Origin of the sequence: Pseudomonas sp. Os17, from assembly GCF_001547895.1 — a bacterium.
In the GTDB taxonomy this organism is placed as follows: domain Bacteria; phylum Pseudomonadota; class Gammaproteobacteria; order Pseudomonadales; family Pseudomonadaceae; genus Aquipseudomonas.
Genome location: NZ_AP014627.1, coordinates 5,316,935 through 5,372,441, shown reverse-complemented (window position 1 = coordinate 5,372,441; position 55,507 = coordinate 5,316,935). Strand labels below are relative to the sequence as shown.

At 61.7% G+C, this 55,507-nt stretch carries 52 protein-coding genes and 1 pseudogene (1 of these 53 only partly in view); 33 read left to right on the top strand and 20 right to left on the bottom strand.

The features are described 5' to 3' along the window. Positions 1-67: 67 nt before the first annotated feature. Positions 68-823: a COG4705 family protein gene (locus POS17_RS23570; protein WP_060840758.1), complete on the top strand. Its 756-nt coding sequence runs from the start codon at positions 68-70 to the stop codon at positions 821-823. A 98-nt stretch (positions 824-921) separates the two neighbouring features. On the opposite strand, the gene POS17_RS23565 is transcribed toward POS17_RS23570, so the two are convergent. From POS17_RS23565 to POS17_RS23550, 4 genes are all read right to left on the bottom strand, one after another. Further along, positions 922-2,244, bottom strand: coding sequence for an MFS transporter (locus POS17_RS23565; RefSeq protein WP_060840757.1), 1,323 nt, complete (start codon positions 2,242-2,244; stop codon positions 922-924). Positions 2,245-2,504: 260 nt separating this feature from the next. Continuing rightward, complete coding sequence (locus POS17_RS23560) at positions 2,505-3,839, bottom strand: sigma-54-dependent transcriptional regulator (protein ID WP_060840756.1); 1,335 nt, start codon at positions 3,837-3,839, stop codon at positions 2,505-2,507. Next, the gene (locus POS17_RS23555) at positions 3,833-5,599 is read right to left on the bottom strand and encodes an ATP-binding protein (RefSeq protein WP_060840755.1); all 1,767 of its coding nucleotides are present in this window, start codon (positions 5,597-5,599) and stop codon (positions 3,833-3,835) included. The genes POS17_RS23560 and POS17_RS23555 overlap by 7 nt, the downstream gene beginning before the upstream one ends. 153 nt (positions 5,600-5,752) lie before the next feature. Further along, a complete protein-coding gene (locus POS17_RS23550) occupies positions 5,753-7,276 on the bottom strand; it encodes a fumarate hydratase (RefSeq protein WP_060840754.1) in 1,524 nt (507 codons plus the stop codon). Between the two features lie 337 nt (positions 7,277-7,613). Between POS17_RS23550 and POS17_RS23545 the strand changes: the two genes are divergently transcribed. Genes POS17_RS23545 through POS17_RS23535 form a run of 3 tightly spaced genes read left to right on the top strand, consistent with a single transcriptional unit; the run spans position 7,614 to position 10,429 of the window. Then, positions 7,614-8,720 carry a GGDEF domain-containing protein gene (locus tag POS17_RS23545; RefSeq protein ID WP_060840753.1) on the top strand — a complete coding sequence of 369 codons (1,107 nt, stop codon included), beginning with the start codon at positions 7,614-7,616 and terminating at the stop codon, positions 8,718-8,720. Next, positions 8,713-9,651, top strand: coding sequence for an iron-sulfur-binding ferredoxin reductase (locus POS17_RS23540; protein WP_060840752.1), 939 nt, complete (start codon positions 8,713-8,715; stop codon positions 9,649-9,651). The genes POS17_RS23545 and POS17_RS23540 overlap by 8 nt, the downstream gene beginning before the upstream one ends. 28 nt (positions 9,652-9,679) lie before the next feature. Continuing rightward, the gene (locus POS17_RS23535; protein ID WP_060840751.1) at positions 9,680-10,429 is read left to right on the top strand and encodes an enoyl-CoA hydratase-related protein; all 750 of its coding nucleotides are present in this window, start codon (positions 9,680-9,682) and stop codon (positions 10,427-10,429) included. An 82-nt stretch (positions 10,430-10,511) separates the two neighbouring features. Here the strand turns inward: POS17_RS23535 and pyk are convergent, their stop codons facing one another. Then, positions 10,512-11,963: a pyruvate kinase gene (pyk, locus tag POS17_RS23530; protein WP_016963242.1), complete on the bottom strand. Its 1,452-nt coding sequence runs from the start codon at positions 11,961-11,963 to the stop codon at positions 10,512-10,514. A gap of 157 nt (positions 11,964-12,120) precedes the next feature. Between pyk and POS17_RS23525 the strand changes: the two genes are divergently transcribed. Continuing rightward, positions 12,121-12,495 (top strand): hypothetical protein, encoded by a 375-nt coding sequence (locus POS17_RS23525; RefSeq protein WP_060840750.1) that lies wholly within the window; start codon positions 12,121-12,123, stop codon positions 12,493-12,495. A gap of 218 nt (positions 12,496-12,713) precedes the next feature. Further along, positions 12,714-13,073, top strand: a complete 360-nt coding sequence (locus POS17_RS23520; RefSeq protein WP_060840749.1) for a PilZ domain-containing protein — start codon at positions 12,714-12,716, stop codon at positions 13,071-13,073. A gap of 15 nt (positions 13,074-13,088) precedes the next feature. On the opposite strand, the gene POS17_RS23515 is transcribed toward POS17_RS23520, so the two are convergent. Genes POS17_RS23515 through POS17_RS23490 form a run of 6 tightly spaced genes read right to left on the bottom strand, consistent with a single transcriptional unit; the run spans position 13,089 to position 19,855 of the window. Then, positions 13,089-14,420 (bottom strand): DUF58 domain-containing protein, encoded by a 1,332-nt coding sequence (locus POS17_RS23515; protein WP_060840748.1) that lies wholly within the window; start codon positions 14,418-14,420, stop codon positions 13,089-13,091. A gap of 13 nt (positions 14,421-14,433) precedes the next feature. Continuing rightward, positions 14,434-15,459 carry an AAA family ATPase gene (locus POS17_RS23510; protein ID WP_060840747.1) on the bottom strand — a complete coding sequence of 342 codons (1,026 nt, stop codon included), beginning with the start codon at positions 15,457-15,459 and terminating at the stop codon, positions 14,434-14,436. Next, positions 15,456-16,619, bottom strand: a complete 1,164-nt coding sequence (locus POS17_RS23505) for a DUF4350 domain-containing protein (RefSeq protein WP_060840746.1) — start codon at positions 16,617-16,619, stop codon at positions 15,456-15,458. Before POS17_RS23505 ends, POS17_RS23510 begins: the two co-directional genes overlap by 4 nt. Then, positions 16,616-18,166: a DUF4129 domain-containing protein gene (locus POS17_RS23500; RefSeq protein ID WP_060840745.1), complete on the bottom strand. Its 1,551-nt coding sequence runs from the start codon at positions 18,164-18,166 to the stop codon at positions 16,616-16,618. The genes POS17_RS23505 and POS17_RS23500 overlap by 4 nt, the downstream gene beginning before the upstream one ends. Continuing rightward, positions 18,153-19,133, bottom strand: coding sequence for a stage II sporulation protein M (locus tag POS17_RS23495; RefSeq protein WP_060842005.1), 981 nt, complete (start codon positions 19,131-19,133; stop codon positions 18,153-18,155). Before POS17_RS23495 ends, POS17_RS23500 begins: the two co-directional genes overlap by 14 nt. Next, a complete protein-coding gene (locus POS17_RS23490) occupies positions 19,130-19,855 on the bottom strand; it encodes an RDD family protein (protein ID WP_060840744.1) in 726 nt (241 codons plus the stop codon). Before POS17_RS23490 ends, POS17_RS23495 begins: the two co-directional genes overlap by 4 nt. A gap of 185 nt (positions 19,856-20,040) precedes the next feature. On the opposite strand from POS17_RS23490, the gene sbcB reads away from it, so the two are divergent. Next, the gene (sbcB, locus tag POS17_RS23485) at positions 20,041-21,468 is read left to right on the top strand and encodes an exodeoxyribonuclease I (protein WP_060840743.1); all 1,428 of its coding nucleotides are present in this window, start codon (positions 20,041-20,043) and stop codon (positions 21,466-21,468) included. A 104-nt stretch (positions 21,469-21,572) separates the two neighbouring features. Here the strand turns inward: sbcB and mvaT are convergent, their stop codons facing one another. Next, entirely contained in the window at positions 21,573-21,947 is a 375-nt protein-coding gene (gene mvaT / locus POS17_RS23480) for a histone-like nucleoid-structuring protein MvaT (RefSeq protein WP_060840742.1), read from the bottom strand. Positions 21,948-22,294: 347 nt separating this feature from the next. Here mvaT and purU point away from each other — a divergent pair, with 347 nt between their 5' ends. Both purU and POS17_RS23470 read left to right on the top strand, forming a co-directional pair. Beyond that, on the top strand, positions 22,295-23,143 hold the full coding sequence (purU, locus tag POS17_RS23475) for a formyltetrahydrofolate deformylase (protein ID WP_047305937.1): 849 nt from the start codon (positions 22,295-22,297) through the stop codon (positions 23,141-23,143). 67 nt (positions 23,144-23,210) lie between these two features. Then, positions 23,211-23,411 carry a hypothetical protein gene (locus POS17_RS23470; RefSeq protein ID WP_060840741.1) on the top strand — a complete coding sequence of 67 codons (201 nt, stop codon included), beginning with the start codon at positions 23,211-23,213 and terminating at the stop codon, positions 23,409-23,411. A gap of 9 nt (positions 23,412-23,420) precedes the next feature. Here the strand turns inward: POS17_RS23470 and POS17_RS32830 are convergent, their stop codons facing one another. Together POS17_RS32830 and POS17_RS32825 are read right to left on the bottom strand one after the other, a co-directional pair. Further along, positions 23,421-24,185 carry a methyl-accepting chemotaxis protein gene (locus tag POS17_RS32830; RefSeq protein WP_371920245.1) on the bottom strand — a complete coding sequence of 255 codons (765 nt, stop codon included), beginning with the start codon at positions 24,183-24,185 and terminating at the stop codon, positions 23,421-23,423. A gap of 93 nt (positions 24,186-24,278) precedes the next feature. Beyond that, positions 24,279-25,310 (bottom strand): annotated as a pseudogene (locus POS17_RS32825) (HAMP domain-containing protein); the annotation flags it as partial. A gap of 192 nt (positions 25,311-25,502) precedes the next feature. Between POS17_RS32825 and POS17_RS23460 the strand changes: the two are divergent. Next, positions 25,503-26,990: a helicase HerA-like domain-containing protein gene (locus POS17_RS23460; RefSeq protein ID WP_060840739.1), complete on the top strand. Its 1,488-nt coding sequence runs from the start codon at positions 25,503-25,505 to the stop codon at positions 26,988-26,990. A gap of 17 nt (positions 26,991-27,007) precedes the next feature. Here POS17_RS23460 and POS17_RS23455 read toward each other — a convergent pair whose 3' ends face one another. Beyond that, complete coding sequence (locus POS17_RS23455; RefSeq protein ID WP_060840738.1) at positions 27,008-27,463, bottom strand: DUF721 domain-containing protein; 456 nt, start codon at positions 27,461-27,463, stop codon at positions 27,008-27,010. Between the two features lie 322 nt (positions 27,464-27,785). Between POS17_RS23455 and secA the strand changes: the two genes are divergently transcribed. The 3 genes from secA to POS17_RS23440 all read left to right on the top strand — a co-directional run bounded on the left by secA (position 27,786) and on the right by POS17_RS23440 (position 32,926). After that, entirely contained in the window at positions 27,786-30,527 is a 2,742-nt protein-coding gene (secA, locus tag POS17_RS23450) for a preprotein translocase subunit SecA (protein WP_060840737.1), read from the top strand. A gap of 120 nt (positions 30,528-30,647) precedes the next feature. Beyond that, positions 30,648-31,865 (top strand): bifunctional glutamate N-acetyltransferase/amino-acid acetyltransferase ArgJ, encoded by a 1,218-nt coding sequence (gene argJ / locus POS17_RS23445; protein WP_060840736.1) that lies wholly within the window; start codon positions 30,648-30,650, stop codon positions 31,863-31,865. Between the two features lie 116 nt (positions 31,866-31,981). Next, positions 31,982-32,926: a Nudix family hydrolase gene (locus POS17_RS23440; RefSeq protein WP_060840735.1), complete on the top strand. Its 945-nt coding sequence runs from the start codon at positions 31,982-31,984 to the stop codon at positions 32,924-32,926. Between the two features lie 113 nt (positions 32,927-33,039). Here POS17_RS23440 and POS17_RS23435 read toward each other — a convergent pair whose 3' ends face one another. The 3 genes from POS17_RS23435 to POS17_RS23425 are packed head-to-tail and all read right to left on the bottom strand — an operon-like array spanning position 33,040 to position 36,629. Beyond that, complete coding sequence (locus POS17_RS23435; RefSeq protein WP_060840734.1) at positions 33,040-33,627, bottom strand: cob(I)yrinic acid a,c-diamide adenosyltransferase; 588 nt, start codon at positions 33,625-33,627, stop codon at positions 33,040-33,042. Positions 33,628-33,629: 2 nt separating this feature from the next. Then, positions 33,630-35,666, bottom strand: coding sequence for a sensor histidine kinase (locus tag POS17_RS23430; protein ID WP_060840733.1), 2,037 nt, complete (start codon positions 35,664-35,666; stop codon positions 33,630-33,632). A 45-nt stretch (positions 35,667-35,711) separates the two neighbouring features. After that, a complete protein-coding gene (locus tag POS17_RS23425; protein ID WP_060840732.1) occupies positions 35,712-36,629 on the bottom strand; it encodes a putative 2-dehydropantoate 2-reductase in 918 nt (305 codons plus the stop codon). 143 nt (positions 36,630-36,772) lie between these two features. Between POS17_RS23425 and POS17_RS23420 the strand changes: the two genes are divergently transcribed. Together POS17_RS23420 and POS17_RS23415 are read left to right on the top strand one after the other, a co-directional pair. Beyond that, the gene (locus POS17_RS23420) at positions 36,773-37,258 is read left to right on the top strand and encodes a YajQ family cyclic di-GMP-binding protein (RefSeq protein ID WP_060840731.1); all 486 of its coding nucleotides are present in this window, start codon (positions 36,773-36,775) and stop codon (positions 37,256-37,258) included. A gap of 138 nt (positions 37,259-37,396) precedes the next feature. Beyond that, entirely contained in the window at positions 37,397-38,239 is an 843-nt protein-coding gene (locus tag POS17_RS23415) for a mechanosensitive ion channel family protein (protein ID WP_016963222.1), read from the top strand. Positions 38,240-38,511: 272 nt separating this feature from the next. Here POS17_RS23415 and POS17_RS23410 read toward each other — a convergent pair whose 3' ends face one another. Beyond that, a complete protein-coding gene (locus POS17_RS23410) occupies positions 38,512-39,828 on the bottom strand; it encodes an OprD family porin (protein ID WP_060840730.1) in 1,317 nt (438 codons plus the stop codon). A gap of 932 nt (positions 39,829-40,760) precedes the next feature. On the opposite strand from POS17_RS23410, the gene POS17_RS23405 reads away from it, so the two are divergent. Together POS17_RS23405 and POS17_RS23400 are read left to right on the top strand one after the other, a co-directional pair. Beyond that, a complete protein-coding gene (locus POS17_RS23405) occupies positions 40,761-41,186 on the top strand; it encodes an HIT domain-containing protein (RefSeq protein WP_060840729.1) in 426 nt (141 codons plus the stop codon). A 3-nt stretch (positions 41,187-41,189) separates the two neighbouring features. Beyond that, on the top strand, positions 41,190-41,396 hold the full coding sequence (locus POS17_RS23400) for a SlyX family protein (RefSeq protein WP_060840728.1): 207 nt from the start codon (positions 41,190-41,192) through the stop codon (positions 41,394-41,396). Positions 41,397-41,462: 66 nt separating this feature from the next. On the opposite strand, the gene POS17_RS32470 is transcribed toward POS17_RS23400, so the two are convergent. Continuing rightward, positions 41,463-42,068, bottom strand: coding sequence for a cold-shock protein (locus POS17_RS32470; RefSeq protein ID WP_060840727.1), 606 nt, complete (start codon positions 42,066-42,068; stop codon positions 41,463-41,465). A gap of 454 nt (positions 42,069-42,522) precedes the next feature. Here POS17_RS32470 and POS17_RS23390 point away from each other — a divergent pair, with 454 nt between their 5' ends. The 16 genes from POS17_RS23390 to queC all read left to right on the top strand — a co-directional run. Continuing rightward, on the top strand, positions 42,523-42,996 hold the full coding sequence (locus POS17_RS23390) for a Dps family protein (RefSeq protein WP_060840726.1): 474 nt from the start codon (positions 42,523-42,525) through the stop codon (positions 42,994-42,996). Positions 42,997-43,183: 187 nt separating this feature from the next. Beyond that, on the top strand, positions 43,184-43,405 hold the full coding sequence (locus tag POS17_RS23385; protein ID WP_010457489.1) for an FmdB family zinc ribbon protein: 222 nt from the start codon (positions 43,184-43,186) through the stop codon (positions 43,403-43,405). Between the two features lie 95 nt (positions 43,406-43,500). Further along, on the top strand, positions 43,501-45,276 hold the full coding sequence (aspS, locus tag POS17_RS23380; RefSeq protein WP_060840725.1) for an aspartate--tRNA ligase: 1,776 nt from the start codon (positions 43,501-43,503) through the stop codon (positions 45,274-45,276). 110 nt (positions 45,277-45,386) lie between these two features. Continuing rightward, positions 45,387-46,133 carry a YebC/PmpR family DNA-binding transcriptional regulator gene (locus POS17_RS23375; RefSeq protein WP_060840724.1) on the top strand — a complete coding sequence of 249 codons (747 nt, stop codon included), beginning with the start codon at positions 45,387-45,389 and terminating at the stop codon, positions 46,131-46,133. Positions 46,134-46,262: 129 nt separating this feature from the next. Further along, positions 46,263-46,787: a crossover junction endodeoxyribonuclease RuvC gene (ruvC, locus tag POS17_RS23370; protein ID WP_016963215.1), complete on the top strand. Its 525-nt coding sequence runs from the start codon at positions 46,263-46,265 to the stop codon at positions 46,785-46,787. 114 nt (positions 46,788-46,901) lie between these two features. Next, positions 46,902-47,510, top strand: a complete 609-nt coding sequence (gene ruvA / locus POS17_RS23365; RefSeq protein WP_060840723.1) for a Holliday junction branch migration protein RuvA — start codon at positions 46,902-46,904, stop codon at positions 47,508-47,510. Next, positions 47,511-48,569, top strand: a complete 1,059-nt coding sequence (gene ruvB / locus POS17_RS23360; protein ID WP_060840722.1) for a Holliday junction branch migration DNA helicase RuvB — start codon at positions 47,511-47,513, stop codon at positions 48,567-48,569. Between the two features lie 138 nt (positions 48,570-48,707). Beyond that, a complete protein-coding gene (ybgC, locus tag POS17_RS23355; protein WP_060840721.1) occupies positions 48,708-49,175 on the top strand; it encodes a tol-pal system-associated acyl-CoA thioesterase in 468 nt (155 codons plus the stop codon). After that, positions 49,165-49,860 (top strand): protein TolQ, encoded by a 696-nt coding sequence (tolQ, locus tag POS17_RS23350; protein WP_016963211.1) that lies wholly within the window; start codon positions 49,165-49,167, stop codon positions 49,858-49,860. Before ybgC ends, tolQ begins: the two co-directional genes overlap by 11 nt. 13 nt (positions 49,861-49,873) lie before the next feature. Beyond that, complete coding sequence (tolR, locus tag POS17_RS23345) at positions 49,874-50,326, top strand: protein TolR (protein ID WP_011063015.1); 453 nt, start codon at positions 49,874-49,876, stop codon at positions 50,324-50,326. After that, positions 50,326-51,387 (top strand): cell envelope integrity protein TolA, encoded by a 1,062-nt coding sequence (gene tolA, locus POS17_RS23340; protein WP_016963210.1) that lies wholly within the window; start codon positions 50,326-50,328, stop codon positions 51,385-51,387. The genes tolR and tolA overlap by 1 nt, the downstream gene beginning before the upstream one ends. Positions 51,388-51,404: 17 nt before the next feature. Continuing rightward, on the top strand, positions 51,405-52,685 hold the full coding sequence (gene tolB, locus POS17_RS23335) for a Tol-Pal system beta propeller repeat protein TolB (protein ID WP_015636767.1): 1,281 nt from the start codon (positions 51,405-51,407) through the stop codon (positions 52,683-52,685). A 53-nt stretch (positions 52,686-52,738) separates the two neighbouring features. Continuing rightward, a complete protein-coding gene (gene pal / locus POS17_RS23330) occupies positions 52,739-53,236 on the top strand; it encodes a peptidoglycan-associated lipoprotein Pal (RefSeq protein WP_003227510.1) in 498 nt (165 codons plus the stop codon). Between the two features lie 6 nt (positions 53,237-53,242). Beyond that, positions 53,243-54,067 carry a tol-pal system protein YbgF gene (ybgF, locus tag POS17_RS23325; protein WP_060840720.1) on the top strand — a complete coding sequence of 275 codons (825 nt, stop codon included), beginning with the start codon at positions 53,243-53,245 and terminating at the stop codon, positions 54,065-54,067. Between the two features lie 166 nt (positions 54,068-54,233). Continuing rightward, positions 54,234-54,881: a 7-carboxy-7-deazaguanine synthase QueE gene (gene queE / locus POS17_RS23320; RefSeq protein ID WP_016963208.1), complete on the top strand. Its 648-nt coding sequence runs from the start codon at positions 54,234-54,236 to the stop codon at positions 54,879-54,881. A 1-nt stretch (position 54,882) separates the two neighbouring features. Further along, positions 54,883-55,507, top strand: partial view of a 7-cyano-7-deazaguanine synthase QueC gene (gene queC, locus POS17_RS23315; RefSeq protein ID WP_060840719.1) — the 5' portion only. It continues 77 nt past the right edge of the window; 625 of the gene's 702 nt are visible here — the first part of the coding sequence; its start codon is at positions 54,883-54,885; its stop codon lies beyond the right edge, outside the window.

Genomic DNA, 55,507 nt, shown 5'->3' with positions numbered 1-55,507 from the left:
AGCCTTCGCGCAGGTCTGCAACCCACGACAGGCCATTTTGAATGCGACCCTTGGAGCTCCTTGATCAATGAACAAACTTCCCCAGATCACCCTGGCCTTCTGGGTCATGAAAATCTGCGCGACAACCTTGGGGGAAACCGCCGGTGATCTGCTGTCGATGACCCTCAATGTCGGTTACGCCATCAGCTCGATGATCCTGATCAGCGTGTTCCTGCTGACCCTGGTCACCCAGCTGTGGTCCAAGACCTACAACCCGGTGCTGTACTGGATGGTGATTCTCTCCACCAGTACCGCCGGCACCACCCTGTCGGACTTCATGGACCGCACCCTGGGCCTGGGCTATGCCAGTGGCTCGCTGATCCTGATCGGGATGCTGCTGGCGATCTTCGCCGCCTGGCGCCTGAGTGGCGACTCGCTGAACGTCAACAGGATCCAGACCTTTCGCGGCGAGCTGTTCTATTGGATGGCGATCCTGTTTTCCAACACCCTGGGCACCGCCCTGGGCGATTACCTGGCGGACGATTCGGGGCTGGGTTTTGCCGGCGGGGCGTTGCTGATCGGCTCGACCATTGCCGTGGTGGTCCTGCTCAAGTACCTCACCCGGCTCTCGTCGGTGCTGCTGTTCTGGGTGGCCTTCGTGCTGACCCGGCCGTTCGGCGCCACCCTGGGCGACTTCCTCACCAAGCCCCATGAAAAGGGCGGGCTGGATTTCGGCACCATCGGCTCGTCGGCGGTACTGGCGGGGATTCTGCTGGTGATGATTGTCGGCGCGGCCTGGGCCCAGAACCGCTATGCGCGCCAGGGCGCCGCCGAACTCTCCTGAGCCACACCCACTTTCTGTAGGCGCCGGCTGGCCGGCGAACGCCTCCCCACAGATCGCGAAAAAAAGCGCCCGGGCCTTGCACCCGGGCGCTGTGGATTTCAGTCGGTCTCGATCCGCGAATGCTTGCGGGTGTCCTTCATGGTCGCGTAGACCAGCAGCGAACAGGCAATACAGGCGGTGACGTACCAGTAGTAGCCGGTTTCCATGCCGATGCTCTTGAACCACAGGGCGATGTATTCCGCGGTGCCGCCGAAGATCGACACGGTCAGTGCGTAGGGCAGGCCCACGCCCAGGGCGCGGATTTCCGTGGGGAACAGCTCGGCCTTGACCACTGCGTTGATCGAGGTATAGCCGCTGACGATGATCAGCGCCGCCATGATCAGGAAGAACGCGCCCCACCAGGTCTGGATGGTGTGCAGGGTGGTGAGGATCGGCACGGTGAACAGCGTGCCGAGGATGCCGAAGGCAATCAGGATCGGCCGCCGGCCGACCTTGTCCGAGAGGGCACCGATTACCGGCTGCAGGCACATGAACAGGAACAGGGTGGCGGCAGAAATGGTGGTCGAGTCGGAAATGCTCATGCCGACGGTGTTCACCAGGTATTTCTGCATGTAGGTGGTGTAGGTGTAGAAGGCCAGGGTGCCGCCCATGGTCAGGCCGACCACGGTCAGCAGTTCCTTGGGATGACGCATCAGGGTGCGCATCAGGCTTTCTTTGGGCTTCTCTTTCTTCTTGGTGAAGGACTCGGTTTCTTCCATGCCGCGACGCAGGTAGAGCGCCACCACCGCACACAGGGCGCCGATGCCGAACGGAATCCGCCAGCCCCAGGATTGCAGCTCCTCGGTGGTGAGGATGTTCTGCAGCACGATCAGTACCCCCAGGGCGATGAGCTGGCCGGAGATCAGGGTCACGTACTGGAAGCTGGAGAAGAAGCCGCGACGATCCTTGGTCGCCATCTCGCTGAGGTAGGTGGCCGAGGTGCCGTATTCACCGCCCACCGACAGGCCCTGCATCAGGCGCGCCAGCACCAGCAGGATCGGGGCGCCGACGCCGATGGTTTCGTAACCCGGGGTCAGGGCGATGATCAGCGAGCCGAAGCACATCAGCAGCACCGAAGCCATCAGCGCGGCTTTACGGCCTTTGCGGTCGGCGTACAGGCCCATCAGCCAGCCACCGATCGGGCGCATCAGGAAGCCCACGGCGAAGATCGCGGCGGTGTTCAGCAGTTGCGCGGTGGTGTCGCCCTTGGGGAAGAAGACCTTGGCGAAGTACAGCGAGAAGGCGGCGTAGACGTACCAGTCGTACCACTCGACCATGTTGCCCACGGAACCGCTGAAGATCGACTTCAGGCGGCTGGCGGTGGTCTTTTCGGTGGCGGATGCGGCCGCCGACCCAGCAGGCAGGGTATTAGAGATATCCATGACGGATCCTTCTATTCATTGTTTTTGTGGAGCGCGCGCAAGCGCAGCCTGCTGGGGCTATAGCAGGACCTGTGCCAGGGCCGGGAAGCCCGGAATACAAGGGTTTGGCGAAAAGGATGAGCGGAAATCCGCCGATTGGCGGCGATCTCATGAGCGGAAATCTGCCAGGGGGGGGGCAGGGGCAAGCTTTAAGCTGCAAGCCGCAAGCTTGGCGTTTGGCTTGCCGCTTGCCGCTTGCCGCTTCTGCTGCCGTTGTCGCTTCAGCTGTCCTTGAGGAACATTTCCCGGGTCAGGCCGTGCCGCTGCATTTTTTCATTCAGGGTCCGGCGTGGCAGTTGCAGTTCGTTGAGCACGGCCTTGATCTCGCCCTTGTGGCGGGTCAGGGCGGCGCGCAGGCATTGGGCTTCGAAGGCTTCCTGCTGCGCGGCCAGGGATGGGCCGGTTTCAAGCACTTCGGCCTCCGGCTCCCCGAGGCCCAGCACCTGACGCTCGGCGGCGTTGGCCAGTTCGCGCACGTTGCCCGGCCAGTCGTGACTGAGCAGGCGGCTCAACTGGGCGCCACTCAAGGGCGCGACGCTGCGTCCCAGGCGCTCGGCGGCGGCCCGGGCGAAGTGCTCGTAGAGCTGTGGAATGTCTTCGCGGCGCTCGCGCAGGGGCGGCAGGCGCAGTTCGGCCACGGTCAGGCGATAGGCCAGGTCTTCGCGGAATCGTCCGGCCCGCGCTTCCTCCAGCAGGTCCGGTTTGGTGGCGGCGATCACCCGCAGGTCGACCTTGATGCTCTGGTTGGCCCCCAGGCGCTCCAGTTTCTGTTCCTGCAACACCCGCAGCAGCTTGACCTGCTGGGCCAGGGGCATGCTCTCGATCTCGTCGAGAAACAGCGTGCCGCCGTCGGCGTATTCCAGCTTGCCGATGCGTCGGCCCTGGGCGCCGGTGAACGCCCCGCTTTCATGGCCGAACAGTTCGGCCTCGAACAACTGCTCGGGGATCGCTGCGCAGTTCAGGGCCACGAAGGGTTTGCCGGCCCGGGGGCCGAAGTCGTGCAGGCAGCGGGCAACCAGCTCCTTGCCGCTGCCGGTTTCGCCACGGATCAGCACATTGACTGGCAGCGCGGCCAGGTCCAGCACCTGGCGGCGCAGGGTCTGCAGGGCGCGGGACGCCCCGAGCAAGGTGGCATCGAGCTTGGCCCGGCTGTCGGCCTGGTGATGCAGGTGGCGGTTCTCCAGGACCAGGCGCCGCTTGTCCAGGGCCCGGCGCAGGCTGCTGAGCAGGGTATCGGGGCTGAAGGGTTTTTCCAGGAAGTCATAGGCGCCGTCGCGCATGGCCTCGACCGCCATGGGCACATCACCGTGGCCGGTGAGCAGGATGATCGGCAGATCCGGGTCCAGGCGCTGGACCTGGGCCAGCAGCTCCAGGCCACTGATACCAGGCATGCGCACGTCGCTGAGGATCACCCCGGGAAAGTTCTGCGGCAATTGCGCCAGGCAGTCCTCGCCACGGCTGAACAGCTGGACGCTGAACCCCGAGAGGCTCAGCCACTGTTCGACGGCGGTGCGGATACTGGCCTCGTCATCCACCACGATCACCGAGTTCAGCATTGGATATGGGCCTCCAGGTCGATGGGCAGGCTCAGGGTGAACACTGCGCCCTGATCGCGATTGGCGGCGCTCAAGCGTCCTCCCAGTTCATGGACGATGGCGTAGGACACCGCCAGACCCAGGCCCAGGCCGTCGCCCACCGGCTTGGTGGTGAAGAACGGGTCGAACACGCTCAGCAGGTGTTCTTCGGCGATCCCGCCGCCGCTGTCGGCGACCCGCAGTTGCCACAGCTGGTCCTCGGCTTCGAGGCTGATCTGCAGGTGTTTTTCGGGCTTGTTCTGCATGGCGTCGAGGGCGTTGCGCAGCAGGTTGATCAGCACCTGCTCCAGGCGGATGGCATCGCCGCGAACCCAGGCCGGGCGGGTCAGGTGCAGCTCGACCTGGATGTTGTCGGCACGCAGCCGGGTTTCCAGCAGTTGCAGCGACTGGTCCACCACCGCGGCCAGGTCCAGGCGTTCGCGCAGGCCGCTGGGGCTCTTGCGGGCAAAGGTCTTGAGATGACTGGTGAGGGCGGCCATGCGCGTCAGCATGTCGTCCAGGGGCCGCAGGGCCTTGTAGGCCTCATCCACCCGACCGTGATCCAGCAGCAGCCGCAGGGTGGCGAGCTGCATGCGCTGGGCGGTCAGTGGCTGGTTGATTTCATGGGCCAGGGCCGCGGACATCTGCCCCAGGGCGGCCAGCTTGGCCGATTGCACTAGGCCTTCCTGGGCGGTGCGCAGGTCCCGGGTGCGTTCTTCCACCAGTTGTTCCAGCTCCTGGCGATTGCGCTGGCGGATTTTCCCCAGGCGCCAGCGCTGGCTGAGGAACAGCAACAGGAACACCAGGGTCAGCCAGGCGCCGGCGGCGGCGAGGCCGGCGTTGCGGCTTTCCTCGAAGGCGCTCGCCGGCTTGCGCAGCAGGTGCAGGGTCCAGCCTTCGGCGCTCAGCGGCAGGGATTCCCACAGGTAATTGGCAACGCCGTCGGGGCCGTCGACCCGGACCAGGCTGCTGTTGGCGTCAAACCGTTGCAGGGCCGTGTGTTGCAGCGGAGTCAGGGGTTGCTTGTCGTACTGGCGGGTCAGCCTGATGTCCGCCAGATCGCTTTCGGACAGCGGCTGTAACTGCCGATAGCGCCAGCCGGGCTGGTTGGCGATAAAGATGATGCCTCGCGAGTCGCTGACCAGGAGGGTGTCATTGCCCTGGCTCCATTCATGCTCCAGCTCGGGAAACTCCAGCTTGACCACCATGGCCCCGAGGAAGTCATCGTTGTCGGCCTTGACCGCGCTGGAGAGGAAATACCCGGGAATCCCGCTGGTCACGCCCACCGCGTAGAAACGTCCGCTGCCCTGGCTACGGGTCTGCTTGAAGTAGGGGCGGAAACCGTAATTGTGGCCCACATAGCTGCTGGGCAACTGCCAGTTGCTGGCGGCCACGGCCAGGCCTTCGTGGTTGAGCAGCTCAAGGGTCGAGGAGCGGGCGGCGCCGTTGATCTTTTCCAGCTTGCGGTTCAGTGCATCCTGGGTCTGTGCCGTGACCGGGCCCTGCAGCGCCGCACGCAGTTCCGGGTCCAGGGCCAGCACCGCCGGCAGCGCGCGATAGCGCTCGATCAGGGTGTGCAGGGAGTTGGCGTAGAGTCCCAGCTGCTCGTTGGCGCGAGCCGCCTCTTCCACCAGTGCCAGGCGCTCGGCGTGGCGCATGGCCAGGCCGGCGCTGATTACGGTACCGGCGAGAATCACCAGGATGTAGAACGTCAAGCGTAGAGGGCGAGAGATCTGGGCCATGAGTCGGGGCAGGCTGCAATGGGGGCGGGAACGATAGCATGAGCGCCGGAGGTAACGTTGATCGCCGACAGTGTCGCGCAAGGGCGCGGCATAAAAAAAGCGGCGGGCCGTTGTCTCAACAGCGCCGCCGCTTTGGCCAGACGAGAGAAGGGCTTACTGCACTTCTACCGCCAGGCTGTCACTGATCTTTTTCTGCCAGATGGCGGGACCGGTGATGTGGACCGACTCGCCTTTGCTGTCCACGGCGACAGTCACCGGCATGTCCTTGACCTCGAACTCGTAGATCGCTTCCATGCCCAGTTCGGCAAAGGCCAGGACCTTGGACTTCTTGATCGCCTGGGCCACCAGGTAGGCGGCGCCGCCGACGGCCATCAGGTACACGGCCTTGCTGTCCTTGATCGCGTCGATGGCGGTCGGGCCGCGCTCGGACTTGCCGATCATGCCCAGCAGGCCGGTCTGCTCGAGGATCTGCCGGGTGAACTTGTCCATCCGCGTGGCGGTGGTCGGACCGGCCGGACCCACCACTTCGTCGCCTACCGGATCAACCGGGCCAACGTAGTAGATGAAGCGACCCTTGAGGTCCACCGGCAGGGTTTCGCCCTTGTTCAGCATCTCGACCATGCGCTTGTGCGCAGCGTCGCGGCCGGTGAGCATCTTGCCGTTGAGCAGCACGGTTTCGCCCGGTTTCCAGCTCTGTACTTCTTCCGGGGTCAGGGTGTCGAGGTTGACCCGACGCGCCGACGGGCCGGCTTCCCAGACGATTTCCGGGTAGGCGTCCAGAGGTGGTGCTTCCAGTGCGGCCGGGCCCGAGCCGTCGAGCACGAAGTGCGCGTGGCGGGTGGCGGCGCAGTTGGGGATCATGCACACCGGCAGGGAGGCGGCGTGGGTCGGGTAGTCCATGATCTTCACGTCGAGCACGGTGGTCAGGCCGCCCAGGCCCTGGGCGCCGATGCCCAGCTGGTTGACCTTCTCGAACAGCTCCAGGCGCATTTCTTCGATGCGGTTGGACGGGCCGCGAGCCTTGAGCTCGTGGATGTCGATGGATTCCATCAACACTTCCTTGGCCATCACCGCGGCTTTCTCGGCGGTGCCGCCGATGCCGATGCCCAGCATGCCCGGTGGGCACCAGCCGGCACCCATGGTCGGAACGGTCTTGAGCACCCAGTCGACGATCGAGTCGGACGGGTTGAGCATGGCCATCTTCGACTTGTTCTCGGAGCCGCCGCCCTTGGCTGCCACGTCCACTTCCACGGTGTTGCCCGGGACGATGGAGTAGTGGATGACCGCCGGGGTGTTGTCCTTGGTGTTTTTCCGGGCACCTGCCGGGTCGGCGAGGATGGAGGCGCGCAGGACGTTTTCCGGCAGGTTGTAGGCGCGACGCACGCCTTCGTTGATCATGTCGTCCAGGCTCATGGTGGCGCCGTCCCAGCGCACGTCCATGCCCACGCGAACGAACACGGTGACGATGCCGGTGTCCTGGCAGATCGGCCGGTGGCCGGTGGCGCACATGCGCGAGTTGATCAGGATCTGCGCCATGGAATCACGGGCGGCCGGCGATTCTTCGCGCAGGTAGGCCTCGTGCATCGCCTGGATGAAGTCCACGGGGTGGTAGTAGGAAATGAACTGCAGGGCGTCGGCAACGCTCTGAATCAGGTCGTCTTGCTTGATCACGGTCATGAGTCGCGCTCCTCTAAAAGACGGGAACATTTAATAAGGTGGCTGCAGCGGGGTACATCGGTCGGTTGCAGGCACCTTCTAAGGCACGCCGGACAGACAACTGGCGCGACGCTAAAAAGGCGCGGCAGTATACCGCGCCTGGGGGCCTGGCACACCCGCCAGCCGGGCAAACGAAAGTCGCCTATCGGATGGGCACCGTTCTTGCGTGGATCGGCGGCGAAAGCGCGGAACACGGCTTAAAATTTGGATAGTCATTTGCAGGGCGCAGCACTAAAGTGGCAACTGGCCTGCAGGGTAGGACACTCTTTAAGCCTCCTTTCTCACGGTGAATCGACGATTGACCCATAAAGCCATCCAGAGCTTGTTGTTCAAGCGCTTCAGCATTGCCGCTGGCACGTACGGACTGATCCTGCTGCTGTTCTGGCTGGCCGTTCTTACGGGGCACTATCGCGCCTCCATCAGCAGTGCACTGTTGGGCAGCGCGTTGGTGGTGGCCAGCCAGGGGGTGCTGTACTGGGTCTTCACCAGTGGGCGCAACCTGCGCTTTGCCGACCCCAGCCTGACCGAGGTCCAGGTGGTGTTGGGCATTGCCTGGCAGACCTGGCTGATTGCCCATCTGGATCAGGCCCGCGGCGCCTTTCTGGTGTTCTATATCCTGCCGCTGCTGTTCGGCCTGTTTCACTTGTCCCGGCGCGCCTACCTGCGCTGCGCGGCGCTGATCTTCTTCTGCTTTGCCGGGGTCAACCTGTGCGACGGTTTTCGTTTTGTCCTCGAGGACCCGCAACTGGCGGCGCTGCAAGTCTGTGTGTTGCTGGTGATGCTGGTGTGGATGTGCCTGTACGCCGCCTATGTGCAGGCTTCGCGCTCGCGCATGCGGCAGCGGCGTTTTGCCTTGCAGGCCCACCAGGACACGCTGCGGGGAATGATGCGGCAACTGGAGGATCTGGTGGCCACCGACGAACTCACCGGCCTGTTCAATCGTCGGCACTTCCTGCGCAATGCCAGCCGTGAACTGCAGGCCATGGGCCAGGAGCAGGTGCATGGGTTGGCACTGATCGATCTGGATCATTTCAAGCGCATCAACGATCTGCATGGTCACGCGGCGGGGGATCAGGTGTTGCAGGCCTTCGCCGGAGTGGCCAGCGCCTGCCTGCGGGACGGCGATGTACTGGCGCGCTACGGCGGTGAGGAGTTCGTGGTCCTGCTGCCCGAGTGTGATGCCGAGCGCCTGACCTCCTGCTGTGAACGCCTGCGCCTGGCCTTCATGGAGGTGCAACTGGTGGGCCTGAATGTGCGTGACCTGAGTCTGTCCGCGGGGATGACCCTGCTGCAGGCCGGCGATGACCTGGACGTCGCTCTGCAACGGGCCGACCAGGCGCTGTACCGGGCCAAGCGCGATGGCCGCAATCGTTGCTCGGCCGCCTGGGAAAACCTCGATGCCTGAATTGACCGTCGGTAGCCGGCGCTGGTCGGTGGCGCCGGCCAGCAATCTGCTGGATGCCTTGAATCAGGCCGGTGTGGCGGTGCCCTACAGTTGCCGCGCCGGCAGTTGTCACGCCTGTCTGGTGCACTGTGTCCAGGGACTGCCCAGCGACAGTCGGCCGGATGCCCTGAGCGATGAGCAGCGCCGTCGCGGCTGGCGCCTGGCCTGTCAGTGCCAGGTGGTGGAGGATCTGCAGGTCGAGACGTTCAATCCGCAGCGCGATGGCCAGCCGGCCAGGGTGATCGGGCTGGACTGGCTGTCTTCCTCGGTCCTGCGCTTGCGCCTGCAACCTGAACGGCCGTTGCGTTATCGCGCCGGCCAGCACCTGGTGCTGTGGACGGCCACTCAGGTGGCCCGGCCATACTCCCTGGCCAGCCTGCCGGAAGAAGACCGCTTCCTGGAGTTTCACCTGGACTGTCGGCACCCGGGGCAATTCAGCGATGCGGCGCGCCAGTTGCAGGTGGGCGATACCCTCTCTCTGGGCGAGTTGAGCGGTGGTGCCTTGCACTACGACCCGGACTGGCAGCAACGGCCCCTTTGGCTGCTGGCGGCGGGCACCGGGCTGGCGCCGTTGTTTGGCGTTCTGCGCGAGGCCTTGCGGCAGGATCACCAAGGCCCTATCCGTCTCATTCACCTGGCCCATGACAGTTCCGAGCATTACCTGGCCAAACCCTTGGCTGCGCTGGCGGCGAACCGCCCGCAACTGAGCGTCGAGCTGTGGCAGGGGGCTGAGCTGACGGCGGCCTTGGCGCAACTGCGGCTTGTTTCCCGGCAAACCCTGGCCTTACTCTGCGGGCACCCCGACAGTGTCGAAGCCTTTGCCCGGCGTCTGTACCTGGCGGGGCTGCCGCGCAATCAACTGCTGGCCGATGTGTTCCTGCCCCGTGGTTGAGCGCTGACTTTTCCAAAGCGAGATCTCCATGACCGATGCCATCGAGCTGCACCGCGAAGGTGGGCTGCTGACCCTGCGCCTGAACCGCCCCGACAAGAAAAACGCCCTGACCCGTGCCATGTACGGTCGCCTGGCCCAGGCCCTGGCCGAGGCGGACGCCGATCCGCAAATCAATGCCGTGCTGATCTGCGGCAGCAGCGAATGCTTTACCGCCGGCAACGACATCGCCGACTTCCTGGAGCAGCCCCCCAAGGACCTCGACAGCCCGGTGTTCCACTTCATGCGCAACCTGCTCGATTGTCGCAAGCCGGTGGTGGCTGCGGTCGCGGGGGCGGCGGTGGGCATTGGCACCACCTTGCTGCTGCATTGCGATCTGGTCTACGTCAGTCGTGATGCGCGCTTGCGCATGCCGTTCGTCAACCTTGGGCTGTGTCCGGAATTCGGTTCGAGCCTGATCCTGCCGCGCCTGCTGGGGCGGGCCAAGGCCGCTGAGTTGCTGCTGCTCGGCGAAGGCTTCAGTGGCGAACAGGCCGCTGCCTGGGGCATTGCCACTGCGGCTTTGGGGGATGGCGCAGCGACCTTGGCCAAGGCCCGGGAAGCGGCCTTGCGTTTCAGTCAGCTGGCGCCCGACGCGGTGCAGATCAGCAAGCGCCTGATGCAGGCGCCGGATCGTGAGCTGTTGCGCCAGGTCATCGAGCAGGAGGGGATGGAATTCACCCGGCGCCTGCAGTCGCCGGAAGCGATTGCCGCGCTGTCCGGGTTTCTCGCCAAGGGTTGAGGGCGGCGATATCTGTTCCCGGCGGACATGAAAAAGCCCCGGCGTTTTCGGCGCCGGGGCTTTTCGTACAGCGGGTCGGTACTCAGACCATCGGGTCGCCAACGTGCAGGATCTTCATGCCGTTGGTGCCACCGGTGGTGTGGTAGCTGTCGCCCTTGGTGAGGATCACCCAGTCGCCTTTCTCCACGACGCCGCGCTTGAGCAGCTCATCGATCGCGGCCTGGCTGACCTGCTCGGGCGGCAGGGAGGCCGGGTCGAACGGGATGGTGTAGACGCCACGGAACATTGCCGCGCGAGCCTGGGTTTCGCGGTGCGGGGAGTAGGCATAGATCGGCACCGAGGAGCGGATGCGCGACATGATCAGCGGGGTATAGCCACTTTCGGTCAGGGCGATGATCGCCTTGACGCCAGGGAAGTGGTTGGCGGTGTACATGGCGGCCAGGGCGATGCTCTGGTCGCAGCTTTCGAACACCTTGCCCATGCGGTGGCTGGAGGTCTTGCTGGTGGGGTGCTTTTCCGCCCCGACACAGATCCGCGCCATGGCCTGCACCGCTTCCAGCGGGTAGGCGCCGGCGGCGCTTTCCGCCGAGAGCATGACCGCGTCGGTGTAGTCGAGCACGGCGTTGGCCACGTCGGACACTTCGGCACGGGTCGGCATCGGGTTCTGGATCATCGACTCCATCATCTGGGTCGCCACGATCACCGCCTTGTTGTGGCGACGGGCGTGCAGAATGATTTTCTTCTGGATGCCCACCAGCTCGGCATCGCCGATTTCCACGCCCAGGTCGCCACGGGCCACCATCACCGCGTCGCTGGCATTGATCAGGCCGTCGAGGGTTTCGTCGTCGGCCACGGCTTCGGCGCGTTCGATCTTCGCCACCAGCCAGGCAGTGCCACCGGATTCGTCACGCAGCTTGCGCGCGTATTCCATATCGGCGGCGTCGCGAGGGAAGGACACGGCCAAGTAGTCAACCTGCATTTCGGCCGCCAGCTTGATGTCGGCCTTGTCCTTTTCGGTCAGGGCCGGAGCGGTCAGGCCGCCGCCACGACGGTTGATGCCTTTGTGGTCGGACAGCGGGCCGCCCACGGTCACCACGCAATGCAGCTCGGTGGCGGTGGCGGTTTCCACGCGCATCACCACGCGGCCATCGTCCAGCAGCAGTTCGTCATTGACGCCGCAGTCCTTGACCAGGTCCGGGTAGTCGATGCCGACGATGTCCTGGTTGCCTTCGGTCAACGGATGCACGGTGGAGAAGGTGAACTTGTCACCGATCTTCAGTTCGATACGCTTGTTGGCGAATTTGGCGATACGGATTTTCGGGCCTTGCAGGTCACCGAGGATGGCCACGAAGCGGCCGTGCTTGGCTGCCAGGTCGCGGACCAGTTGGGCGCGAGCCTTGTGCTCGTCCGGCGTGCCGTGGGAGAAGTTCAGGCGGGCGACATCCAGGCCTGCAAGAATCAACTGTTCGAGAACTTCCGGCGAGTTACTGGCCGGGCCAAGGGTGGCAACGATTTTGGTACGACGAACGGACATGCACGGACTCCTGAGTTCAAGCGCAACGAGAGGCTACTATGCTCCGAAGTTGTAGTCATTGTTCGTTTGCACTACTTATTGCTTTGTTTGTTTACCGCAACAACCTTGAAGATTTTTGCCGATGAGTCGATACACTGCACAAGACAGGAGATACCCCATGCGATTCGTACTCATTGCTATCTTGGCCGTCAGTGTTGTCGGCTGCACCCGCTGGTCCATGAACCATCATTTGAATAACGCCTATCGCGCTTATGACCGTGGCAACTGCGAGAGCGTGATGCTCGAGTTGAGCCAGGTCGATCGTGACAGTCGTGCGCGGCGCTATATCCAGCCGGAAGTGTCGATGCTGCGCGGGCAATGCCTGGAGCGGCAGAAGTTGTTCGTCGATGCGGCGCAGACTTATCAGTTCATCATTACCCAGTACCCCAGCAGCGAGTACGCCTACCGTGCCCGTGCGCGTCTGGACACCTTGCAGCAACTGGGTCACTACCCGGCAAACGGTGCGGCGCAAGTTCGTCGTACTGCGTTGTAAGTCACAGCGCTGCGGGGCAGTGTAATTGCCCCTCGCGCTTGAGCTAACATTTGTACAGGTTGTTCGAACACTGCCCGGTTCCTGCCTGGGCAGTGGCGTTGAAATCCTCCAGACGATTTTCCTCGCACCTCGAATCCGGGCGAACGAGCTGCTCTTGCAGGTCCGTTCCGATGCACTAGTGCGGTCATGCTTAATGGCCTTTCAAAGCGATACCCAGCATGTTCACTGAACCGCGGATCGAGCGGCATCAACTGCCGTCCTACTTGAGAGTCTTCAATCGGTTTACCGACAAGCCGGTCGGTTTCCTGGGCAATATCTCCGCAGACGGGCTGATGCTGATCAGCCCGTTGCCGATGCTGATCGGCGCCGCGTTCGAGTTGCGGGTCAAGGTTCCCGGCGGTGATGGACAACTGCAGTTCATCGACTTCAGCGCCTGGTGCCTGTGGTGTCACGAGGACTTGACCCCGCACCAGTACGACAGCGGTTTCAGCCTGCTGCGAGCGAGCGACGACTTCGCCGAGCTGGAGCATGCCCTGCGGCATTACTTCAGCTTTCATCCCTTGCAGACGTCGGCCTGACGGGCCCGAACAGCGTTACAGGCTGCCGGCTTTCTTCCAGCCCAGATAACGGCTGACCAGTTTCGCGCCAAGCTCTCCCGGGCGTGCATCGAGCAGGGCGATGCCATGGGCGCTCAGCCGTTCGTGAAGTTCGGCGCGGCCGTTCAGGTAGTTCACCGCCGAGCTGTAGAGCAGCGCTTCGGGCAAGGTCTGCACCGGATTCTGGCGCAACTGGTCGAGCACTTCCTCGCGCAGGCTGGCCACCAGCACCCGATGTTGGCGCCCGATGCGCTTGACCGCGGTCAGCAGTTCCTCATCGTCTTCGTCCCGCAGGTTGGTGACCAGCACCACCAGGGCCCGGCGCTTCTGCCGGGCCAGCAGTTCACTGGCGGCGGCCTGGTAGTCGGCGGGACGCTGGCTGGTGTGCAGATCGTAGACGCCGTTGAGCAGCACATTCAGATGGGCCTGGCCCTTGATCGGCGCCACGTAGCGCGAGCGCTCCCCGGCGAAGGCGTACAGCCCCACGGCATCTCCCTGGCGCAGGGCCACGTAACTGAGCAGCAGGCTGGCGTTGAGGGCATGGTCGAAATGCGCCAGTTCGTCGTCCTGGCTGCGCATGCGGCGTCCGCAGTCGAGCATGAAAATGATCTGCTGGTCGCGCTCGTCCTGATACTCCCGGGCGATGGGCGTGCGTTGGCGGGCGGTGGCTTTCCAGTCGATCTGCCGCAGGCTGTCGCCCTCGCGAAACTCCCGCAACTGATTGAACTCCAGGCCCAGGCCCCGACGCTGCAACTGGCGCACCCCGAGCTGGCTGAGCCAGTTGTCCACCGCCAGCAACTGCGCACCGTACAGGCGGGCGAAGTCCGGATAGACCCGGGTGCTGCCGTGCACCTTGAGCAAACGCCTGGCGCTCCACAGGCCCAGAGGGCTGGGCAGCGCCACCTCACACTGGTCGAAGTCGAAATGTCCCCGTTGCAGCGGCCGCACGCTGTAGCCGACCTTGCTGGCCTGGCCGGGCTCCAGGTTGACGGACTGTGGCAGATGCTCGAAGCCCAGGCCCTGAGGCGGATGATCGAACAGTTGCACGCACAGCGCCTGCCCGTAGGGGTGGCGGATTTCCAGCTGCACTTCGCTCCAGCGCCCCAGGGGCAGGCTGCCGGGCAACTGGCGCCGGACCTCGGGCGAGGCCATGCGCGACAGGCGCAGGGCATCGAGCAGGGCCAGCAGCAACAGGGCCAGCAACAGGCCCCAGGCGATCGAGTCCAGGCGCGGCATGGCCTGGATGCCCAGGGCGCGCATGGCGCCCAGGAGCAGGTCCAGGCCGGCCAGAGTGCCCAGCCAGATGAGCAGCAGACGAGTCGGTTTCATCGTGCTGTACGGCTCACAGGCGCGGAGCCGGGATCTGTTCGAGCATCTGCTTGAGCACCTGCTCCACCGACAGTCCTTCGATATCCAGCTCCGGGGCGATCCGCACCCGGTGGCGCAGCACGGCCATGGCGCAGCCCTTGATGTCATCCGGAACCACGAAGTCGCCGCCACGCAGCAAGGCCCGGGCCCGGGCGCCACGGACCAGGGCAATCGAGGCCCGAGGACCGGCGCCGAGGCTCAGGCCCGGCCAGCTGCGGGTGGCCCGGGCCAGGCGCACGGCATAGTCGAGCACCTGATCGTCCAGGGGCAGGTCACTGGCGATGCGTTGCAGGGCCAGTACGTCCTTGGCCTGGAGCACGGTGCGCAGGGGCTGCACATCGAGCATGTCGGCGCGGGTCGAACGTGCGACCTGGCGGACCATGTCCAGCTCCTCGTCGGCATCCGGGTAGTCCATGCGCAGCTTGAGCATGAAGCGGTCCAGCTCGGCTTCCGGCAGTGGGTAGGTGCCTTCCTGTTCGATGGGGTTCTGGGTGGCCAGGACCATGAACGGCTGGGCAATGGGCAGGGCCCGGCCTTCCAGGGTGACCTGGCGTTCCTGCATGGCTTCCAGCAGGGCGGCCTGGGTCTTGGCTGGGGCGCGGTTGATCTCGTCCGCCAGCAGCAGGTTGGTGAACAGCGGGCCCTTGCGCAGCTTGAACTGTTCGCTCTGCAGGTCGTACACCGCGTGGCCGGTGACGTCGCTGGGCATCAGGTCCGGGGTGAACTGGATCCGCGCGAAGTCACCGCCGAAGCAGCGGGCCAGGGCCCGTACCAGCAGGGTCTTGCCGAGGCCGGGAACCCCTTCGAGCAGCACGTGGCCACCGGCGATCAGGGCGGTCAGCACGTCATCGATCACCGCGGTCTGGCCGATCAGCACTTTCTGCAGTTCCTGGCGCACGGCCTGGGCCAGTTGGCTGGCGCGCTGGCGCTGCTGGGCGGCATGCTCCTGTGGCGCTGGAGCCTCGGAGGTGTCTTGGGATTCGACGGGTTGTTCGCTCATAGGGCATTCCTGAGTGTTTGCAGGTGGGCGACCTGGTGGCTGAAATCAGCGCTGGAAAGGCGCTGCCCGGACAAGGGTTGCAGGGCTTGTTGCACCGTGCTGACCGGCTGTTGGCTGAGCTGGGCGAGGACCTCCCACTGGGCTTCGCTGGGCAATTGCTCGAAGCCCGGATAGCGGCGGCGCGCCCGGCGCCGGATATCCAGGTGCAGCGCTTGCAGCAACGGCGCCTGGCCGCCATGGCGCAGGAGAAAGTCGGCGCTGGCCCGCAGATGCTCGCGTAGCTGACGCCGGGCCTTGGGGGCCGGTGCCTGCAACGGACCCTGGCGGCTGCCGGCCTGCCACAGCCACAGGCCGATCAGCAGTGCCAGGGCCACCAGCGCCTGGGGGAAATAGCGCCAGAGCAATTGCCACAGGCTCGGGTGGTCGGTGTCGAACAGCAGGGTCACCGCCGTATCGGTATTCAGGTACCACAGCAGCCAGGCGTTGTCGTACAGACCGATGCCCGGGGTTTTCCAGATGTCGGCATCGGTCAGCACGGTGACCGATCCCTGGCCGTAGTCGAGCTGGACCATGTGGGTGGCCGTGGCGCTGTTGGCCCAGGACTGGGCCAGGTTGTCCGGGTCGACCAGATCAAAGTCGGTATCGAAGCTGACGTAGGCCGGGGCCTGTTCGCCTTCCAGGTAAATCTTGGTCAGCTTCGGAAAGGCGTCGTCGGCGTCCTGTTGCACCGGTGGTTCCTGGTCCGCGCTGAGCTGCTGATGGATCTGTACCCGGTCCAGCAGCAAATCGCCGCTTTGCTCGGTGTCTTCGTCCCACAGGGCTTCGGCGACAAAGATCAGCCGGCCGCCGGCACGGGCCCAGTCCAGCACCTGGTCGACCTGGTGCGGACTCATGTTGGAGCGCTCGCCGAGCAGCAGCAGGCTGTTGCCGACCGGCTTGAGGCTGGCCAGCACTTCCAGGCTGTTGGCGTGGTCGACCTTGAGGCCGCGCTCGCGCAAGAACATCTCGGCAGCCAGATAGGGATTGGCCTGGGCCTCGGGAGACGGGCCGTGATCGACCAGTTCCTGATAGGGCGTGGCGTGGCGGTACAGGAAGTAGCCGGCAGCGCCCAGTACCAGGATCAGCAACAGCGCCAGGCCGCCCCACAGATAGCGTTTCATGCGCAGGCTCCCGGGCCGAACAGGCTACGCCAGCCATCGCACAGTTGCGCTTGCAGGTCGGCGCCGGGCACGCGATGACCGTAAGCCATGTTCTGCCAGTGGGTGGTCAGTTCGCGGCTGAAGGCTTCCAGGGACGGTTGCTGCAGCGCCTTGATCCGCTCCAGTACCTGACCTTCGGTGTCGGCCACGCTCAGCGGCAGTTGAAAGTCCTCCAGCAAGCGGCTGAGCAAGGCCCGATACAACAGGCCCAGCGCTTCCCGAGGCTGGCTGGCCCACAGTGCCTGGGCGTGGGCGGCCACGTCGGCGGGCAGGGTCTGGCTGCTGACGTCCAGGCCGAACAGCTGCTGGGGGATCGGCGCCGGGCGCTTTTTACGCGGCAGCGGACGGCGGCCGACAAAGGCCCGCAGCCAGTCGCGGTAGCGCCACAGCAACCAGCCCAGGGCACTTAGCAGCAAGCCCCAGAGGAGGATTTCCAGGCCCTTGGCAAGGTTGCCGAAGCGATTCTGGTCGAGGCTTTCCAGCAGGCTCTTGAGCCAGCCCGGAGGCTTGCCCTTGGCGTCCTTTTTCGCTGTTTGCTCCTCACCGAAGCGGTAGCGGGTGACCGATTCCTGATTCTTGAACGGCGGTTTATCCAGGATGCCCTGGATGCTGTCTTTCGCGGCCTTGCTGGTCAGGGGTTGCTGCAACAACCGGGGCACTTCGGGGCCGGCCACGGAACTGCTGGGGCTGGCTGCCCACGGCGCCTGGCCCGGCACCGCCAGCAACAGGCCGCTCACCAGCAGCAGCGCCGCGACGCCGCCCAGGCGCTGACGCAGGCGGCGAAACACCAGCTCGATGTCCCAGGCCTCGAGCTCGGTGCGGCGATTGAGGTACAGGCTGAAGCCGCAGGCCACGTAGATCGGTTCCCAGATCACCAGCACCAGGGCGTAGAAGGCGTTGGTCAGGTGTTCCAGCCACAGCCAGTCCTGCTGGGCGGCAATGACCAGGCTCTGCCAGTTCCAGTCCAGCTCGACCTGTTGCGGCAGCAGCAGGTAGAACAGCACCAGCAGGCCGATCCACAAGGCGCCCTCCAGATGCATGCCGATCAGCGTCAGCCAGCGCGCAGCCCCGGCGTTGCGCTGCAACAGCACCCCCAGGCGCTGCTGCCGGGCGTCGCCGTCCAGGCCCTCCAGTTGCACCACCGGCAGGACGAAACTGCGGCTCAGGCTGAAGCGGCGCCAGGTCAGGCTGGCCAGCCATTGCGATTTGAGCAGGCGCGGCCACTGGCGCAGGGCCTGGCCCAGGCTCGGGGTTTCACCGAACAAAGCCTTGGACAGGATAAACAGCGGCAAGGGCTCGAAGGCCGGCTTGAGCCACCAGAACAGCAGCACCGCCAGGGAGGGCGATTGCCACAGCAGCAGGCTCAGCAGGGCGAACACCGGCAGACTGACGATGGCCCAGCTGGTCATCAGCAGCCACCGGTGGCGCTGGCTCAGGAGTACGCCCAGGTCCATGGCTTCCCAAGTCGTGCGGGGGCGGATCACCACACTGGCATCACTCAGGCGCATGGGGTTCTCGTCCGGCCAGGGTCAGGTACGCCAGCATCAGGCCCCACAGGCTGGCGCCGACGCTGTATTTGATCCAGGCCGCCGGCCAGGTCATGGAGGACCAGTAGGCTTCTATAAAAGCGGCGATCAGCAGAAACACGATCACCCCGTAGATCAGTTGCACGCTGATCCGCGCAGCCTGCAACAGCGCGTCGCCGCGCCGCAGGCGTCCGGGGGCGATCAGTGCCCAGCCCATCTTCAGCCCGGCCGCTCCGGACAGGGCAATGGCGCTCAGTTCGAAGGCACCATGGCCGATGACGAAGGGCCAGAAGGTCTGGCCGAAGCCGATCTGGGTCAGGTGGCCGGCGATGGCGCCGATCATCAGGCCGTTGAAGAACAGGAAGAACACACTGCCCAGGCCAAACAGCAGGCCGCTGGCGAAGGTCTGAAAGGCGATACCGATGTTGTGCATGATGTAGTAGCCGAACATCACCCAGTCTTCGCTGGAGGCGCGCTCGGCGACCCGTCCCAGGCGTGCGCCGCCAGGGTCGTACATGCTGCGCATTTCCGATACCTGCTGCGGGCTCACCAGGCTGTAGACCAGTTCGGGGTACAGGTACACCAACAGGCCGATACCCAGCAGGCTGCCGAAGAACAGCAGGCTGGCGATCAGTACCAGGCGCCATTCCTGGCGCACCAGGCGTGGAAAGCCGGCCAGTAAGAAAGCCAGGACATTGGCGCTGATGGCGGTGCGTTGCCGGTAGAGTTGCTGATGGCCGCGCAACACCAGTTGCTGCAATGGATCGATCAAGTAACTGCTGTAGCCGCGCTCCTGGGCCAGGGCCAGGTGCTGGCACAGGCGGCGGTAGTCCTGGACGAAGGTCTGGCAGTCTTCGGCCCGGGCGCGACCCCGCTCGAGCTGGTCGAGCAGTTGCTCGAACTGTTGCCATTGCGCCTGGTGGCGGCTTTCGAAAAGGCTCTGTTTCATGTGGATCCCAGAAAGCCGCGAGCGATGCCATTGAGTTCGGCTGTCGCCTGGGCTGCGGGCACGTGCAGTGGTTGCGCGAGGATGCCTGCCAGTTCCCGGGTTCGTTCGGCAGACAGCTGGCCCTGGCGTTCGGCAAAGCCGAGGATCGCCCGTTGTTCATTCAGGCTCAGGGCGAAGGGCGCGGAGCGGGGCGTGGCGTCGGGCAGTTGCGGTCGGGTCAGGGATTGCTCGCGGTAGATCACCAGGGTGCCGGCGGCCAGATCGCCGAGGCGCTTGAAGGTCGGATGCTGCAGGCAACTGATGGCGCCGAGGAAGTAGCCGAACGGCAACATGTCGGCAAAACGCAGCAGGTTGCGGGTCAGGGAGGCGCTCCAGCCAATGGGGGTGCCATCGTCCTGAACCACTCGCAGTCCCATCAGGTGCTTGCCGGGCGAGCGGCCCTGGTTCAGCACCTCGAACAGCACCATGTACCACCAGCTGATCAGGAACAGCAGGATCGAACCGAGGCCGATGCCGATCTCGCCGAAGAAGCCCAGCACGATGAACAGCAGGCCCAACACCAGCCCGCGAATGCCCAGGTCGAGGGAAAACGCCAGGGTACGGACCAGCAACCCCGCCGGTCGCAGCGGCAGATCGATACCCTCGGGGGTTTCGACCTGATACCGCGTATCCAGTGGCGGGTGCAGCGATGCGTTCCTTGGCGTTGCTGTCGTCTCAAGCATGGGCAACTTGGGGGCTTGGCCTGGTAGAGAAAAATCCAGCGCAGATGCTAGCAGTGTCCGAGGGGCAAACGACATCATTAACTACGATTTCGGTGTGCTGCCCTGCGCGCCGCCCGTTCACGCGGCTGGCCCTGGTGACGCTTGAGCGCCTAGACTGCGGCGGTCTTTCAGTTCAGGAACAGGCCGTGACTTCCCTCTTTTGGTACGACTACGAAACCACCGGCATCAATCCGCGCTGCGATCGCCCGTTGCAAGTGGCCGGTATTCGCACCGACCTGGCGCTCAACGAGATCGACGAGCCGGTCAACCTCTATTGCCAGCCCAGCGACGATATCCTGCCGCACCCGGCAGCCTGCATGATCACCGGCATCACCCCCGGTCGCCTGGCGGCCCAGGGCTTGAGCGAGGCGGACTTCATGACCCGGGTGCACGCCCAGCTGGCGCGCCCCGGCACCTGTGGCGTGGGCTACAACACCCTGCGCTTCGACGATGAGGTGACCCGCTACAGCCTGTATCGCAATTTCTTCGATCCCTATGCCCGCGAGTGGCAGGGCGGCAACAGTCGCTGGGATCTGATCGATGTGGTGCGCACCGCCTATGCCTTGCGTCCCGAGGGTATCGTCTGGCCCGAGGAACAAGGGCAGGTGACCCTCAAGCTGGAACGGCTGACCGCGGCCAACGGCATCGATCATGGCCAGGCCCACGATGCGCTGTCCGATGTCCGGGCGACCATTGCCCTGGCGCGGTTGATTCGTGATCGGCAACCCAAGCTCTATGACTGGCTGTTCCAACTGCGCAGCAAACAGCGGGTGATGGATCAGATTCGCCTGTTGCAGCCTCTGGTGCATATTTCCGGGCGCTTTTCCGCCGCGCGCCACTACCTCGGCGTGGTACTGCCCCTGGCCTGGCATCCGCGCAATCGCAATGCGCTGATTGTCTGTGACTTGCATCTGGATCCTCAGGGATTGCTGGAGCTGGATGCCGACACCTTGCGTCAGCGTTTATATACCCGGCGTGATGATCTGGCGGACGGCGAGTTGCCGGTGCCGTTGAAACTCATCCATATCAATCGCTGCCCGGTAGTGGCGCCCTTGAATGTCTTGCGGGGCGAGGATCAACAGCGATTGCACTTGGACATGGAGCAGTACCAGCGCCGGGCCGGGCTTTTGACTGAAACTCAGGAAGTTTGGCGGGATAAACTTTCGCTGATTTATGGGCCCGATGAGTTCGCGGCCAGCGAGGACCCGGAGCAACAGTTGTACGACGGCTTTATTGGCGATCGCGACCGGCGATTGTGTGAGCAAGTACGTGAGGCCGACCCGCTGCATTTGGCTCGGCAACAGTGGCCCTTTGATGATGAGCGCTTGCCCGAATTGCTCTTTCGCTACCGCGCTCGCAACTTTCCGGAAACATTGGATGACGCCGAGCAAGAGCGTTGGCGGGCATTTTGTCGTCAGCGTTTGCTAGAAGCGAAATTCGGCGCGCCCAATACCCTGGAAAGTTTTGCCCAGGGGCTTGAACAATCGTTGTTAAGTGCAGATCCCAAGCAACGTCAGGTACTGGATGAGTGGCAGGCCCATGTTCAGGACCTCAGCGGGCGCCTGGCTCTTTGAGAGCGGGGCCGGCCCCTTGGGCATTAAGCCCGGCCATGAAAAAACGCCAGCAAGCTGGCGTTTTTTCATGGCGGCGGTAAGGCCCGGGCGCTCACTGGCGAGACTTAGCCCAGCAGGGTTGCCCAGCCTTCAACCACGTCGCCGCCCCACTTGGCTTTCCACTCTTTCAGAGTCTTGTGGTTGCCGCCTTTGGTTTCGATGACTTCACCGTTGTGCGGGTTTTTGTACTGTTTAACTTTACGGGCACGCTTGGTGCCGGTGGTTTTTACAGCAGCGCGCGGCGCTTTAACTTTCGACTCAGGATCCAGCAGGGCAATGATGTCGCGCAGGGACTTGGAGTACTCGCCCATCAGGCTGCGCAGTTTGCCTTCGAATTCCAGTTCGGTTTTCAGTTTGTCGTCCTGGGACAGGTTCTTCAAACGTGCTTGCAGTTCTTTAATGGCTTCTTCTGTAGCACGGTATTCGTTGATCAGGGACATGAGGACTACCTTATTGAGCGCTGAGTGACTGGGTGACAGTGTCGCAATAATAGTCACGGAGTTTGTGCAAGTAAACATAATAACGCTGTTTTATTCGGCGCTCTTAGTGTGTTTAGGCGCAAAAGTCATTTCGCTATTTAATAGATCGAGGGATTCGATTGCGCTATTCACAAATTACTTGTGCGCTATTGGCAAGTGTCTGCGGCAGTGCTTGCAGTGATGCCCGTTAAGACGCAATCAGGGTGCTGTTGCCAATCTAATCCGGGCCTGCGGCGCAATGAATACTGCAGTTTTGTCGCGTAATGGCTAGAATGGCGACCTTTGCGAAGTTCTGGAGTTTTCCCCTCATGCGCACCTTTCGGTTGGTGATTTCTTGCCCTGACCGCGTTGGCATCGTTGCCAAAGTCAGTAACTTTCTGGCCTCCCATAACGGTTGGATCACCGAAGCGAGCCACCACTCGGACAATCTCAGTGGCTGGTTCTTCATGCGTCACGAGATTCGTGCCGACTCCCTGCCTTTTGGTCTGGAGGCTTTTCGCCAGGCTTTTGCGCCGATCGCCGAAGAGTTCTCGATGGACTGGCGCATTACCGATACCGCCGAGAAAAAGCGCGTCGTGCTGATGGCCAGCCGCGAGTCCCATTGCCTGGCGGATCTGCTGCATCGCTGGCACAGCGATGAGCTCGATTGTGAAATCGCCTGTGTGATCTCCAACCATGACGACCTGCGCAGCATGGTCGAGTGGCATGGCATCCCTTATTACCATGTGCCGGTCAATCCTCAGGACAAGGAGCCGGCGTTCGCCGAGGTGTCGCGTCTGGTCAAGCAGCACGATGCCGAGGTGGTGGTGCTGGCGCGCTACATGCAGATCCTGCCGCCTGAGCTGTGCCGCGAATACGCGCACAAGGTGATCAACATCCACCACAGCTTCTTGCCGTCCTTCGTCGGCGCCAAGCCTTACCACCAGGCGTCCCTGCGTGGGGTGAAGCTGATCGGCGCCACCTGCCACTACGTCACCGAAGAACTGGACGCCGGGCCGATCATCGAGCAGGACGTGGTGCGGGTCAGCCACAGCGACAGCATCGAGGACATGGTGCGTTTCGGTCGTGATGTGGAGAAGATGGTCCTGGCCCGCGGCCTGCGCTACCACCTGGAAGACCGGGTGCTGGTCCACGGCAACAAGACCGTGGTGTTCTGATCGAAAAAAAACCAGGAGCCGGGTTCAAGATCCCGGTCCTGGTTGTTCACCTCGAGAGGTCAGCGCGATGACCGATCCACTGGATAAAGCCACTTCCAAAGCCCCCGCCACCCTCGGCGAGGGATGCCTGAGCCGCTACGACCCCGATGAGCTGGATGCTGAAGACGGCACCGAGTTTCCGGGGGCCGCCCAATTGTGGGAGCAGTTGCAGCAGGAGCCCACGCCACCGGCGTCCGTAGACACCGGCTCGCCGGCTAAAGGGGCCTGAGGCCCTGCGTCAGATCCTGAAGCTGCCCACCAGGTGCTTCAAGCGCGCCGATTGCTGTTCCAGATCGGAGCAGGCCCGCAGGGTCGCCTGCAGGTTTTCAACGCCTTCCTGATTCAGCGTGTTGATTTCGGTGATGTCCATGTTGATGGATTCGACCACCGAGGTCTGTTCTTCCGTGGCGGTGGCCACCGACTGGTTCATGCCGTCGATCTCGCCGATGCGCTGGGTCACGCTGCTCAGCCGCTCCCCGGCCTGGTTGGCGATCTCGACGCTGTCCTGACTGTGGCGCTGGCTGTTGCTCATGGTGCTGACCGACTCCCGGGCGCCCACCTGCAACTCTTCGATCATGGTTTGCACTTGCTGTGCCGATTCCTGGGTGCGGTGCGCCAGGTTGCGTACTTCATCGGCCACCACGGCGAATCCGCGGCCGGCCTCACCGGCCCGGGCCGCTTCGATGGCCGCGTTGAGCGCCAGCAGGTTGGTCTGCTGGGAAATACTGGTGATGACTTCGAGAATCTGCCCGATGTTCACGGTCTTGCTGTTGAGGGTCTCGATGTTGCTGCTGGATGCGCTGATCATCTCCGACAACTGGTTCATCGCCTGGATGCTGCGATCCACCACTTGCTGGCCGTCTTCGGCCAGGTTGCGCGCGTCGCTGGCCTGTTGTGAGGCCTGGGCGGCATTGCGGGCGATTTCCTGGGCTGCGGCCCCCAGTTGATTGATGGCTGCGGCGACGCTGTTGGTGCGACTGGCCTGTTCATCGGAGTTGAGCATCGATGAGTTGGAGGCGCTGACTACCCGCAGGGCCACTTCGTTGACGTGCTCGGTGGCCGAGGAGACTTCGCGGATCGAACTGTGGATGCGTTCGACGAAACGGTTGAAGGCGGTGCCGAGAATGCCGAATTCGTCCTGGTTGTGGATGTTCAGGCGGCGGGTCAGGTCGCCTTCGCCGTCGGCGATGTCCTGCATCGCCCGGGTCATCACATGCAGGGGCTGCATCAGCAGGCGGATCAGCAGGCCCAGCAGGGCAATGGTCAGGGCCACGGCGGTCAGGGTGGCGATCAGGGCCGAGGTGCGGAACTCGCTGAGCATGGCGAAGGCCTTGTCCTTGTCCACCGACAGGCCGATGTACCAGTTCACCGAAGACAGGCCCTTGATCGGGGTGAAGGTGACGATGCGGGGTTTGCCGTCGACGCTGATCTCGCTGAGTTCATTGCTGATGCGCGGGGTGTCCTGGGGATAGACGTCCTTGAGGGTCTTCATCACCAGGTTCTTGTCCGGGTGCACCAGGATCTTGCCGTCGGCGCTGATCAGGAACGCATAGCCCATGCCGTCGAAGTCCAGAGCGTTGATGCTGTCGGCAATCACTTGCAGGCTCAGGTCACCGCCGACCACGCCAATGCGCTGGCCAGCCTTGATCACGCTGTCGACGATGGAAATGACCAATTGGCCGGAAGCCAGGTCGATATAGGGTTCGGTCAGGGCCGAGCCGTTGCTGCTCTCGGCGCTCTTGTACCAGGGGCGTGCGCGGGGGTCGTAGCCGTCCGGCATCTTGCTGTCCGGGCGGATGATGAAGGTGCCGTCCTTGTTGCCCAGGTAAGCCCCCATGAAGGTCGAGCTCACCGACTTCTGTTCCAGCAGGTTGCTGACATTGGTCGGGTCGGGGTTGAGGGCCACCGACTGGGAGATGTTTTCGATCAGCAAGGCGCGGCCGGCAAGCCAGGTCTGAATATTTTTTGCCGTGACGTCGCCCATTTCCTGAAGATAGTTGTCCAGATCATTGCGAATGGCGTTGCGTTGCAGGTAATCGTTGTAGAGCGTGAATAGTGCAAAGGCAGCTATGACGATCAGCGAGGCGGCAAGCAGGATCTTGTGGCTGAAGCGCAGATTTTTGTTCATGGCTTGGGGGGTCCGCTAAGGTCTTTGAGTCCAGGGCATCGGGTTGGAAAAGCGCGCGAAAAGGGCGGTGTTGTAAGTAAGCTGATATCTCCATCTATCCCAAAGGAATTACCTGACCTTTTTTCAGATACTTCTGATCCATCATTTTTCATATCGACCGTGTAAGGCCAAAGATTAACCTGAGGTGACAAAATGCCTGACTCTTTGCAACTGATTATCGGTGCCGACCTCGGTGGCCAGCCGGTCGCCCAGGCCATGCGCCTGGCCAACCGCCACGGGCTGGTGGCCGGCGCCACCGGTACCGGCAAGACCGTGACCCTGCAGCGCCTGGCGGAAGCGTTCAGCGACGCCGGGGTCGCGGTGTTCGCTGCGGATATCAAGGGCGACCTGTGCGGGCTGGGAGCCGCAGGGGATCGCCAAGGCAAGGTCGCCGAGCGAATTGCCGGGATGCCGTGGCTCAAGCATAGGCCTCAGGCTTATCCGGTAACGCTGTGGGATATCCACGGACAATCCGGTCATCCCCTGCGTACCACGTTGAGCGAAATGGGACCGCTGTTGCTGGGCAGCTTGCTGGAACTGACCGACAGTCAGCAGTCGGCGTTGTATGCGGCGTTCAAGGTGGCGGACCGTGAAGGGCTGTTGTTGCTGGACTTGAAGGATCTCAAGGCGCTGCTCAATCACCTCAAGGACCACCCTCAACTGCTGGGCGATGACGCGGCGCTGATGACCACAGGTTCCAGTCAGGCGCTGTTAAGGCGTCTGGCGACCCTGGAGCAGCAAGGGGCGGAAGCTCTGTTCGGCGAGCCCGCATTGCAACTGGAAGACATTCTGCAACCGGCTGCCGATGGCCGTGGGCGGATTCATCTGTTGGACGCGAGTCGTCTGGTGCATGAGGCGCCGAAAGTCTATGCCACCTTCCTTTTATGGCTTTTGGCTGAGCTGTTCGAGCAACTGCCGGAGCGCGGGGACTCGGACAAGCCTCTGCTGGCGCTGTTTTTTGACGAGGCGCACTTGTTGTTTTCCGGTACGCCCAAGGCGCTGCAGGATCGCCTGGAGCAGGTGGTGCGACTGATTCGCTCCAAGGGCGTGGGGGTGTATTTCGTGACCCAGTCGCCGGGAGATTTGCCGGACGATGTGCTGGCGCAGCTGGGACTGCGGATTCAACACGGCTTGCGGGCCTTTACCGCCAAGGAACAGAAGTCGTTGCGTGCGGTGGCCGATGGTTTTCGTCCCAACCCGGCGTTCGACGCGCTGTCGGTGCTGACCGAGCTGGGCATCGGCGAGGCGCTGGTGGGCACCCTGCAAGACAAGGGAACCCCGGAAATGGTCCAGCGTGTGCTGGTGGCGCCGCCGCAATCACGGATCGGGCCGCTGACCGCTGCTGAACGCCAGGCCCTGATTGCCAGCTCGCCGCTGCTGGGGCGTTATGACCAGCCGATCGATCGTGAATCGGCTTATGAAGTGCTCATGGGGCGCAAGAACCTGGCGCCCGAGGAGCCTGCAACGGCAGACAAGCCGGGAGAGCAGGAGCCGAGTCTGGCGGATCGCGCCGGTGAGTTTCTCGGCACTGCGGCCGGGCAGGCCTTGAAGTCGGCCATGCGTCAGGCGGCCAATCAGTTGGGGCGGCAGTTGGTCCGCGGGTTGATGGGTTCGTTGTTGGGCGGCAGCAAGCGGCGCTGAAGCCGGGTGTGTCCGGGTCAGCCTCGCGGCTTGGCGTGGCTGGCCAGGCGCTCCAGGGCGGCGCGCAAGTTGGGATCGCTTATGCCTTCGGCGGTGGCCTGGATGGTTTCGGCGGCATTGTTCGACAGGTCCATTGTGTGCCCCACCGCGCCTTGCTGGACCGTGGGCGGCTGAACCTTGAACAGAATGCGCGTCAGGTTGCTGAATTCGTTGAACTCCTGCAATTGGCGCTGCAGGCGCTTTTGCTGATAGCGCAGGCGCGTGGCCCAGTGACCGTCGGTGACGATCAGCAACAGGCTGCCTTCGCGCCATGAAGCGACGTGGCAATGTTCGCGAGCCGCCGGTTGCAACTGGCTCTCCAGCAGGCGCTGCAGGTGCGCCAGGCGCTGAGCGTGGCCGAGTATGGCTTTCAGAGGCTTGGCTTCGCGAAGAAGAACGGCGGGCGCGCGTGCCGTAAGGGGGCGAAATGCCATGGTCAGACACCTGAAGTTACAGAGGCGCCATGGTAGCAGAAAGCGTCCCGGCCGCCGGGCTCATCGCTTTTTCGTACTCTGACGACTTTCTCGCGCTTTGCTGATCGTAATCATTAACTTCGGGGGGGAATGGGCTTGAAGTTCGGCAAAAAGCCCTTATTTTAGGTGAGCCCCGTCACAGCGCTGTGCCAGCATCGTGGAATAACGCCACTTTCCTCACCATCGTTTCCGGGTAGAATGCTCGTTCGCATGCGGCCATGAGGGCTGCTCGGGCGACTCACGGGGCCGCCCTCCAACCCTATGTGTGGAAGATCCTGCCGATATGTTTGCGCCTTTGTTAAAGAAACTTTTTGGAAGCAAGAACGAGCGTGAAGTCAAACGCATGCTCAAGACGGTACAGATCGTCAATGCCTTCGAAGAGCAAATGGTGGCCCTTTCGGACGATCAATTGCGCGCCAAGACCGCCGAGTTCAAGGCCCGTATCGCCAAGGGTGAAACCCTCGACAAACTGCTTCCCGAAGCCTTCGCGGTCGCCCGTGAAGCCGGTAAGCGCGTCATGGGAATGCGTCACTTCGACGTGCAGTTGATCGGTGGCATGACCTTGCATGAAGGCAAGATCGCCGAAATGCGCACCGGTGAAGGCAAGACCCTGGTGGCAACCCTGGGCGTCTACCTCAACGCACTGTCCGGCAAGGGCGTGCACGTTGTGACGGTGAACGACTACCTGGCTCGTCGTGACGCCAACTGGATGCGTCCGCTGTACGAATTCCTCGGCCTGACTGTTGGCGTGGTCACGCCGTTCCAGCCGCCTGAAGAGAAGCGTGCCGCCTACGCCGCCGACATCACCTACGGCACCAACAACGAATTCGGTTTCGACTACCTGCGCGACAACATGGCTTTCAGCATGGAAGACAAGTTCCAGCGCGAGCTCAATTTTGCCGTGATCGACGAAGTCGACTCGATCCTCATCGACGAAGCCCGTACCCCGTTGATCATTTCCGGCCAGGCTGAAGACAGTTCTCGCCTGTACACCGAAATCAACAAGCTGATCCCGCGTCTGGAACAGCACATCGAGGAAGTGGAAGGCCAGGTCACCAAGGCCGGTCACTTCACTGTCGACGAGAAGACCCGTCAGGTCGAACTCAACGAAGCCGGCCACCAGTTCATCGAAGAGATGCTGACTCAGGTCGGCCTGCTGGCGGAAGGCGAAAGCCTGTACTCGGCGCACAACCTGGGCTTGCTGACTCACGTCTATGCCGGCCTGCGTGCGCACAAGCTGTTCAACCGCAACGTCGAGTACATCGTTCAGGATGGCCAAGTGGTCCTGGTGGACGAACACACCGGCCGTACCATGCCGGGTCGTCGTCTGTCCGAAGGCCTGCACCAGGCCATCGAGGCCAAGGAAAACCTCAACATCCAGGCCGAGAGCCAGACCCTGGCATCGACCACTTTCCAGAACTACTTCCGCCTGTACACCAAGCTGTCCGGCATGACCGGTACCGCCGACACCGAAGCTTTCGAATTCCATCAGATCTACGGCCTGCAGGTGATGGTGATTCCACCGAACAAGCCGCTGGCCCGTAAGGACTACAACGACTTGGTGTTCCTGACCGCGGACGAGAAGTACGCCGCGATCATCAACGACATCAAGGAATGCATGGCTCAGGGGCGTCCGGTGCTGGTAGGTACCGCGACCATCGAAACCTCCGAGCACATGTCCAACCTGCTGCAAAAGGAAGGCATCGAACACAAGGTTCTGAACGCCAAGTTCCACGAGAAGGAAGCGGAAATCATCGCCCAGGCCGGTCGCCCGGGAGCACTGACCATCGCTACCAACATGGCCGGCCGTGGTACCGACATCCTGCTGGGCGGCAACTGGGAAGTGGAAGTCGCTTCCCTGGAAAACCCGACCCCTGAGCAGATCGCCCAGATCAAGGCCGACTGGCAGAAGCGTCACCAGCAGGTGCTGGAGTCCGGTGGCCTGCAGGTGATCGCCTCCGAACGTCACGAATCGCGCCGTATCGACAACCAGCTGCGTGGCCGTGCCGGTCGCCAGGGTGACGCCGGCTCCAGCCGTTTCTACCTGTCCCTGGAAGACAGCCTGATGCGCATCTTCGCCTCGGATCGGGTGAAGAACTTCATGAAGGCCCTGGGCATGCAGTCCGGTGAAGCGATCGAGCACCGCATGGTGACCAACGCCATCGAGAAGGCCCAGCGCAAGGTTGAAGGCCGCAACTTCGACATCCGCAAGCAACTGCTGGAGTTCGACGACGTCAACAACGAGCAGCGTAAAGTGATCTATCACATGCGCAACACCTTGTTGGCGGCGGACAACATTGGCGAAACCATCGCCGATTTCCGCCAGGACGTGCTCAACGCTACCGTCAGTGCGCATATTCCTCCCCAATCCCTGCCGGAACAGTGGGACGTGGCGGGTCTGGAAGAGGCCATCCAGAGCGGCTTCGGGGTCAGCCTGCCGATTCAGCAATGGCTTGATGAAGACGACCACCTGTACGAAGAAACCCTGCGCGAGAAACTGCTCAACGAACTGATCGCCGCGTACAACGAGAAGGAAGATCAGGCCGGCGCCGAAGCGCTGCGCACCTTCGAGAAGCAGATCGTGCTGCGGGTACTGGACGACTTGTGGAAAGACCACCTGTCGACCATGGATCACCTGCGTCACGGTATCCACCTGCGCGGTTATGCACAGAAGAACCCGAAGCAGGAGTACAAGCGCGAGTCCTTCACCCTGTTCTCCGAGTTGCTGGACTCCATCAAGCGCGATTCGATCCGCGTACTGTCCCACGTCCAGGTGCGTCGCGAAGACCCGGCCGAAGAAGAGGCGCGCCTGCGTCAGGAAGCCGAGGCACTGGCTCAGCGCATGCAGTTCGAACACGCCGAAGCTCCGGGTCTGGATCAGCCTGAAGCCCTGGAAGAAGGGGTTGATGTGGATGTCGCCCTGGCCTCCGCGCCAGTGCGCAACGAACAGAAGCTGGGCCGCAACGAGCTGTGCTACTGCGGTTCGGGCAAGAAGTTCAAACACTGTCACGGCCAGATCAACTAAGATCCTCGCCAGACACTGAAACACCCACGCCGTGACGGCATCAGCCGTCGCGGCGTTTTTCCATTTGCAACACCGTCTTTTGAGACGACGGTGCAGACACCTGATAAGAGGAGCGCATTCATGGCTGTTGGTCTTGGTCCTTTGCCTACGTTGCACCCGGTTGCCGGCTTCGAGCTCGGTATCGCTTCGGCCGGCATCAAGCGCCCGGGGCGCAAGGATGTGGTGGTCATGCGCTGCGTCGAAGGCTCCACCGTGGCCGGCGTGTTCACCCTCAATGCGTTCTGCGCGGCGCCGGTGATCCTGGCCAAGCAGCGGGTACAGGGGCCGGTGCGCTATCTGCTGACCAATACCGGCAATGCCAACGCGGGTACCGGCGAGCCAGGCCTGGCCGCAGCCCAGCGCACCTGCGCCAAGCTGGCGGAGCTGACCGGAGTCGATGCCAGCGCCGTGCTGCCGTACTCCACTGGCGTGATCGGCGAGCCGCTGCCGGTAGAGAAAATCGAAGGCGCCCTGCAAGCCGCGCTGGATGACCTGTCGGTGGACAACTGGGCCGCCGCCGCCACCGGGATCATGACCACCGACACTCTGCCCAAGGGCGCCAGTCGTCAGTTCCAGCACGATGGCGTGACCGTCACCGTGACCGGTATCAGCAAGGGCGCGGGGATGATCCGTCCCAACATGGCCACCATGCTTGGCTACATCGCCACCGACGCCAAAGTCTCCCGCGAAGTGCTGCAGAACCTGTTGCTGGACGGTGCCAACAAATCCTTCAACCGCATCACCATCGACGGCGATACCTCCACCAACGACTGCTGCATGCTGATCGCCACCGGTCAGGCCAATCTGCCGGAAATCACCCGGGCCGAGGGGCCGCTGTTCGCAGCCCTGAAGCAGGCCGTGTTCGAGGTGTGCATGGAAGTGGCCCAGGCCATCGTCCGTGACGGCGAAGGCGCGACCAAGTTCGTCACCGTTGAAGTCAACGGCGGCGCTACTCACCAGGAATGCCTCGACGTGGGCTACACCGTGGCGCACTCGCCGCTGATCAAGACCGCGCTGTTCGCCTCCGACCCGAACTGGGGTCGCATCCTCGCGGCCGTGGGCCGTGCCGGCGTGGCGGACCTGGACGTCAGCAAGATCGATGTGTTCCTTGGCGAAGTGTGCATCGCCAGCCGTGGCGCGCGGGCTGCCAGTTACACCGAAGCCCAGGGCGCCGCAGTGATGCAGCAGGAAGAGATCACCATCCGCATCGAACTGGGTCGTGGTGCTTGCAGCGAAACCATCTGGACCACCGATCTGTCCCACGAATACGTGAAGATCAACGCGGAATACCGCACCTAAGTACCTCGCCGGCAACGCCGCTCCCGCCCTGTTGGAGCCGGCTTGCCGGCGAAGCGCAGATCCAATGCCCGGCCCGCAAGGGCCCGGCCCAATGCCTGATCAGAGGAAACAGCGCGGTGAAACGAGTCCATGTGGCTGCGGCCGTTATCCGGGATGCCAGCGGCAAGATCCTGATTGCCCGGCGTGCCGACACTCAACATCAAGGGGGCCTGTGGGAGTTTCCCGGAGGCAAGGTCGAGGCCGGCGAAGCGGTCAATGCCGCACTGGTCCGCGAGCTGCAGGAAGAGTTGGGGATCGCCGTACAGGCGGCGCGCCCGCTGATCAAGGTGCAGCACGATTACCCGGATAAACAAGTGTTGCTGGATGTCTGGGAAGTCTCGGCATTCAGTGGCGAGCCTCACGGCGTCGAAGGCCAGCCTCTGGCCTGGGTCAGTCCTCGTGAGTTGACCGACTATGAGTTTCCGGCGGCCAATCAGCCGATCGTCGCTGCCGCGCGTCTGCCGGCGCACTACCTGATCACCCCGGAAGGTCTGGAAACCCCGGCCTTGCTGCGTGGCATGCAGAAGGCCATTGCCCAGGGCAGCAAGCTGATCCAGTTGCGTGCTCCCGGCGGTTACGATCCGCAATACCGTGATCTGGCGGTGGATGCCGTGGGCCTGTGTGCCGGCAAGGCGCAGTTGATGCTCAAGGGGCCCTTCGAGTGGTTGGGGGACTTCCCCTCGGCGGGTTGGCATATCACCTCGGCACAGTTGCGCAAGTACGCCAGCGCCGGGCGCCCCTTCGGCAAGGACCGCTGGCTGGCGGCCTCTTGTCACAATGCCGAAGAGTTGTCCCTGGCACAGCAGATGGATGTGGACTTTGTGACCCTGTCACCGCTGCAGCCGACCCAGACTCACCCCGACGCCCAGCCCCTGGGCTGGGAGCAGGCGCAGCAGCTGATCAACGGTTTCAACAGGCCGGTGTATCTGCTGGGCGGTGTCGGGCCTGCCGAGTGTCAGCAAGCCTGGGACGTCGGTGCTCAGGGGGTTGCCGGAATCCGCGCCTTCTGGCCGCAGGACTGAAGAGCGCCGTGTCAGCACGGGCCAGCAACGCTCCAGGTGGCAACTGGCTTGCCAGTTGAGGCGTCGTCAACCGTTGCCCAAGATTCGTGGATCCTTTCGCCGACAGCCGGCTCCTACGCAGAGGGGGCGGGCTTGGCGGCGGCCTGCCAGAGGATTTCCGCGATGCCTTGGCGCTTGGCAATCAGCCGGGCCGCGACAAACAGCAGATCCGACAGGCGATTGATGTAGGCCAGTCCCACTCCCTGCAAGGGTTCCACGGCATTCAGGTGTTGGCAGCGACGCTCGGCGCTGCGCGCCAGGCTGCGGCAAACGTGAGCCTGGGCGATCAGCGACGAACCGCCGGGCAGGATGAAGTTCTCCAGGGGCCCCAGTTCCTCATTCCAGATATCGATGGCCGCCTCAAGGCGCTCCACCTCGGCCGCGTTCAGCGCCTGATACACCGGCATAGCCAGTTCGCCCCCCAGATCGAACAACCGGTGTTGGCAGGGAGCCAACACCTCGATGATCTCCTTGAGGCCAGTGCAGGCATCAGCTTGCTCCTCCAGGCCGGCCAGAAGCAGTCCCAACTGGCTGTTCAAGGTGTCGACTTCGCCGATGGCTTCCACTCGTGGATGATCCTTGGCGACCCGGCGGCCGTCTCCGAGTCCGGTTTCGCCTTTGTCGCCGGTGCGGGTGTAAATCTTCGACAAGCGAAAACCCATGCTTAGTTCTCCAGTGGTAGCGGTTCTTGAACCGGGGGCTGGTTGCTGGCCAGGGGCAGGCGCAAGGTAAAGCAGGTGCCCTGGCCCCGGGTCGATTGCACTTCCATTTGCCCCTTGTGGTTGTTGGTGATGATGAAGTACGACACTGAAAGGCCGAGTCCGGTGCCCTGGCCGATCTCCTTGGTGGTGAAGAAGGGCTCGAAGGTGCGCTTGCGCACGCTTTCGCTCATGCCGATGCCGTTGTCTTCCACCTGGATTTCCGCCCAGGGCGGATTCAGCTTGGTGCGCAGGATGATGCGCCCGGGTTCGCTATCGTCCTCACGCTGGTGGATGGCCTGGGCGGCGTTCTTCAGCAGGTTGAGCAACACTTGCTCCAGTTCGTTGGCGGTGCCGGGCACGGGCCCCAGGTTCGGGTCGAACTGGCGGATGATCGCCTGCCCCTTGAAGTCGAAGCCGATGGCCAGGTCGAAGTCATTGCTGGCGATTTCCACCGCCTGGTCAATCAACGCCGGCAGGTCGCAGGGGGCCATCTGGCGATTGCTGCGGCGGCTGAAACTGAGCATGTGGGTGACGATCTTGGCGGCCCGGGCCCCGGCTTGCTGAATGCCATCGAGCAGCTGCGGCACTTCGCGGCTTTCCAGGTAGCGGTTGACGGTTTGCAGTTCGACGCCGATCAGTTGTGCGTGCTCGAGGTTCTTCGGCAGTTCCGGGGACAGCCGACGGCGGATGTTCTGCACGTTGTGCAGGATGGCCCCCAAGGGGTTGTTGATCTCATGGGCCATGCCGGCGGCCAGGCCTCCCACCGAGAGCATCTTCTCCGACTGCACCATCATCTCTTCCAGGGACAGGCGCTGGGTGATGTCGTCGATACGGATCACCACGCCACGGCCGGCGCCGCCCATCAGCGGGTAGAAGGTCAGGGCGTAATGCCGGGCCTCATCGTCCTTGACCCAGGTCACCCGTTCGACCTTGGTCACTGTGTGTTGCTCGACGGTTTCCTTGAGTTGCGGCAGGAACGGCTTGAGCGGTTCGAAGGCGAGGAAGATCGGCTGGTTCAGGGCTTCGTCCAGGCGAGTGCCGGACAGGGCACTGGCTTCCTGGTTCCATTGGGTGACGTACAGTTGCTCGTCCAGGGCGATCAGGGCCGAGGGCATGGAGTCGATGATGCTGTTGAGGTAGTTCTGGAAGCCGGTGAGCTTCTTCTCGATCTTGCTGCGAACCTGGACTTCCAGTTCCAGCTTGCGGTTGGTGTGGCGGGTTTCTTCAGCCAGTCCCTGAGCCTGATCGTAGGCGGCCTGGGAGTCGTCGCGCGCGCGCTTGAGTTGCTGCTCCCGCGCTTCGATGCGCGACAGCATGGTGTTGAAGGCTTCCGCCAGGCTGCCGATTTCATCGTGGTTGCCGCGGGAGGCACGCAATGAGTAGTTCTCCTCGCGGGTCACCTGGCGCGACAGTTCCTCGAGCTGGTGGATCGGCTGGGTGATCAGGCGCTTGATCTGTCGGGCGATGATCAGCCAGAGCAAGACGCTGAATATCAGGATCCCCAGGCTGGCGGTGAGGGTGCCGGTATAGAACGCCATCGGCAGTTCGCTGGTGGCGACCAGCAGCAGATGCCCCGGAGCCTGGCCCGGGCGAGGCAGGGTGATGATCTGGTTGCTGCGAAACTCGGTCAATTGCCAGGCTTCGATATGGCGGTAGCGCTCGGGCAGCTTGAGGTGTTCGCCGTGTTGCAACTGCGCCAGGCGCACACCCTTGCCGTCATACAGGGCCGCTGCCCGCAGCGGGGTATAGCTGTCGAGTTCATCCAGCAGCTTTTGTGCGTCCTCGGGGGAGTTGAGGGCCTGGGTTGCCAGGATCGGATTGGACACCAGTCGGCCAATGGTCTGCAGGGCCTGGGGCGCCATGCTTTCCTGGGAGATCCAGTAGGCGGCGCTGATAAAGGTCAGGTTGGCGACCAGCAGTACGGTGGTGAGCAAGACGAGCAGGGCGGCCAGGAGCTTTTGGCCCACGGGCAGGTTTTCGAGACGCTGGCGCAATGGCATCGGCTATATCGCTGGAAATGAGCAAGTGGGCAGCGTAGCCGCTGCTCAGGCGCTGGGCAATCCGCGCAGTTGCAGGTGGCTGACCAGGCGTTGCTGCAACTGTTGCAGATGGGGCAGTTGCAAGCGATGACGGGCGGCGGCCTGACAGGCATATCCGAGCAAGTAGCTGATCTCGGTGCGGCGTTGACTGGCCACGTCCTGATGCATGGAGGAGTAGTTGGCGGCGGTGGCCTGGATCACCCGTTCCACTTCCTGTTGCAGGTTTTGCGCGGCTGCCGGTTGTCCGCAGTAGTGCAGCAGCTCGCTCAGTTCAGCGCATAAAGTGGCCACTTCGCACTGGTGTTGCTGCAGGCCTCCGTTGCGGCAGTCGTGCAGCACGGTCAATGGATTGATCGCGCAGTTGAGGGCCAGTTTGCGCCACAGGCGGGTGAGGATCTGGGTGCTCCATTCGTGGGGGATGCCACTGGCGGTCAGGTCGTCGAGCCAGATCGGCGGGGTCGGGTGGCTGCAGTCGCCGAGCCAGGTATAGCCATGGCCGGCGAAGACCACGCGCCAGTCACCGTCGCGAAAGGCCCCTTCGGTACTGGAGGCTGCGATGCAGCGAGCCTGGGGCACCCGGGCCGCCACTGCGTCCTGGCTGCCAAGACCGTTCTGCAGCAGGATCAGCTCGGCGTCCTGGGTCAGGCGCGGGGCGATGCTGGACACCGCCGCTTCGGCGTCATAGGCCTTGCACGCCAGCAACAGACGGCTGATGGGTGTCGTGCTATCGACGGTTTCCCCGGGAATCGCCAGCAGGCTGCTCTGGCCCTGCTCCACCAGGGTCAGGCCGCCCGCCGCTTGATACGCCTGCAAGCGGGCCTGATTGCGCAGGATCAGGCGCACCGGCAAGCCGGCGCGGGCCAGGCGGGTGGCCCACAAAGTGCCGAGGCTGCCGGCGCCGAGAACATGCCAGGTGGTGGACATCAGCTTTTCGCTCTGTTTGGCCGCTCAGGGGAGGGCACGCGGTGAAGGAGGGGAAAGACCCGTTATAATGAGCGCGGATTTTAACCGCAAGCCGGGCGTGTTCGATGTTCTGAACAGCGCCCCTTTTTATTTGGAGAGATTACATGCCGTCGTTTGACGTGGTATCCGAACTGGACAAGCACGAAGTCACCAACGCGGTGGAAAACGCCGTCAAGGAACTGGATCGCCGCTATGACCTCAAGGGCAAGGGCAGCTTCGAGTTCAAGGACAAGGAACTGACCGTCAACCTGACCGCGGAAGCTGAATTCCAGCTGGAAGCGATGATCGAAATTCTCAAGCTGGCCCTGGTCAAGCGCAAGATCGATGTGCAGTGCCTGGAGGTCAAGGACGCTTATGCCTCGGGCAAGGTGATGAAGCAGGAAGCGGTGCTCAAGGAAGGTATCGATAAGGAGCTGGCGAAGAAAATCGTCGCCCATATCAAGGATGCCAAGTTGAAAGTGCAGGCCGCCATTCAGGGCGAGCAGATACGGGTCACTGGCAAGAAGCGTGATGACCTGCAAGAGGCCATCGCCGCTCTGCGTGCCAAGGAATTCGGCATGCCGCTGCAGTTCAACAACTTCCGCGACTGACCCTCGGTCTCCGGGAACCTCTAGAGCTTTTTGGCGTCCGAGGCCGGAGCAATGGCAGAAACGATTGCGCTCCAGCGGAGCCGGTCGTTCTGCCGGTCAGTCATGCACGCCGCCACCCCGGGGAATCTGGAGAGATAGATGGATTTGAACGCTGAAGTAGACAACCTGGTCCGGGCTTCCCAAGCCTGGATCCCGATGATCATGGAATACGGCAGCCGGGTGCTGCTGGCAGTGATCACCCTGGCCATCGGCTGGTGGCTGATCAACAAGTTGACGCACAAAGTGGGCAAGTTGCTGGCGTTGCGTAATGCCGACCTGGCGTTGCAAGGCTTTATCAGCAGCCTGGCCAACATCATTCTCAAGGTGCTGCTGATTGTCAGCGTGGCCTCGATGATCGGTGTCGAAACGACCTCGTTCGTTGCCGCGATTGGTGCCGCCGGGCTGGCTATCGGCCTGGCCCTGCAAGGCAGCCTGGCGAACTTCGCCGGAGGGGTGTTGATCCTGTTGTTCCGTCCGTTTCGCATTGGCGACTTCATTGAAGCCCAAGGCATCAGCGGTAGCGTGGACAGCATTCAGATTTTTCACACGGTGTTGCGTACCGGTGACAACAAGACGGTGATCGTACCCAACGGCAACCTGTCCAACGGCATCATTACCAACTACAACCGTCAACCCACTCGCAAGGTGGTATTCGACGTGGGTGTGGATTACGACGCAGATCTGCAGAAAGCCCGTGAAGTGCTGCTGGAGCTGGCGAAAGACGAGCGCGTGCTGGCTGATCCCGCGCCGGTGGCAGTGGTGTCCACCCTGGGTGACAGCGCTATTACCTTGTCTCTGCGGGTTTGGGTCAAGACTGCGGATTACTGGGACGTGATGTTCCAGTTCAACGAGCTGTCGCGCGATCGCTTGAAGGCGGCGGGCATCGATATTCCCTTTCCGCAGCGCGTGATTCGTGTGGTTCAGGAAGCGGCTGTCTCATAAGGTGCTTTCAATACTTGGCCATGTGGTCAACTAATGCTGTTCAAGACAAGGGGCTTTTAGGCCCCTTGTTTGTTTTCAGGGTTCCTTGGCAACTATCAAGTTTCATTCGAAAGCGGGGGCATAACGAGTGCAAACAACTTCTTTAGTTAGCTTGCTATTTAAGTTTTGCTTCTACGAGTTACTGTTGCCACGCACAAAAAAGCCGCCGACCTGATCCAGGGCGGCGGCTTTTATTTGAGTTGCGCGTTGGCGCAATCAACTGAACATTGAAATTACAAGATGCTCAGTGGGTACTCTACGATGATACGAACGTCGTTGTTGTCTGCGGTGTAGTCCTTGTTGTAAGCACCGTTGGCACGGTACACGGCGCTACGCAGGCGGAACGACAGGTCCTTGGCTGGACCTTCTTGCATCACGTACTTGGTTTCGAAGTTGAACTCGTTTTCCTTGCCTTCGGTGTTCGATGAAGTGGTGATGTTGTCACCCTTCACGTAACGGGCCATGAAGCTCAGGCCAGGGACGCCGAGGGTTGCCATGTTCAGGTCGTAGCGAGCCTGCCAGGAACGCTCGTCTTCACCGATGAAGTCGGAGATCTGGATGGAGTTGGCGACGAAGATGGTACCGTTGCCGTCCACACCGTACAGGTAGTTGGTGTCGCCGGTGGAGCGCTGGTGAGCGATGGTGAACTTGTTCGGGCCGATGCTGTAAGCAGCTGCCAGGCTCCACAGTTTGTTGTCCAGCTTGCCGTACAGCTTCTTGCCGTCGTCTTCGGTGCGATAGCCGTTGAAGTCCAGGTTCAGGGACTGACTGTCGGCGATCGGGAAGGTGTAGTTCAGGTTGATGTATTGCTTCTTGAAGTAGTCATCAACCTTGGACGCTGCCACGCCGCCGACGAAGTTGTCGGTGAACTTGTAGGTTGCACCTGCGAAGTCGGCAGAGGTCAGGCCTGGGTTTTTCAGGCCGGTGTCGCTGTTACGACCGTTGATGCTGTCGTTGTACTGACCGGTCTGCGAGCGCAGTGCGGTGAAGTGACCGGCATTCAGCTCCAGGCCTTTGATCTCGTTGCTGGTGATCAAGGTACCGGTGGCGACTTCAGGCAGCAGGCGGCTGTCGTCGGTGGAGAATACCGGGCTGGCAACCATCTGGTTACCGTATTTCAGTACGGTATCGGAGATGCGGAACTTGACCGCGCCACCTACAGCGGAAGAGTCTTTTTCAGGCTCGCCCAGGCTGTTGTTGGCTGCCAGGCCGTTACCGGAACGACCGGCGCCACCGTCCAGCTTGACCACGCCCATGGCGAAAGCGTCAACGCCTACGCCTACGGTGCCTTGAGTGAAGCCAGAACTGTACTGCAGCAGTTCACTCAGACCGGTGTCTTGGCGATAGCCGCTTTTGTAGGTGCCATCGTCACGTTGGCGGTTACCTGCACCGTTCTTGAAGTCACGGTTCATGTACTCAAGACGGGTTTTCGCAGTCAGGGTGCTATCTTCGATAAAGCCCTTTGCATCGTCCTGGGAGGACGCGATTGCGAACTGCGAGGTGCCTGCTGATACAGCCAGGGCGATCATGCTCCACTTCATCACGCGCATCGTGATTTGCTCCTTTGGTTTTTAGAAGAGTACTGCCGTCCCACCTGTTTTTTTATCTGGGCGGCTCTTTCTTTTTGTGTCGGCGCAAACTTATATCACGCTGACAATGTTGGCGATACTTGCCTATCTATCCTTTCAGCTTCTTTACGAGCCTGTCGCAATTTGCTCGGTCAGTGTCGCAATTTTGCAGCCAGTCTGTATCCGAACCAACAACTTAGGTCGTGTTCTTCGAAGGAACATCACGAGCAATTCAGCTCCCGACGTACACACTCTAAAAAGCACCGCCGGGCAGCCTTGCCACTATTATTATGAGTCTGTGACGAGCCACTTCCGGTGCTCCATCGCAGACGATGTCGGGGGTTAATGCAACAAGCGTGCACAAACCAAAGTTGTCTGGTCTTTTTTCTTCCGGGCGGCGTGCCGACCTGTAAAAACCGCATAAAACAGCCATGTAAAGCGTCTTTTTGTTTGGCTTGACGCAAGGAGCTTACTGGTGCAGGGCTGTGCAATAAGTCGCACAGCGCGCCAAAATGTTACCGGTCCACACTGCAAGGTGAGTAGACGGCGGATGCTTGAGGAATTGAGCGTAGACCGTCTGTGCGATTTTGGTGCAAAACTTTTGTAATGCTGTGCAGGGTTCATACAGTCATGTGTGGTTATGGTTGGCGACGACGATGGCGTAACGAGTCATGTTCTGGTCAGTTGTGACGCCTCGTGCACAAATGGTGCAAGGCATCTGAAAGTGTACTGTCGTGGGGCGCTTGGGCTGCATTGAAGCTGGCTCCTTGCCGGCTGATTGGCGGGCGATGTCCCGGGTGAGCGCTTTGCTCATGAAGCCCGTGGCATTCGCAGGTATGCTGCGCGTCTGTCGCCTGGCCAGTGTCACCGATGCTGTGAGCCAGGCTGAAATGAGCTGAGCGGGAGTAAATGCAGTGTTCACTTTAGATTCACGGCTGCAACAAGACACATTGCCCATCGGGGATTTCCCCCTCTGTCGGTTGCTGCTGTCCAATGACGCGAACTATCCCTGGTTCATCCTCGTGCCCCGTCGTGAAGATATCAGCGAGTTGTTTCAACTGGATGTCACCGACCAACTGCAGCTATGGCGGGAAACCACGGCATTGGCTGAAGTGCTCAAGGACTCCTTCGATGCCGATAAGTTGAATGTGGCGACGTTGGGTAACGTGGTGAGTCAGTTGCACATGCACGTGATCGTGCGCAAGCGGGATGACGCCGCTTGGCCGGCGCCAGTGTGGGGCAAGCACCCCGCCAAGCCTTACACCGCTCAGGAAGTTGCGGCGATTCGCAATCGGCTGCGGGTGGTGCTGACCGATGATTTCCATTTTCTGGAGGTTTGAGCCATGAGTCTGGAAGCGCGTGTTACCGATCTGGAAAGCCGTCTGGCGTTTCAGGATGACACCATTCAAGCCTTGAACGATGTGCTGGTATCGCAGCAGAAGGTGTTGGAGCGCCTGCAGCTGCAGATGAACGCCTTGCTCAAGCGCCAGGAGGAAATGGTTGGGCAGTTCGAGTCTTTCGAGGAAGAGGCGCCGCCCCCGCACTATTAAAGGAAGGTCGGCATTCTCGCTGCACAAAAAAAACCGCGCCAGGGCGCGGTTTTTTGTTGGCGTTGATCAGCGGCGTGGCAGTGCAGCGATCACGTCTTCGGCTTGCAGGCCTTTATCGCGATTCATGACCGAGAACTCCACGCGCTGGCCTTCCACCAGGACGCGGTGACCTTCTCCGCGAATGGCGCGAAAGTGCACGAAGATGTCATCGCCGGAGTCGCGGGAAATGAAACCGAAACCCTTGGATGTGTTGAACCACTTCACGGTGCCGGTATCGCGGTTGCTCATGTCGTAGCTGGGAGCTGCGGAGGCCGCGGGCGAGGACTTGTAGAAGCTGATGCCCAGGTGCAGTGCCACGGCGACCAGGGCGGTCAGCAGGCTCACCAGGACTGCCGGTTGACCACCGATCACCGGCATTGGCGCCAGCAAGGTGAGGGTTTGCAGGACCACGACCAGTACCAGCAGAGCGCTGACCAGGTTTTGCAGGTGATGGCGCGAACCTTTGTTCCAGTGCGGGATAACTGGAGCGAGGATCAGGTTGAGCAGGCCGAACAGAGCCAGGTAAATAGCATCGGATTGTTGCAGGTAGGGAACCGCGTCAGATCTAAGACTCGGAATCAAGGACAGCAGCAAAGCTGCAATGCCTGTCAGCAGGTGGACGATTTTCAACATTTTGATTAACTCACGTTAAGAAGGATGCACAAGGAAGAGCTGATCACGCACGGTTCGCTTCTGAATAAATGGGTGAGGCGGTGGTTACGTACGCGGGGTCAGCCTATGCGCGCTGGCCGAAGAAATAGGCATCAGCGACACGGAGTCTATTTAACAGCAAAGCCCCGGCCTTCTCAAATCAGCAGCGGGTGATTGGAAATGCTCCATGTTGCCCTTGGTAATCGGAGCATCGGGCAAAGTCGCGTTCTAGACAGATGGCCGCGGTTTTCCGGGGAACTCCGGTTTTTTCCGCAGGTCAGCCATTGCCTGGAACCCAGTGTTGGCAAGCCATGGCCGGCCCATGGGGCAATCCACCGCGGGCCAATTGCCGATCCGGGTCGGCGGGGGAGCGACACTCTTGCTAGAGTGGTCCGGCAGCTGATTGGGTGAATCCATCCTGTTAACGGAGAGAAACATGACAATTGATATCGGTATCAGCGAAGAAGATCGTAAATCCATCGTCGACGGCCTTTCCCGCCTGCTTTCGGACACCTACGTGTTGTACCTGAAAACCCATAACTTCCATTGGAATGTCACCGGCCCGCAATTTCGCACCCTGCACCTGATGTTCGAAGAGCAGTACAACGAACTGGCCCTGGCGGTTGACCTGATCGCTGAACGCATCCGTGCCCTGGGCTTCCCGGCACCGGGTGCATACTCCATCTACGCCCGGCTGTCTTCGATCAAGGAAGAGGAGGGCGTGCCGGCCGCGGAAGAAATGATCAAGCAGTTGGTGGCCGGCCAGGAAGCGGTCACCCGCACCGCCCGTGGCATTTTCCCGTTGTTGGACAAGGTCAGCGATGAGCCAACGGCGGATCTGCTGACCCAGCGCATGCAAGTGCATGAGAAAACCGCGTGGATGCTGCGCTCCCTGTTGGAACATCGTTAAGCCGCTCATGGCCGATGGCGTCCCGGACGCCATCGGCGCCTTTTGACAGGCTCCGGCATCTATATGGTCATACGGCTGCACAGGGCCGATTTAATGGATATAATCCCGCTCTTTGCTAGGTAGCCCGAGCTTTGGCGTGGGCTCTGGCTGTAGTTCAAGCAGTAATCTGGATTGCCGAGACGCCCCCATGCCCATGTACGATTACCAATGCGCTTCCTGTGGTCATCAGTTGGAAGCCATTCAAAAGATCAGTGCTGCGCCGCTGGTCGACTGCCCTGCCTGCCAGGCACCTGAACTGAAAAAGATGCTGTCCATGCCCGGATTCCGCCTCAGCGGCACCGGCTGGTATGAAACCGACTTCAAGACCGGCTCCAAGAAGAATCTGGCCGGTGGCGACAAAGCTGACTAAGTTGAACGACACGCGCGAGTTCTTGCACTATCCGGCACCTCATGGTGCGCAAGGCCTCCATCGAATTTCGAATTACGAGAAGTGAAACCACTACCATGATGCGCAGCCATTATTGCGGCCAACTGAACGAAAGCCTGGAAGGTCAGGAAGTAACCCTTTGCGGATGGGTCCACCGTCGCCGTGACCACGGCGGGGTGATTTTCCTCGATATCCGTGATCGTGAAGGTCTGGCCCAGGTGGTGTTCGACCCGGACCGCGCTGAAACCTTCGCCACCGCCGACCGCGTGCGCAGCGAATACGTAGTCAAGATCACCGGTAAGGTGCGCCTGCGCCCGGCCGGTGCCGGCAACGCCAACATGGCTTCGGGCATGATCGAAGTTCTGGGCTACGAGCTGGAAGTGCTGAACGAAGCGGAAACCCCGCCGTTCCCGCTCAACGAATACTCCGACGTGGGTGAAGAAACCCGCCTGCGCTATCGCTTCATCGACCTGCGCCGTCCGGAAATGGCCGAAAAGCTGCGCCTGCGTTCGCGCATGACCACCAGCATCCGTCGCTACCTGGACGAAAACGGTTTCCTCGACGTGGAAACCCCGATCCTGACTCGCGCCACTCCGGAAGGCGCCCGCGACTATCTGGTGCCGAGCCGCACCCACGCCGGCAGCTTCTTCGCCTTGCCGCAATCGCCACAGCTGTTCAAGCAGCTGCTGATGGTGGCCGGCTTCGACCGCTACTACCAGATCGCCAAGTGCTTCCGTGACGAAGACCTGCGTGCCGACCGTCAGCCTGAGTTCACTCAGATCGACATCGAGACCAGCTTCCTCGACGAAAAAGACATCATGGGCCTGACCGAAGGCATGATCCGCAACCTGTTCAAGGAAGTGCTGGGTCTGGAGTTCGGCGAATTCCCGCACATGACCTTTGAAGAAGCCATGCGTCGCTACGGTTCCGACAAGCCGGACCTGCGCAACCCGCTGGAACTGGTGGACGTTGCCGACCAGCTCAAGGAAGTGGAATTCAAGGTGTTCAGCGGCCCGGCCAACGATCCGAAATGCCGTATTGCCGCCCTGCGCGTTCCTGGCGGAGCGAGCATGCCGCGCAAGCAGATCGACGATTACACCAAGTTTGTCGGCATCTACGGTGCCAAGGGCCTGGCGTACATCAAGGTCAACGAGCGCGCCAAGGGCGTTGAAGGCCTGCAGTCGCCGATCGTCAAGAACATTCCGGAAGCCAACCTGAACGTGATCCTCGATCGCGTGGGTGCGGTCGACGGCGACATCGTGTTCTTCGGTGCCGACAAGGCCAAGATCGTCAGCGAAGCCCTGGGCGCCCTGCGCATCAAGCTCGGTCACGACCTGAACCTGCTGACCTGCGAATGGGCACCGATGTGGGTGGTCGACTTCCCGATGTTCGAAGAGAACGACGACGGCAGCTTCACCGCCTTGCACCACCCGTTCACCGCGCCGAAGTGCTCGCCTGAAGAGCTGGAAGCCAACCCGGCTACCGCTCTGTCGCGCGCCTACGACATGGTCCTGAACGGCACCGAGCTGGGTGGCGGTTCGATCCGTATCCACCGCAAGGAAATGCAGCAAGCGGTGTTCCGCCTGCTGGGCATCAGCGAAGCGGAACAGGAAGAGAAGTTCGGCTTCCTGCTGGACGCCCTCAAGTACGGCGCACCGCCGCACGGTGGCCTGGCCTTCGGTCTGGACCGTCTGGTGATGCTGATGACCGGCGCCCAGTCGATCCGTGAAGTGATCGCCTTCCCGAAAACCCAGAGCGCGGCCTGCGTCATGACTCAGGCACCGGGTCTGGTGGATGCCAAGGCTCTGCGCGAGCTGCACATCCGCCTGCGCGAACAGCCCAAGGCTGAATAAGCCGGCCCGATAAGGCGCACCTTCGGGTGCGCTTTTTCTATGGGTCGAGTTTTGTTGCCCCGCCCGCCAAGCGGCGTGGGCAATGTTTCAAAGAGAATTTGGAGCAAGTTATGGCAGGTCATTCCAAGTGGGCGAACATCAAGCACCGCAAAGAGCGTCAGGATGCCAAGAGAGGCAAGATCTTCACCAAGTGGATTCGTGAGCTGACCGTTGCGGCCCGTCAGGGCGGTGGCGAGCCAGGTTCCAACCCACGTTTGCGCCTGGCCCTGGACAAGGCCCTGGGCGCCAACATGAGCCGCGACATCATTGATCGTGCCATCGCCCGTGGCACCGGCGCTGCCGGCAGCGACGACGTGGTCGAGCTGACCTATGAAGGCTATGGCCCCAATGGCGTGGCGGTGATGGTCGAATGCATGACCGACAACCGCAATCGCACCGCGGCTGCGGTTCGTCACGCGTTCAGCAAGTGCGGCGGCAACCTGGGGACCGACGGATCGGTGGCCTATCTGTTCGAACGCAAGGGTCAGATCACTTTTGCCGAAGGTGTCGATGAAGATGCGCTGATCGAGGCGGCGATGGAGGCCGATGCCGACGATGTGGTGAGCAACGAAGACGGTTCCGTCGACGTGTTCACGTCGTTTGCTGGTTTCTACGGTGTGCGCAATGCCCTGGAAGCGGCTGGCTTCACCGCTGCGGACGCAGAAATCGTCATGCTGCCCACCACCAGTGCCGAACTGGATCTGGAGGGCGCGGAGAAGGTCCTCAAGCTGATCGACATGCTGGAAGACCTGGACGATGTGCAGAACGTCTATTCCAACGCGGATATCCCGCAGTCGGTGGCCGAGCAGCTCGGCTGATCCACTTGCACTACCCTTGAAGCCGGACGTGCCACGTCGCGATGAATGCGCGGCAGGGCGCTTCCGGCTTCTGCCTTTTTGCGTTTCCGGTCCTGGCCGGCCGGTCTTCTTACTCAAGCAGCAGGCTTTATGACTCTTATTCTTGGCATCGACCCCGGCTCACGCATTACCGGTTATGGCGTGGTTCGAGACACCGGGCGTGGCTGCGTGTACGTGGCGTCCGGTTGTATTCGCACCGGAGCCGGCGAGTTGCCCGAGCGCTTGCAGATTGTCTATCGCGGTGTGCGTGAGGTGATTCAGACCTACGGTCCGGTGACCATGGGCATCGAGAAGGTGTTTATGGCACGCAATGCCGATTCGGCACTCAAGCTCGGGCAGGCCCGTGGGGCGGCGATTGTCGCCGGGGCCGAAGAAGGCCTGGAGATCGCCGAGTACACGGCGACCCAGGTCAAGCAGGCCGTGGCCGGGACCGGCGGTGCCAATAAGGAACAGGTGCAGATGATGGTCATGCACCTGCTCAAGCTCACCACCAAGCCGCAGATCGATGCCTCGGATGCCCTGGCCATCGCCATCTGTCACGCCCATACCCGCTCCAGTCTGTTGCCCCATGGTCTGGGAACGGCACGCAGTCGTGGCGGGCGCCTGCGTCTCTGATAGCATCAGCGCAGTCATTTTAGGAGTGGAGCACTGTGCGCCTGGGTAGTCGGCGCCGGCGCTCGCTCAACGAGTCGCCAGCTGCGAGCTGGCCATCGCCTAAGGATCTGAAACGTGATTGGACGCTTGCGCGGCACCCTGGCTGAGAAACAGCCGCCGCACCTGATTCTTGATGTAAACGGGCTGGGCTACGAAGTCGAAGTGCCCATGACCACCTTGTACAGGCTGCCGTCGGTCGGTGAGCCTCTGACCTTGCACATCCATTTGGTCGTGCGCGAGGACGCGCAGTTACTCTACGGCTTCGCCGGCAAGCGCGAGCGAGACTTTTTTCGCGAGTTGATCCGTCTCAATGGTGTGGGTCCCAAGCTGGCCCTGGCGCTGATGTCCAGCCTCGAAGTGGATGAGCTGGTGCGTTGCGTGCAGGCCCAGGACACCTCGGCCCTGACCAAGGTGCCCGGGGTTGGCAAGAAGACCGCCGAACGCCTGCTGGTGGAACTCAAGGACCGCTTCAAGGCCTGGGAAGCCGTACCGAGCATGTTTGCCCTGGTGCCGAACCAGCCGGATGCACCGGTGCCGGTGGCCAGCGCCGAGTCGGATGCGGTCAGCGCGCTGATCTCCCTGGGCTACAAGCCGCAGGAAGCCAGCAAGGCGGTATCCGCGATCAAAGACAAAGGCTTGAGCAGTGAAGACATGATCCGCCGAGCCCTGAAGGGAATGATTTAAGTGATTGAAGCTGACCGTCTGATCGCCGCCACGGGCCCCCGTGAGCGCGAGGAAATCCAGGACCGGGCGATTCGTCCGGTCAGCCTGGCCGACTATATCGGCCAGCCCAGCGTGCGCGAGCAGATGGAGCTGTTCATCCAGGCCGCCCGCGGGCGCAACGAGTCCCTGGATCACACCCTGATCTTCGGCCCTCCGGGTCTGGGCAAGACCACCCTGGCCAACATCATCGCCGAGGAAATGGGCGTCTCGATCAAGAGCACCTCAGGGCCGGTGCTGGAGCGCCCCGGCGATCTGGCGGCGCTGCTGACCAACCTTGAACCTCACGACGTGCTGTTCATCGACGAGATTCACCGCTTGTCGCCGATTGTCGAAGAAGTGCTGTACCCGGCCATGGAGGACTTCCAGCTCGACATCATGATCGGCGAAGGTCCGGCGGCGCGCTCGATCAAGCTTGATCTGCCGCCGTTTACCCTGGTGGGTGCCACCACGCGCGCGGGGATGCTGACCAACCCACTGCGGGACCGCTTCGGCATCGTCCAGCGCCTGGAGTTCTACAGCACGGCGGACCTGGCGACCATTGTCAGCCGATCCGCCGGGATCCTCGGTTTGCCACTGGATCCGGAAGGCGCCTTCGAAGTGGCGCGGCGGGCCCGTGGCACTCCGCGGATCGCCAATCGCTTGCTGCGCCGGGTGCGGGATTTCGCCGAAGTCCGGGCCAAGGGGCATATCACCAAGCCGATCGCCGACCTGGCGCTGAACCTGCTGGATGTCGATGAGCGTGGCTTCGACCACCAGGACCGGCGTCTGTTGCTGACCATGATCGAGAAGTTCGACGGTGGTCCGGTGGGGGTCGACAGCCTGGCGGCGGCGATCAGCGAAGAGCGTCACACCATTGAGGACGTGCTGGAGCCGTACCTGATCCAGCAGGGCTACATCATGCGCACTCCCCGAGGTCGTGTGGTGACCCGGCATGCGTATCTGCACTTCGGTCTAAACATTCCGTCACGATTGGGGGATATGCCTGTGGTAGACGAATTCCTCGATGCTGTGGACGATTAATCACCCGCTGCTTGTCGATTTATTCGGGGTTTGTGCTGTCCTAGGGACTGGCATTGCCCAAACTGCATGAAAAGTCGTTCAAGAATGAAAAAACAGTTGCCTGGCCGGATTGGCAACCTGAGGAGTAAGCACTAGAGTATGCGCGCGCAAAACGGGCTTGAGCCGTTCGCACATCGTTGTCGCGTTTATTACGAGGACACCGATGCCGGCGGCATCGTGTATTACGTTAATTACCTTAAGTTTATGGAGCGGGCTCGAACCGAGCGGCTACGACACCTGGGCTTTGCCCAATCGCAGCTGGCAGGGGAGAACCTGTTATTCGTCGTGCATTCCAGCGAAGCGCGTTATCACGCGCCGGCGCGACTGGACGACGAGCTTCTGGTCAGTGCCCATGTCACCGAATTGAACCGGGTCAGCCTGCGCTTCACTCAGCAGGTCAGGCGAGCCGCGGATAATGCACTGCTCTGTGAGGGGCAGTTCCTGGTGGCCTGTGTGCGCGCCGACACTTTCAAACCCCGCGCCATTCCAGACGCTCTGCGTACGGCCTTTGTCGACGAGAGCAGCGCGGGTACACACTCAGAGCAGGAGATAAAGCGTGGAAGCTAACGTCGTCGACCATTCCTCCATGTGGAGCCTGGTCAGCAATGCCAGCGTTGTAGTGCAGTTGGTAATGCTGACCCTGGTTGCCGCATCGGTGACTTCATGGATCATGATCTTTCAGCGCAGCAACCTGCTGCGCGCCGGTCGACGTGCCCTGGAGAGCTTCGAAGAGCGCTTCTGGTCCGGTATCGACCTGTCCAAACTCTACCGTCAGGCAGGCAGCAATCCGGACCCGGATTCCGGGGTCGAGCAGATTTTCCGTGCCGGCTTCAAGGAGTTCTCCCGTCTGCGTCAACAACCGGGCGTTGATCCAGAAGCCGTGATGGAAGGCGTGTCCCGCGCCATGCGCGTTGCCATTTCCCGTGAGGAAGAGAAGCTCGAGCAGAGCCTGCCGTTCCTTGCCACCGTCGGTTCGGTCAGCCCGTACATCGGTCTGTTCGGTACCGTGTGGGGGATCATGAACTCCTTCCGCGGCCTGGCCCAGGCCCAGCAAGCGACCCTGGCCACTGTGGCCCCGGGTATCGCCGAAGCCCTGATCGCCACGGCCATCGGTCTGTTTGCGGCCATTCCGGCGGTGATCGCCTACAACCGCTTCGCCGCTCGTGGCGAGACGCTGATCAGCCGTTACTACACCTTCGCCGACGAGTTCCAGGCGATCCTGCACCGTAAAGTGCACACCAGCGAAGAGTGAGCAGGTAAACCCAATGGCCCGAGTTCGCCACAAACGCAAGCCGGTTGCCGAGATGAACGTGGTGCCCTACATCGACGTGATGTTGGTACTGCTGGTTATCTTCATGGTGACCGCGCCGATGCTCAACCAGGGCGTGAAAGTTGATCTGCCCAAGGTTTCCAGCGAAGCCTTGCCCCAGGACAACAACACCCAGGTACTGACCATTTCGATCAAGGCTGACAAGACCTACTACTGGAACCTTGGCAGTGAAGTCGACACCGAAAAGCAACAGGACAAGGCGATGACCTTGCCGCAGATGACCGACGCGGTGACCAAGATCATCCGTGCCGGCAACGAAGGCGGCAAACACACCCAGGTGTTCATTCGCGGTGATAAATCCGTCGACTACGGCGCCGTGATGGGTGCCATGGGCGGCCTGCAGAAAGCCGGAGTCGGTAACGTTGGCTTGATTACCGAGGCGCCCTGATGCACCAACAGCGAGAGCCGTCCGCCTCGGAAAGCTACTTCTGGCCTAGTGTCTGGGCGATCGCCCTGCACGTGCTGGTGTTTGGCATGCTGTTCGTCAGCTTCGCCATGACCCCGGAACTGCCTCCGGCCAAGCCGATCGTCCAGGCGACCCTGTATCAGCTGAAATCCAAGAGTCCGGCAACCACCCAGACCAATCACAAGATTGCGGGTGAGGCGAAGAAATCCGCCGCGCGTCAGACCGAAGCCGAGCAGCTGGAGCAGAAGAAGGTCGAGCAGGAAGAGATCAAGGCTGCGGAACAAAAGAAAGAAGAGGCAGCTCAAAAGGCCGCGGAAGCGAAAAAGGCCGATGAAGCCAAGAAGGCTGACGAGGCTAAGAAGGCTGATGAAGCCAAGAAAGCTGCCGAAGCCAAGAAGGCTGAAGAGAAGCAATTGGCTGATGTAGCCAAGAAGAAAGCCGAAGAAGAAGCCAAGAAAGCCGCTGAAGAAGAGGCCAAGAAAAAGGCCGCTGAAGAAGCCAAGAAAAAGATCGTCGAAGACGCGAAGAAGAAAGCCGCGGAAGACGCGAAGAAGAAAGCTGAAGCTGAAGAGGCGAAGAAAAAGATCGCCGAAGACGCGAAGAAGAAAGCTGCTGCCGATGCCGCGAAGAAAAAGGCCCAGGAAGCAGCGCGTAAATCTGCCGAAGAGAAGAAGGCTCAGGCCCTGGCGGACTTGCTGTCCGACAAGCCGGAGCGTGAAGCCACTAAGTCGGATGAGGTCGGTGACAGTGTCGCAGGCAGTTTCGATGACCTGATTCGTATCCGTGCAGCGGAAGGCTGGGCTCGTCCTCCTTCGGCACGCAAGGGCATGACAGTGGAGCTGCGGATCGGCATGTTGCCCGATGGCACGGTGACCACGGTTAGCGTGATCAAGTCCAGTGGTGATGGTCCGTTCGATGCCTCGGCGGTAGCGGCAGTCAAGAATATTGGGCGTTTGACAGAAATGCAGGGGTTGAGTCCGAAGGATTTTGCTCCCTATCGTTCATTCAAGATGACATTCACACCTGAGGATCTAGCCTTGTGAGAAACCTTCTTCGAGGAATGCTTGTCGTTATTTGCTGTATGGCAGGGATAGCGGCAGCGGATGAAAAAAACATTCTGGTTACCAGTGGCAGTGACCGGGCAACTCCCATCGCCGTAGTGCCGTTCGGTTGGCAAGGCGGCAGCGTGCTGCCGGACGACATGGCGCAGATCATCGGTGACGACCTGCGCAACTCGGGGTACTACGCACCTATCCCCAAGCAGAACATGATCAGCCTGCCGACTCAGGCCAGTGAAGTCATTTTCCGCGACTGGAAAGCCCTGGGCGCCCAGTACGTGATGGTGGGCAGCATTGTTCCGGCGGGCGGGCGCCTGCAGGTGCAATACGCGCTGTTCAACGTCGCCACCGAGCAGCAAGTGCTGACCGGCAGCGTGTCGGGCAGCGTCGATCAGTTGCGGGATATGTCGCACTACATTTCCGATCAGTCCTTTGAAAAACTGACCGGTATCAAGGGCGCGTTCTCGACTCGCCTGCTGTATGTGACGGCTGAGCGCTTCTCGGTGAACAACACCCGCTACACCCTGCAGCGTTCGGACTACGACGGTGCTCGGGCGGTTACCCTGCTGCAGTCGCGTGAGCCGATCCTGTCGCCGCGCTTTGCGCCCGATGGCAAGCGCATTGCGTATGTGTCGTTCGAACAGAAGCGTCCGCGGATCTTCGTTCAGCACATCGACACTGGCCGTCGTGAGCAGATCACCAACTTCGAAGGCCTGAACGGCGCTCCTGCCTGGTCGCCGGATGGCACCCGCCTGGCATTCGTGCTGTCCAAGGATGGCAACCCGGATATCTATGTGATGAACATGGCGTCCCGGCAAATCAGTCGTGTCACCAGTGGCCCGGGCATCAATACCGAGCCGTTCTGGGGCAAGGATGGTTCCACCATCTATTTCACCTCCGACCGTGGCGGCAAGCCGCAGGTCTATAAAAGCAACATCAATGGTGGTGGCGCCGAGCGTGTGACCTTTATTGGTAACTACAACGCCAACCCAAAACTTTCTGCTGACGAAAAGACCCTGGTAATGATTCACCGCCAGGATGGTTTCACCAACTTCCGGGTGGCGGCTCAGGATTTGCAGCGCGGTAGCGTAAAAATCCTTACAGACACCAACCTTGATGAGTCAGCTACTGTTGCGCCCAACGGCACCATGGTAATCTACGCCACCCGCCAGCAGGGCCGGGGAGTCTTGATGCTCGTGTCCATTAATGGACGTGTGAGGCTCCCGCTTCCTACCGCTCAAGGCGAAGTCAGAGAACCGTCCTGGTCCCCTTACCTGAACTGACGCGGCGCTACAATGTTTCACTTAACACACTGGGGTTCATTAGGAGTTTCACGATGGAAATGTTGAAGTTTGGTAAGTTTGCTGCGCTGGCTCTGGCCATGGCTGTAGCTGTAGGTTGCTCCTCCAAAGGTGGCGACAACGCCGGCGAAGGCGCTGTTGATCCAAACGCTGGTTACGGCGCTAACACTGGTGCTGTTGATGGCTCCCTGAGCGAAGAAGCTGCTCTGCGCGCAATCACCACCTTCTACTTCGAATACGACAGCTCGGACCTGAAGCCAGAAGCCATGCGCGCTCTGGACGTTCACGCCAAGGACCTGAAAGCAAACGGCGCTCGCGTTGTTCTGGAAGGCAACACCGACGAACGTGGTACTCGTGAGTACAACATGGCACTGGGCGAGCGTCGTGCGAAAGCCGTTCAGCGCTACCTGGTTCTGCAGGGCGTTTCCCCAGCTCAGCTGGAGCTGGTTTCCTACGGTAAAGAGCGTCCAGTTGCCACTGGCCACGACGAGCAGTCCTGGGCTCAAAACCGTCGCGTCGAACTGCGTAAGTAATTCGTCATGCGAACGTGCCGTCGTGCTGTAACTATTTTGGCTCTCAGTCTCACGCCGCTAGCGGCGTGGTCTGCGGTTCCTGTGGTCGATAACAACTCCGGCTATAACAATAGCGGGAGCAGTTATCCGCCAGCGGGTTATGGCACGAACGGCGCCTATGCCGGGGGAGGGGTTTCGACCCCTGTCTCGGCACAGGGCGAGCTGTTCCAGCAACTGCAGCAAATGCAGGAGCAGATCGCACGGCAACAAGGTGTGATCGAAGTTCTGCAAAATGATGTAGCGCGCATGAAGCAAGAGAGCCTGGAGCGTTACCAGGATCTTGATCGGCGCATAGGAAGCGGTGTTGCACCTGCCGCGTCTCCTGAGAATTCTTCAGCCGGTGGCGATAGCAGTGCCGCCGGTGCCGCAGCCGGAGCTGCTGCTCCAGCACCCGCGGCCAGTAGCGAACCGGGTGATCCGGCCAAGGAAAAGCTCTACTACGATGCTGCCTTCGACCTGATCAAGGCCAAGGACTTCGACAAGGCCAGCCAGGCCTTCTCGGCTTTCCTGCGCAAGTACCCCAACAGCCAGTACGCCGGCAATGCCCAGTACTGGTTGGGAGAAGTGAACCTGGCCAAGGGCGATCTGCAAGGTGCAGGTCAGGCGTTCGCCAAGGTTTCCCAGCTGTACCCCAAGCATGCCAAGGTGCCGGACTCGCTGTACAAGCTGGCTGACGTAGAGCGTCGCCTGGGTCATACCGACCGGGTCAAAGGCATTCTGCAGCAGGTGGTGGCCCAGTATCCGGGCACTTCCGCCGCTCAGTTGGCACAACGGGATCTGCAACGCATGTAAGCGTGTTGGCAGCCGTTACAAGAAACCCGCGCTTGTCGCGGGTTTTTTCGTTAGAATTCACCCCCTTTTTTTGAAACACGCTTCCTGGGATCTGCGCGATGGCGGGGTTCCTTGAAGTGCCTGACGGAGGCGGACAGCCTGTTTAGCTGTTACGCCCGTGGCGACTATGCAAGACACATTGAGAATTACCGAAGTTTTCTACTCGTTGCAGGGGGAAACTCGGACTGCCGGGCTGCCCACGGTTTTCGTGCGCCTGACCGGATGTCCGTTGCGTTGCCAATACTGCGACAGCGCCTACGCCTTCAGCGGCGGCACCCAGCGTACCCTCGACAGCCTGCTGGAGCAGGTTGCCGGTTTCCGTCCGCGTTATGTCTGTGTCACCGGTGGCGAGCCGTTGGCGCAACCTAATGCCATTCCCTTGCTCAAGCAGCTGTGCGATGCCGGCTATGAAGTCTCCCTGGAGACCAGTGGCGCGCTGGATATTTCCGAGGTGGATCAGCGCGTCAGCCGGGTCCTTGACCTCAAGACTCCAGGCTCCAAGGAAGCTCATCGCAATCGCTACGAGAACATCGAGCTGCTGACGGCCAACGACCAGGTCAAGTTTGTCATCTGTTCCCGTGAGGACTACGACTGGGCAGTGTCCAAACTGATCCAGTACGGTCTTGAGCGACGTGCCGGCGAAGTACTGTTCTCTCCCAGCCACCATGATCTCAGCGCACGGGATCTGGCCGACTGGATCGTGGCTGACAACCTGCCGGTGCGACTGCAACTGCAGCTGCATAAATACCTTTGGAATGATGAGCCGGGGCGCTGAAATGACTGAGCAAGCACAGAATCAATCGTCGACCGAGAAGCGTGCAGTGATCCTGCTTTCCGGTGGACTGGACTCGGCCACGGTAGTGGCCATGGCCCGCGCCGAAGGCTACCGCTGCTACACCATGAGCTTCGATTATGGCCAGCGCCATCGGGCCGAACTGCACGCTGCCGAGCGCGTGGCGCGGGACCTGGGCGTGGTGGAGCACAAGGTGATCGGCCTGAATCTCAATGGCATTGGCGGATCGGCCCTGACCGACAGTTCCATTGATGTGCCCGAGGCACCCGGTGAGGGGATTCCGGTGACTTATGTGCCGGCACGCAACACCGTGTTTCTGTCCCTGGCTCTGGGCTGGGCGGAAGTTCTGCAAGCGCGGGATATCTTCATCGGCGTCAATGCGGTGGATTATTCCGGATATCCAGATTGCCGCCCCGAGTTCGTCGAAGCCTTCGAGCGCATGGCCAACCTGGCCACCAAGGCCGGTGTCGAAGGGCAGGGCTTCCGGATCCAGGCGCCCCTGCAGAACCTCAGCAAGGCCGAAATCATCAAGGCCGGTGTGGGTTTGGGAGTCGATTATGGCCTGACGGTTTCCTGCTATCAGGCGGACGACAACGGCCGTGCATGTG

Bases quoted from the DNA above. Each gene is read 5' to 3' on its own strand.
- POS17_RS23570 (WP_060840758.1), top strand. From the start codon at position 68: ATGAACAAACTTCCCCAGATCACCCTGGCCTTCTGGGTCATGAAAATC.
- POS17_RS23565 (WP_060840757.1), bottom strand. From the start codon at position 2,244: ATGGATATCTCTAATACCCTGCCTGCTGGGTCGGCGGCCGCATCCGCC.
- POS17_RS23560 (WP_060840756.1), bottom strand. From the start codon at position 3,839: ATGCTGAACTCGGTGATCGTGGTGGATGACGAGGCCAGTATCCGCACC.
- POS17_RS23555 (WP_060840755.1), bottom strand. From the start codon at position 5,599: ATGGCCCAGATCTCTCGCCCTCTACGCTTGACGTTCTACATCCTGGTG.
- POS17_RS23550 (WP_060840754.1), bottom strand. From the start codon at position 7,276: ATGACCGTGATCAAGCAAGACGACCTGATTCAGAGCGTTGCCGACGCC.
- POS17_RS23540 (WP_060840752.1), top strand. From the start codon at position 8,713: ATGCCTGAATTGACCGTCGGTAGCCGGCGCTGGTCGGTGGCGCCGGCC.
- POS17_RS23535 (WP_060840751.1), top strand. From the start codon at position 9,680: ATGACCGATGCCATCGAGCTGCACCGCGAAGGTGGGCTGCTGACCCTG.
- pyk (WP_016963242.1), bottom strand. From the start codon at position 11,963: ATGTCCGTTCGTCGTACCAAAATCGTTGCCACCCTTGGCCCGGCCAGT.
- POS17_RS23525 (WP_060840750.1), top strand. From the start codon at position 12,121: ATGCGATTCGTACTCATTGCTATCTTGGCCGTCAGTGTTGTCGGCTGC.
- POS17_RS23520 (WP_060840749.1), top strand. From the start codon at position 12,714: ATGTTCACTGAACCGCGGATCGAGCGGCATCAACTGCCGTCCTACTTG.
- POS17_RS23515 (WP_060840748.1), bottom strand. From the start codon at position 14,420: ATGAAACCGACTCGTCTGCTGCTCATCTGGCTGGGCACTCTGGCCGGC.
- POS17_RS23510 (WP_060840747.1), bottom strand. From the start codon at position 15,459: ATGAGCGAACAACCCGTCGAATCCCAAGACACCTCCGAGGCTCCAGCG.
- POS17_RS23505 (WP_060840746.1), bottom strand. From the start codon at position 16,619: ATGAAACGCTATCTGTGGGGCGGCCTGGCGCTGTTGCTGATCCTGGTA.
- POS17_RS23500 (WP_060840745.1), bottom strand. From the start codon at position 18,166: ATGCGCCTGAGTGATGCCAGTGTGGTGATCCGCCCCCGCACGACTTGG.
- POS17_RS23495 (WP_060842005.1), bottom strand. From the start codon at position 19,133: ATGAAACAGAGCCTTTTCGAAAGCCGCCACCAGGCGCAATGGCAACAG.
- POS17_RS23490 (WP_060840744.1), bottom strand. From the start codon at position 19,855: ATGCTTGAGACGACAGCAACGCCAAGGAACGCATCGCTGCACCCGCCA.
- mvaT (WP_060840742.1), bottom strand. From the start codon at position 21,947: ATGTCCCTGATCAACGAATACCGTGCTACAGAAGAAGCCATTAAAGAA.
- purU (WP_047305937.1), top strand. From the start codon at position 22,295: ATGCGCACCTTTCGGTTGGTGATTTCTTGCCCTGACCGCGTTGGCATC.
- POS17_RS23470 (WP_060840741.1), top strand. From the start codon at position 23,211: ATGACCGATCCACTGGATAAAGCCACTTCCAAAGCCCCCGCCACCCTC.
- POS17_RS32830 (WP_371920245.1), bottom strand. From the start codon at position 24,185: ATGCTCAACTCCGATGAACAGGCCAGTCGCACCAACAGCGTCGCCGCA.
- POS17_RS23460 (WP_060840739.1), top strand. From the start codon at position 25,503: ATGCCTGACTCTTTGCAACTGATTATCGGTGCCGACCTCGGTGGCCAG.
- POS17_RS23455 (WP_060840738.1), bottom strand. From the start codon at position 27,463: ATGGCATTTCGCCCCCTTACGGCACGCGCGCCCGCCGTTCTTCTTCGC.
- secA (WP_060840737.1), top strand. From the start codon at position 27,786: ATGTTTGCGCCTTTGTTAAAGAAACTTTTTGGAAGCAAGAACGAGCGT.
- argJ (WP_060840736.1), top strand. From the start codon at position 30,648: ATGGCTGTTGGTCTTGGTCCTTTGCCTACGTTGCACCCGGTTGCCGGC.
- POS17_RS23435 (WP_060840734.1), bottom strand. From the start codon at position 33,627: ATGGGTTTTCGCTTGTCGAAGATTTACACCCGCACCGGCGACAAAGGC.
- POS17_RS23430 (WP_060840733.1), bottom strand. From the start codon at position 35,666: ATGCCATTGCGCCAGCGTCTCGAAAACCTGCCCGTGGGCCAAAAGCTC.
- POS17_RS23425 (WP_060840732.1), bottom strand. From the start codon at position 36,629: ATGTCCACCACCTGGCATGTTCTCGGCGCCGGCAGCCTCGGCACTTTG.
- POS17_RS23420 (WP_060840731.1), top strand. From the start codon at position 36,773: ATGCCGTCGTTTGACGTGGTATCCGAACTGGACAAGCACGAAGTCACC.
- POS17_RS23415 (WP_016963222.1), top strand. From the start codon at position 37,397: ATGGATTTGAACGCTGAAGTAGACAACCTGGTCCGGGCTTCCCAAGCC.
- POS17_RS23410 (WP_060840730.1), bottom strand. From the start codon at position 39,828: ATGCGCGTGATGAAGTGGAGCATGATCGCCCTGGCTGTATCAGCAGGC.
- POS17_RS23400 (WP_060840728.1), top strand. From the start codon at position 41,190: ATGAGTCTGGAAGCGCGTGTTACCGATCTGGAAAGCCGTCTGGCGTTT.
- POS17_RS32470 (WP_060840727.1), bottom strand. From the start codon at position 42,068: ATGTTGAAAATCGTCCACCTGCTGACAGGCATTGCAGCTTTGCTGCTG.
- POS17_RS23390 (WP_060840726.1), top strand. From the start codon at position 42,523: ATGACAATTGATATCGGTATCAGCGAAGAAGATCGTAAATCCATCGTC.
- POS17_RS23385 (WP_010457489.1), top strand. From the start codon at position 43,184: ATGCCCATGTACGATTACCAATGCGCTTCCTGTGGTCATCAGTTGGAA.
- aspS (WP_060840725.1), top strand. From the start codon at position 43,501: ATGATGCGCAGCCATTATTGCGGCCAACTGAACGAAAGCCTGGAAGGT.
- POS17_RS23375 (WP_060840724.1), top strand. From the start codon at position 45,387: ATGGCAGGTCATTCCAAGTGGGCGAACATCAAGCACCGCAAAGAGCGT.
- ruvC (WP_016963215.1), top strand. From the start codon at position 46,263: ATGACTCTTATTCTTGGCATCGACCCCGGCTCACGCATTACCGGTTAT.
- ybgC (WP_060840721.1), top strand. From the start codon at position 48,708: ATGCGCGCGCAAAACGGGCTTGAGCCGTTCGCACATCGTTGTCGCGTT.
- tolR (WP_011063015.1), top strand. From the start codon at position 49,874: ATGGCCCGAGTTCGCCACAAACGCAAGCCGGTTGCCGAGATGAACGTG.
- tolA (WP_016963210.1), top strand. From the start codon at position 50,326: ATGCACCAACAGCGAGAGCCGTCCGCCTCGGAAAGCTACTTCTGGCCT.
- tolB (WP_015636767.1), top strand. From the start codon at position 51,405: ATGCTTGTCGTTATTTGCTGTATGGCAGGGATAGCGGCAGCGGATGAA.
- pal (WP_003227510.1), top strand. From the start codon at position 52,739: ATGGAAATGTTGAAGTTTGGTAAGTTTGCTGCGCTGGCTCTGGCCATG.
- ybgF (WP_060840720.1), top strand. From the start codon at position 53,243: ATGCGAACGTGCCGTCGTGCTGTAACTATTTTGGCTCTCAGTCTCACG.
- queE (WP_016963208.1), top strand. From the start codon at position 54,234: ATGCAAGACACATTGAGAATTACCGAAGTTTTCTACTCGTTGCAGGGG.